The organism is Azospirillum sp. HJ39 (genome assembly GCF_041507355.1).
Lineage (GTDB): Bacteria > Pseudomonadota > Alphaproteobacteria > Azospirillales > Azospirillaceae > Azospirillum > Azospirillum thiophilum.
In genome coordinates this window covers 799,783-857,453 of sequence record NZ_CP167905.1, presented here as the reverse complement: position 1 = coordinate 857,453, position 57,671 = coordinate 799,783, and the positions used below count along the sequence as shown (strand labels likewise).

The window sequence follows — 57,671 nt, the reverse complement described above, 5'->3', positions numbered from 1 at the left end:
GCCGTGGAAAGCATCATCGGTGCCAGTGGCATCGACGTCGTGACTCTCGGGTCGGCCGGCAACACCTTGCTGGCGGACGCCATCGAAACGCTTATCGGTGGTTCGGGCACCGACATCGTGATGCTCGGCACCGCCGGCATGACGATGACTGCGCAGGGCTTGGAAACGCTGACCGGTGGGACCGGCACGGACGTCGTGACGCTGGGCACCGCCGGGAACACCCTGCTGGCGGACGCCATCGAAACGCTTATCGGTGGTTCGGGCACCGACATCGTGATGCTCGGCACCGCCGGCATGACGATGACTGCGCAGGGCTTGGAAACTCTGACCGGCGGTGTCGGCACGGACGTCGTGACGCTGGGCACCGCCGGGAACACCCTGCTGGCGGACGCCATCGAAACGCTTATCGGTGGCTCGGGCACCGACATCGTGATGCTTGGCACCGCCGGCATGACGATGACAGCGCAGGGCTTGGAAACTCTGACCGGCGGTGTTGGCACGGACGTCGTGACGCTGGGCACCGCCGGGAACACCCTGCTGACGGCCGGTATCGAAACGCTTATCGGTGGTGCCGGCACGGATGTGGTGACGCTGGGCACCGCCGGGAACACCCTGCTGACGACCGGCGTCGAAACGCTCATCGGCGGCTCCGGCACCGATATCGTCGTGATCGGCAGCAGCGGGGCGACCATTCATGTCGTCAATATCGAAACCGTCATCGGGCCGGGGCAGACCCTTTATCTCAACGGGCTGGATACCCTGGTCGGTATTTTCGGCGGCGACATTCTCTTCCTGGACGCCGGTGGCAGCACCTTGTCCGCCTCCAGCCAGTACAGAACCATCATCGGATCGTCGACATCCGATGTGATCACGCTTGCGACCGGCGGCAGTACGGTTCTCGTCGAACTCCTTGAGACACTGACCGGGTCGAACGGCAGCGATGCGGTGACCATCGGCACGAGCGGCACCACGCTGCTGGCCTCACTGTTCGAAACGATCGTCGGCGGGGCCGGCACCGACGTCATCACCCTTGGCGGCGCGGGCGGCACCCTGCTCGTCGGCCTGCTGGAGACTTTGACTGGCGGCAGCGGAACCGACATCGTCACCCTGGGGACCGCCGGAACGACCCTGCTGGTCAATGGCATCGAAACATTGGCTGGGGCGGCCGGCACCGATGTCATCACATTGGGGGCCGGCGGCAATACGATCCTGGCCGATCCGATCGAGACAATCTTCGGTGGCGCAGGGTCCGACCTGGTCGTCCTCGGCACGTCCGGGGCCACACTCTCCCTCTCGGGCATCGAAAGCCTGGCCGGCGGGTCGGGAACCGACATCATTACCCTGGGCTCGGCCGGAAACGCTTTGCGGCTGCTCGGTATCGAGACGTTGGCCGGCGGCAGCGGCACCGACATCGTCACGCTGGCCGATTCCGGCAACACAATGCTGGTGTCGGCTCTTGAAACGGTCGTCGGCGGCGCGTCGGTCGATGCGGTTTTGCTGGGTACGGCAGGCAGCACCCTGTTCGCAACCGCAATCGAGACCCTGAGCGGTGGCCTCGGCACCGACGTCGTGACTCTCGGGTCCGCCGGCAACACCCTGTCCGTTTCGGGCATCGATACGATCGGCGGCGGCCTCGGCACCGACATCGTCACGCTGGGCACCGCCGGCAACAGCCTGCAGATCTCCGGCCTGGAGACGATCACCGGCGGAGCGGGCACCGATGTCGTGACTCTCGGGTCCGCCGGCAGCACGCTGCTTGCCAATCTGCTGGAGACGATCACCGGTGGAACCGGCTCCGAATTGCTCTTCCTCGGTTCGAGCGGTTCGACCGTCGCTGTATCGGGCATCGAGATCCTGATCGGCGGCGTCGGCACCGACGTGGTCACCGTCGGTTCGGCCGGCAACACGGTGCTGCTGCGCGGCATCGAGACGCTGACGGGCAATAGCGGGATCGACGTGCTGACGCTGGGCGACACCGGCAACACGGCGACGGTGTCGTTGTTCGAGACGGTCGCCGGCGGCACGGGTGTCGACGCCATTCTGCTCGGCGACAGCGGCAACACGCTGTTGGCGTCGCTGCTGGAGACGCTGGTCGGCGGGACCGGGCTGGACGTTGTGACGCTGGGGTCCGGCGGCAACACGCTGGCGACGGTCGCGGTGGAGACGCTGATCGGCGGCAGCGGCCTGGACGTTGTGACGCTGGGCACCGCCGGCACGACGGTGCGGATCGTCGGCATCGAGTCCGTCACCGGCAACAGCGGGCGCGACGTGGTCCAGCTGTCGGAGAGCGGCGGCACCTTCGTGGCCAATCTGCTGGAGACGCTGATCGGCAGCTCCGGCAGCGACGTGGTGGTGGTCGGCGACCTGGGCGGCGGCTCGACCCTGCTGATTGCCGGGCTGGAGGTTCTGGTCGGCAGTTCCGGCTCCGACCTCGTCACGCTGAGCGACGGCGGCAACACCACGCTGCTGCGCATGCTGGAGACTCTGACCGGCGGAACGGGCGTGGATGCCATCACCATCGGCAACCGCGCCTCGACCATGACGGTTTCGAACCTGGAGACGCTGGTCGGCGGGACGGCGCTCGACATCGTGACGCTTGGCACCGGCGGCAACACGCTGCTGGTGTCGCAGCTGGAGACGCTGACCGGCGGTGCCGGGCTGGACATCGTGACGCTGGCGACCGCCCGCTTCGACACGGCAGCGGACATGAACCGGGTGGCGGGGACCATCGGCAACACGCTGCTGGTGTCCGGTCTGGAGACGCTGATCGGCTCCAGCGGCACCGACGTGGTCTATCTCGGCTCGGTCGGCAACACGCTGCTGGTGTCGGGGCTCGAGATCCTGGTCGGCGGGGCCGGCAACGACGCGGTGACGCTGGGCGGGGTCGGGGGCAACACGGTGCTGCTGCGCGGCATCGAGACGCTGACGGGCAATAGCGGGATCGACGTGCTGACGCTGGGCGACACCGGCAACACGGCGACGGTGTCGCTGTTCGAAACCATCGTCGGCGGCACGGGTGTCGACGTCATTCTGCTCGGCGACAGCGGCAACACGCTGTTGGCGTCGCTGCTGGAGACGCTGGTCGGCGGGACCGGGCTGGACGTGGTGACGCTGGGGTCCGGCGGCAACACGCTGGCGACGGTCGCGGTGGAGACGCTGATCGGCGGCAGCGGCCTGGACGTTGTGACGCTGGGCACCGCCGGCACGACGGTGCGGATCGTCGGCATCGAGTCCGTCACCGGCAACAGCGGGCGCGACGTGGTCCAGCTGTCGGAGAGCGGCGGCACCTTCGTGGCCAATCTGCTGGAGACGCTGATCGGCAGCTCCGGCAGCGACGTGGTGGTGGTCGGCGACCTGGGCGGCGGCTCGACCCTGCTGATCGCCGGGCTGGAGGTTCTGGTCGGCAGTTCCGGCTCCGACCTCGTCACGCTGAGCGACGGCGGCAACACCACGCTGCTGCGCATGCTGGAGACTCTGGCCGGCGGAACGGGCGTGGATGCCATCACCATCGGCAACCGCGCCTCGACCATGACGGTTTCGAACCTGGAGACGCTGGTCGGCGGGACGGCGCTCGACATCGTGACGCTTGGCACCGGCGGCAACACGCTGCTGGTGTCGCAGTTGGAGACGCTGACCGGCGGTGCCGGGCTGGACATCGTGACGCTGGCGACCGCCCGCTTCGACACGGCAGCGGACATGAACCGGGTGGCGGGGACCATCGGCAACACGCTGCTGGTGTCCGGTCTGGAGACGCTGATCGGCTCCAGCGGCACCGACGTGGTCTATCTCGGCTCGGTCGGCAACACGCTGCTGGTGTCGGGGCTCGAGATCCTGGTCGGCGGGGCCGGCACCGACGCGGTGACGCTGGGCGGGGTCGGGGGCAACACGGTGCTGCTGCGCGGCATCGAGACGCTGACGGGCAATAGCGGGATCGACGTGCTGACGCTGGGCGACACCGGCAACACGGCGACGGTGTCGTTGTTCGAAACCATCGTCGGCGGCACGGGTGTCGACGTCATTCTGCTCGGCGACAGCGGCAACACGCTGTTGGCGTCGCTGCTGGAGACGCTGGTCGGCGGGACCGGGCTGGACGTGGTGACGCTGGGGTCCGGCGGCAACACGCTGGCGACGGTCGCGGTGGAGACGCTGATCGGCGGCAGCGGCCTGGACGTTGTGACGCTGGGCACCGCCGGCACGACGGTGCGGATCGTCGGCATCGAGTCCGTCACCGGCAACAGCGGGCGCGACGTGGTCCAGCTGTCGGAGAGCGGCGGCACCTTCGTGGCCAATCTGCTGGAGACGCTGATCGGCAGCTCCGGCAGCGACGTGGTGGTGGTCGGCGACCTGGGCGGCGGCTCGACCCTGCTGATCGCCGGGCTGGAGGTTCTGGTCGGCAGTTCCGGCTCCGACCTCGTCACGCTGAGCGACGGCGGCAACACCACGCTGCTGCGCATGCTGGAGACTCTGGCCGGCGGAACGGGCGTGGATGCCATCACCATCGGCAACCGCGCCTCGACCATGACGGTTTCGAACCTGGAGACGCTGGTCGGCGGGACGGCGCTCGACATCGTGACGCTTGGCACCGGCGGCAACACGCTGCTGGTGTCGCAGTTGGAGACGCTGACCGGCGGTGCCGGGCTGGACATCGTGACGCTGGCGACCGCCCGCTTCGACACGGCAGCGGACATGAACCGGGTGGCGGGGACCATCGGCAACACGCTGCTGGTGTCCGGTCTGGAGACGCTGATCGGCTCCAGCGGCACCGACGTGGTCTATCTCGGCTCGGTCGGCAACACGCTGCTGGTGTCGGGGCTCGAGATCCTGGTCGGCGGGGCCGGCACCGACGCGGTGACGCTGGGCGGGGTCGGGGGCAACACGGTGCTGCTGCGCGGCATCGAGACGCTGACGGGCAATAGCGGGATCGACGTGCTGACGCTGGGCGACACCGGCAACACGGCGACGGTGTCGTTGTTCGAAACCATCGTCGGCGGCACGGGTGTCGACGTCATTCTGCTCGGCGACAGCGGCAACACGCTGCTGGCGTCGCTGCTGGAGACGCTGGTCGGCGGGACCGGGCTGGACGTTGTGACGCTGGGGTCCGGCGGCAACACGCTGGCGACGGTCGCGGTGGAGACGCTGATCGGCGGCAGCGGCCTGGACGTTGTGACGCTGGGCACCGCCGGCACGACGCTGACGGTGTCGGCCGTCGAAACCATCACCGGCGGTACGGCATCCGACGTCATCGCCGTGGGGTCGGGCGGTATCACGCTACAGGCGAATGCGCTCGAAACCATCGTCGGCAGTGAAGGCCTGGATCTTGTCTTCCTCGGTGGTGCCGGCAGCACGCTGCTGGCGTCGGCTCTCGATATTCTGGTCGGCGGCAACGGTCGGGATGTCGTCACGCTGGGTTCGGGCGGCAACACGCTGCTGCTACGCGCTATCGAAACGCTGACCGGCGGGGCCGGCAGCGATGCCGTCACCATCGGCGACACCGGTTCCACCATGCTGGTGAGCGCGGTCGAGACGCTGACCGGCGGCACCGGTCTGGACATCGTCGCATTGGGGTCCGGCGGCAACACACTGACGGTGTCGCTCCTCGAAACGCTGACCGGTGGGGCAGGCAGCGACGTGGTCGCCGTCGGCACCCTGGGGGTGACGCTGTTGGCGAACGCCCTTGAAACCCTGCTGGGCGGCACAGCATCCGAACTCATATTCCTCGGTTCGGGCGGATCGACGATTCTGGCGTCGGGCATCGATATCCTGATCGGCGGCACCGGCACGGATGTCGTGACGTTGGGTTCTTCGGGCAACACCATCCTGCTGCGCGGCATCGAGACCCTGGTCGGCAATGGCGGTGTCGACGTGCTGACGCTCGGCGATACCGGCAACACGGCAACCGTTTCGCTGTTCGAGACGATCATCGGCGGCTTCGGCAATGACCTCATCGTCCTCGGCACGGACGGCAACACGCTGCTGGTGACGGGGGTCGAGACCCTGGTCGGCGGCACGGGCACCGACGTCGTCACTCTCGGCACGTCGGGCGGCACGCTGCTGGTCCTCGGCATCGAGACGCTGATCGGCGGCACGGGGCTGGAGGTCATCTTCACCGGTTCGGCGGGTGCGTCCCTGACCGTCTCGGGTGCGGACTTCGTTATCGGCAACTCCGGCACCGACGTCCTGACCCTGGGTTCGGCCGGCAACACCACCACCATCCGCGGTATCGAGACGCTGATCGGCGGTGCGGGCACCGACATCGTGTTCCTGGGGGACACCGGCAACAGGATGACGCTCGGCACCGGCATCGAGATCCTGGTCGGCGGCACCGCTACCGACGTGGTGAGCATCGGCGCGTCGGGCGCCACCCTGCTGACCCGTGCGATCGAGACGCTGGCCGGTGGCACCGGCACCGACGTGATCACGCTCGGCGACACGCCGAACACGATCACCGTGACCGGCATCGACACCCTGACCGGCGGTGCCGGGACCGACATCGTCTTCACCGGTTCCACCGGCGTGACGATGACCGTTTCTGGCGTCGAGTTCCTGATCGGCGGTGCCGGTTCGGACGTCGTGACCCTGGGGGCGGGCGGGTCCACCGCCACCGTCCGCGGCATCGAGACCCTGTCGGGCGGGGCGGGCAACGATCTGGTGATCCTGGGCGACACCGGTGTCACCATGCGGGCGGAAAGCGGGATCGAGATCATCGTCGGCGGTGCGGCCACGGATATGGTCAGCTTCGGCGACGGCGGCTCGACGGTGCTGCTGCGCGGCATCGAGACGCTGACCGGTGGCACCGGCACCGACGTGATCACGCTCGGCGACACGCCGAACACGATCATGGCGTCGGGCATCGACACCCTGACCGGCGGTGCCGGCACCGACATCGTCTTCACCGGCCCTGCCGGCGCGACGATGACCGTTTCTGGCGTCGAGTTCCTTGTCGGCGGTGCCGGTTCGGACGTCGTGACCCTGGGGGCGTCGGGCAACACCGTCATCACCCGCGGCATCGACACCATGATCGGCGGTGCGGGCAGCGATTTGGCGATCCTTGGCGACACCGGCGTCACCATGCGGGCCGAGAGCCGCATTGAAATCATCGTCGGCGGCGCGGCCACGGATGTGGTCAGCCTCGGCGACGGCGGTTCGACGGTCCTGCTGCGCGGCATCGAGACGCTGACCGGCGGCACGGGCAACGACGTGATCACCACCGGCGACACCGGCGTGACCATGTCTGTCTCGGGCATCGAGACGCTGATCGGCGGCCTGGGCACCGATGCGATCTCGGTGACCGGCGGGTCGATCCGCTTCCAGGGCGGTGCCGGCGACAGCATCAGCCTGGCGTCGGGCAATGCGGGATCCGGTGGCGGCACCGATACGGTGGTATACTCGTCCTTCGGCGACATCGCCGCGATGGGCGCGAACACCGGCTTCATCTCGGTGTCGAACTTCCAGTCGGGCACCGACAAGGTGCAGCTGACCGGTACGGCCCGCACCACTGCGGACAAGAACGGCGACGCGGCCCTGGCCACGGCGACCGCGGCGACCAACGGGGTGAGCATGACCAGCGAACTGGTCAGCCTGTCCTCGGTGGTTAGCGGCAGCCTGACGGATACGAACCTCGCCAACTTCCGGACGGCGATCGGAACGCTGACGAACTCGTCGGCCGGCGCGGGCACGCTGGTTCTGGCCAACAACGGCGCCAGCTCCGCCCTGTATCAGGTGGTCGACACCAACGGCGACGGCCAGGTGGCTGCCACCGAGGTTCGTCTGCTCGGCGTCTACAATGGCACGGTGCTCTCGCTCTCCGACATCAACCTGGGGTGATGTCGGGGGCGGGACTGGCATTCCAGCTGCGCTTGGGGAAGGCGGGTGTTCCTCCTTCCCCCGCCGGCAGTTTATCTGCTACGGCCGCGGGACCGGGCGGGGCTGGAGTGCGATCGGTTCGGACGGAAACGTCTGAAGCGTGATCGCACGAAAAATCAAAAGCCTAGAGTCTGTCGGGTGGAAAGGGGTGGGCGCCATGGGGCCCCTCGACTGGAGCCGCCGTTCCGTCCCAAGCACCCTGCGCGGCAAGCGTGCATCGGAGGGGCTGGGGGTGGCGTGGCCCGTCTTGGCCAACCTCTACAAGCTGCCGGTCTATGCCGAGGGCGACTTCTTCGCCGGTCACCGCGACACCGAGAAGATGGCGGGCATGTTCGCCACTCTGGTGATCGCGATGCCCTCCCTGTCGTCCGGGGGCGAACTGGCGGTCACGCACAAGGGCCGCCCGGTTCGGCTCGACCTGTGCCCCGGCGACCCGGCGGAGGTGGCCTTCGCCGCCTTCTACGCCGACTGCCTGCACGAGGTGCGGCCGGTGACCGCCGGCCATCGTCTGGTCCTGATCTACAATCTCGTCCGCTCCGGATCGGGCTGTCCACCGCGGCCGCCCGACTATGCGCCGGAGACGGGTCGTGTCGCCAGCTTGTTCGAAGGCTGGGCAACCGGCGAAGGTACGCCCCGCAAGCTGGTCTACCCGTTGGAGCATGCCTACACCCAGGCCGAACTGGGCTTTGCGGCGCTGAAGGGGGCTGACGCCGCCGTGGCCGGCTGCGACCTGCATCTGGCGCTGCAGTCCATCGACGAGCATGGAGCCGCCGAATACGCCGGCACTTACCGGGGGCGTTGGGACGAGCCGGATGAAGACGCCTTCGAGGCCGGCGAGGTCTTCGAACGGGTCGCCAGCCTGTCGGACTGGCGGCGTCCGGATGGCACGCCATTGCCGTTGGAAGCCATCCCGGTTGAGGGGGATGATGAACTGTCGCCGCCCGGCGTGCTGGAGGATGCGGCCCCTGACGAGGAGTCGTTCCAGGAGGTTCGTAAAGACGGACCAACCGGCGGCATCGTGGAGAGCCATCGGAGCGTTCGCTCGACTACCATCGCTTAGGGAGCAGGACAAAGCCTCTGGCCCGATCGAAGTGCCCGGCAATCTCCAATCGCCACGTCCCCGTCTCTGCCACATGGGCCGCCGCTGCTCCCCTTTCCGCCGCGCGAACATTCTGGCTGTCGATCACGGCGGCGGCCGGGTTGGCGAAACCCGCATCAAACCAAAGCCGCCCTCGCACACCGAAAGTGTCTCAATAATAAACAACTTCGGTATTGGCTCCCCATGCCGTTCATCACAAGCTCATTGCGGCACTGGTTACGGAGCAGGCCTGCGCATCCTGCAGAAGTTTTTTGACTTGATCTTCAGTCTGGTTGAATTCGCTTTCAAGGATGCTCTCGATATCCTCGACCCCAGTGATCAGGTCGGACTTGACGTCGTCAACCCAGGCCTGGACGTCATTATTATAAAAATCGATCAGGCCGTTGGCGACGGCTCCGGCAATAGTCTCCGCCATGTTCTCCATGGCGGTGGCGCTGATCGTGACGCTGGTGCTGGGGACCGAGAAGCTGTGCCCGAAAAGGGTCAGGGATCCGCTCACTTCGACCGATGCCGAGCCCGAACCGGCGGATACCGTGAGAGTCACCGAAATCGAGGTGTCGATCGGAATCGACCCCAGGGTTCTAAGGTCGATCGACTTGATCCCAACCTCGAGCGAGCCTGTGATCGATAGGCCGCTGCTGCTGTTGTAGCTGCCAGAGAGCGAAGCGGTGACGATGTCGAGGAGGTCGGTGTCGATCGAAAAACTGAAGCCGTTTTCGGTCACATCGATCAGAATAGACGCGGTCGCGCCCAAGAGGCTGACCGAGCCGCTGAGGTTGAACTGCGGTTGCATCTGCGCCTTGGTCACCGGATTGCTGCCGGTGAAGGTGCAGACGGTCAACTGCGGTCCGGCGGTCATGTCGGCGTTGCCGATGGAGAAAAGCCCGGCCGGGCCGATGACGAGCGGATCGTTGATCGATGCATCGATGTAGAAACCGACGTCGGGATAGAAGGCAGCGATCACCTGGAAGACGAAATCCTCGACCTGTAGTCCCCCCGCCAGGAACATTCCCTTCTGATAGCTGTTTCCGGCAATGGTCGTCGTCGCCAGGGCCAGAGTGAACTGCGGGTCGAGGGTCGCTGTCACATTGCCCGATGCATCGGCCGACAAGGTGTAGTGCAGGCCGGACGAGATGTCCGTCAGCCCCCACTGGTTGACAGAACTGATCGGTTCGGTCGGGTCCGTCTTGTCGAGAACGAGCAGCAGATTGCTGCTGGTCGTGCTGACGCTGAAGCCCGCCGCGTTCATGGCGGCGACCACCGGTGTCAGGTTGTAGCCGTTGAGGTCGGCGGCCAAGCTGGAGCCCGACAATGGCTGGGCCGCAGCCCCGACGAGGGAAACGGCGGCCAGAACCTGTCCGATCGGCGACGCCCCGACGCCAGGAAGCAGCGCCGAGAAGATCTTGTCGAGGGTGATGGGGCTGATCGAGCCGGCAATGACGCTCTGGGTGGGATCGGCCGAATTCAGGATGACGGTCAGCGAGGCCTGGACCCCGTCATCCTCATCCTCGATCGTAGCCGCGAAGCCCAAACTGGGCACGCCCTCCCAGTCGATGCCGACCATCAGCATCACGTCGGCAAGCTGAAGGCTGCCGAAGCTGATGGTCTGCGGCAGATTCTTCGCATTCCCGGTCTCGGACGAGGTCATCGAACCGAAGATGAACGCACCATTCTCGGCCCATTCCAACTCCACGTCGATGAGCTGGGTTGTGCCCTGGATGGTGCAGGTCATCTCGCCGCTGAAGTCCAGCGAGGCCACGTCATTCACGATTTGGACAGCAAGCGTGCAGATCAGGGGCTGGCCGCCGATGGACAGCGAGTCGCCCTGGCTGTTCTCGCTCAGGGTTACGGCGAAGCGGGTGTCGTTCTCCGGCGGATCGGATACCTGCAGGATGATGTCCAGTGCAGCGTCGATGCCGAGGAGGCTGGAGAGCAGCCCCTGTTGCTGGTCTTGCGAATCGAGTTGCCACTGCCCGTAGAAATTCAGGCCATCTACAAGGCCGGAAACCTGGGACGGCAGGTTGACGCCGGTCGGAGGCACCGGCAGCCCGGCGTTCGAAAAGACGGACAGGCCGGGGAACGAGAAGCCAGGCACATTCCCGGAACTGACCACCAGGATCAGGTCGGTCAGGGTGAAGCCAGCGAAAGAGCTGAGCAGGTCGAGGCCGGGGATCGACGCGATGGCCCCGCCGTCGACATTCATGCCGACGACGATTCCCCATTGCTGGGAGGCATCCTGGTTTACCAGGACGATGCCCGTGCCGAAGCCCTGGACCGTCGCGGCAAGCATGAATTCGAGCGCACTGCCGTTGTCCTGGATCAGGATCGACACGTCCTGGAAGGTCAGGTCGAAACTGGAGGGAAGGAAGGGCGCGACACTGGTCAACGCCGACATCAGGTCCGTGAGGCCGATGTTTTCCAGGTTGGCGGTGAGCTGGAAACTGCCGGGCAGAACCGCTGTCGCGTTCAGCGTCAGGCTGTCGCCAAAGGCAAAGGTGCCGCTGAAGCCGCCGCTCCATGTCTGATTCTGGTGAACGATGGCAGCATAGATATCCGATGCGGTCACGCTGGTGGGACCAAGCTCCAGAACCCAGGGCGGCGAGTCGGCGATTGCCGCCTCGACGCTGAAATCGCCGCTGAAATCGAGGGTCACATCCAGCGAATTGATCGTCAGGTCGGGGATGCCGGATGGCAGCGACAAGTCGGATGCGATGGTGGAGAAATCGATGGAAACCCCATCGGGCAGGCTGGCCGTCACCATGTCCTGCGGCAGCATGAGGGTCACCGCGGTCTTCTGGCCCCAGATCGTGAACTGTCCGGTCAGGTTGACGCCGATGTCGGTCGCGACGAAAGGCGGGACCAGGCCGAAATCCGCGACGAGGCTGTCAATCGAATAGCCGGTGACGGCACCGGTCGAGGCACCGGCCAGCTGCACGCTGATGCCGATTGCCTGCAGCGCGAAGGACTCGCTTAGCTGCAGCGAAATGCTCTGCAGCGAAATGCCCTGCAGGCTGGAAACCACATCCGATGGCAACGCACCGGCGATGTCGCCGCTGCACACGAGATCCGCGAGATCGGCCAGGGCCGACAGGGTGAATCCGGTAAAATAGCCCGATATGTTGACCGCCGTGTTGCCGACCGGGTCGGCGACGACGATCTTGGCGTGCTGTCCCGTGCTGGGGATCGACAGATGAGCCGTTACCGCCAAGTCGGGAAAGTAGCCGGGGTTGGCTTGCATCCAACTGCCGCTGTCCGGCGTGTAGAGCTGGATGGCTCCCTTGGAAAGGGACAGTTTGGTGTCGGGGATGTCAAAGCTCAGGTCCAGGTCGCAGCTCAGATAGAGTCCGGGCGGGCGTGGCGACATGGTCCAGGGATAATCCCCCGGTGTCCACGGAACTGGCATGGGTTGCGCCGTCGGCGCCGGCAGGACGATGGGGCCGGCCAGCGTGACGGAGGATGTGCCGGTGACCCAGGACGAAACAACCCCGAGGAAGGGTGAGATTTCCGCCTCTCCGGCAAAGGCCAGGCCGGCAGGAACACTGACGCCCGTCGCCGGATCGGTGGCACCATCTGCCGACAGAAGAAAGCTGGCGACTGAGAAGGACAGGCTGCCGACGGCGTTGCCCGTTTCGCTTGACGTCAGGGAACTGAGGAAGGGGGGAAGGTTCGGGAAGCTGGTGGCGAAGCTCCAGCCACTCGCCGCGGCCGCACCCCCGGCAACCTGGATGGCGACCTGTCCGCCTGTGACTGCGCCGGATGTCGGATCGGTTTCAATGGTGGCGGTCACGGCGGCCCCTGATTGTCCCAGGAAGCTCGCCGTTCCCGTTACCGACACGCTGCTGGAGGTCGCGGTCCGCGTGGCGTTGGCGACGTTCAGGCCGGTCCCGCCGGTGGCCAGAGACAGCGCCGTCTGGAACGGCTCCGGCAGCAGGGACGCCCCGATGGAAACGCTGTCGCCGACGACAGGCAGCACGGAATCGTTGGGCAGGCTGGTCATGGCGACTTCCCTTACGGCGTAGCGTATTGCAGGATTACGGCGGCGTGGTCGGACAGACCCAGCGTAACGTTCCGTGTTGTCGGGCAGATCAACGGTTCGGGGACCAGAAGTTGGTCGTCGACCAACCAGTAATCGTATGCGTGCGCGTTGGTGGTGGGAATGTAGTGACCGTTGTCGATCGGCGAATAGGCCTCCAGATTGACGGCGCCGTTGCGGTTCCGGGGATTGCAGTTGAAGTCACCGCCGAAGACGATGACCGCGTCATCCTGGCCGAAGGCCTGCCGGGCGTCCGCGGCGATCTGAGGCAGCGCCTGCATCAGCAGGGCGGGATAGTTGACCGCATAGACGTTGTGGGAAAACCCGAAGATGTAGGCTTTGCCGCCGATGGTCCCGGATACCAGCCCGAGACCGCGATGGTCCATGTTCAGATTCTGCGCCTGCGGCATGCCGACGTTCCCGGTGGTCTGGGTGTAGGCAAACACCTGCCAAGCCGTGCCGACGCGCAGCACCTGACCGCACCCGGTGACGGTGATGCTCGCGGGGTCGTAGGCTATGCCGACATATTCCGGCCAGTTCGACAGAGCTGTCTGGCCGATGGCGATCGCCAGCACGTTGTTGGCGTACCCGCCGCTCATGACGCGGCCGGCGATCTGGGACAGGCCGTTCTGCGAATACGGTCCTCCCGACTGCACTTCCGTGAAGCCGACCATCATCGGCCTCGGCCTGCCGGCATTGTCCAGGATTTGCCGGATCAGGTTGAAGGCGTTCATATAGACGGCCGCCCTATCCATTGAATATGGATAGAAGCACCGCATGTTCTGCTGCATAACCGAAAGCGCGGTCATCCAATCCCCCAGTTCGCTCGACGTGTCGTGAAGATCGCAGTGCTCAAGCCTGCCTACAGCGTCAATGTCCCGCCGACCTTCAGCATCTGGCCGAACATCTCCACGGTGACGACGTTGACCGTGATGGTGACCGGCACGCCGTTGATCGATTGGGTGGTCTGGGGAATGGTCACGACGGCGTATGGGTTGTTCGCGACCAGAAGCTGGTCCGCCAGGGGCTGCAGCAGGTTTACGATCACCGACGCAAGCGGCCAGGCGATGCCGGACAGGATGATGGAGCTGATGTCGCCCGTCGGCGTCAGGCCTATGGACACCGGCGGCGGCGGGGAGACGGTCGCGAGGACATTGCTTCCAGAGGCCGAGATCTGGATCGACAGCGGGACCGGCGACGGGCTGATGGATGCATCGTAGCCGATCGAGGCGCTGAGAAAGAGCGCGGTCGCCTGGGCCGATGCGCTGGCGGAAAGCTGGACCAGGGCCGTGGCCCGGGTCAGATCCGCCGGGTCGAGTTGGACCGTCACCGCCCCCAGCGACAGGCTGGCATTGTAGCTGGCGTTGGCAAGGGTGAATCCTTCGCTGCCGCCCACGCTCTTGGTGGTGTTCGCGATCTGCTGCACGCCGGCGTTCACGAAGGCCTGCGCGGCAGCGGCGGATGCCAGCAGGAAAACCGGGTCCGGCGGCAGGGTATCCAGGCTGGGCGTGGCCGGTACGGTGGCGCCCAGATTCATCGCCACCAGCAGAAGCCCGTTGCCGACGGCCAGCGCCGGGGCCGACAAGGCGACGCCGAGGGGCGACAATTGCGGGATGGCGTATCCGCCCAGAAGGCCATGGACGATCTGCAGGACGGTCGGGATGACGAGATAGCGGTAGATCGTCTGCTGGTTCTCGCTCAATCCGTTCAGATCCACGACCGCACCGACCGGAGCGATCGACACGTTCGAGCCGGACAGGGTGGCCTGAACCAAGCCGGTCGGTGCGATGGTGGCCGATTGCGGCGGCGAGCCGTTCACCTGGATGGTCAACGTCAACGCGGGCAACGACACCGTAAAGGCGTTCGGCACAGGCGTGGGGGGCGCACCGGTCACGCCGATCGCCTGCTGCCACAGCGGGCCGGGATCCGCCAAGGTGACGGTCGGCGTCTGCGTCACCGTCCAATCGAGGATAACGTCGTCACCGATCCCGGCGATCGACTGGGTCGTGCTTCCCGAGAACAGGCTGCCCTGCAGCTGGGGCATTCCATAGAGCGTGGAAATCCATTGATCCAGCGCGGCGCTGCCGACACCCAGGAAGAGGTCTGCGTTCGAAGTCATGGAAGGTCTTCCAGAGAATGGCGTGGAGGATCAGGAGTTGAGCTGCTGCGCGATCAGACTTTGCAGGCTGCTGCTGATGGACGTGCCGATCGCCGGGAGATCGGACGAGATCGTCGACTGGAGCTGCGACAGCAGGTCGCCGATCACCGTGTCGGTGTTCAGCGCGGAATCGATCAGGCTGTCCATGCCGCTGTCGTCGGTGAGATCGACCGAGAAGCTGACATAGCTGGTCGCATCCTGGCTTGTGGGCAGAGCGAGGGTCAGGGCGGATATGTCGACCTGGAGGTCGCTGTAATCCGTCCCGGAAAAGGTGAAGACCAGGGTGGCCAGCGCCTGCTGCACCGTCACCGTGATGTTGCCGGTGACCGGATTGGGGGACTGGCCGGGCGTAAAGGCGAAAGAGCCCCCGATGGTGATCGGCGGCGACGGAACCGTCAGCGTCTCGGTCTGGCCGCCGACCATTCCGGTCACGGTCGGTCCCGGATCGAGGATGCCGAAGCTGACCGTCGCGGTGATCGTGTTGCCGTTCAGAGACATCGCGCCCGGCTGGATCGTCGCGTTCGATGTGCCGCTGATGGTGACCGACGTCAGCGATATGTCGTTGATCGGCACTTGTCCGACCGTCTGGGATGGCAGGGAAATCGACTGGATGGTGTAAGGCTCCAGCACCGGGCTGCTGAAGAACAGGATGTCCTTCGGGAGGTAATAGGCCTCGCCCTCGGTCACCAGCGCGGTGTGGAGCCGCTCCAGGAGATAGCCGTCGGCCGGATTGGTGTCGGACGACAAGGGATCGGAGACGAGCCCGGTTTGAGGCACTTCGCCAACGATTTTGTCGAGCGCGCCGTTGACGAGTCCTTCCACCTGCGACTGGAAGGAGTTGAGATTGGATTGAAGCCAGTCGTTGATGCAGTCCACGATGGATTGCATGGTGGCGGCATTCTGCAGGGCTTCGTCCGCGAGATCGGTCCATGCCTGCTGAAGGATCTGCGCGGCCGAACTGTCAGGATTCAGCGATTCCACCGTGAGGCTGCCGGTCGACGCAAAGACGAGGCCGGTGATCGTCGCGTCCAGTTGCGATCCATCGCTCGCCGGCGCGAGGGTGACGGTGACGGTCAGGCTGGATGTCGGCAGTTGCACCGTGATGCTGCCGTTCATGTCGACGGTATCGGACAGAAAGCCGTCGCAGGACGGCTGCGTCTGGTCGCCGTCGCCCTTCCCGCCCTTCTTGGCGGCGGCCGTGCACACGCTCTGCTGGACGAGGAAATTGCTGGTCAGCGTGATGGGGTTCGTGGGCGTGGACGGCCCAGTTATGAGCTGCGACAGGCCGAAGGTCACGGTGTAACCGGTCGACGTCGGCGTGATGGTCGGCGGCGAATCGACGGACAGGTACTGGAGGTTGTCGATCACGGCCTGGCTCAGCGACACCTGCGGACAGTCGCTCGACCCCTGGCCTGACGGGCCGGTTCCCTGTCCGGTGCCGTTGCAGGCGCAGGGCGAGCCGGCCGTGCAGGGCGTGGGGATGCCATAATGGTCCATGGCCCAGGGTTGCTTGGCCGAAACCACCTGATACCAGGATCCGGCGATCGCCGTCGCCGCGGACAATCCCGACTGTCCGGTGATGGTGCCGAGCGGCAGGGTCGCAACGGACAGCGGGAACAGGGGAGAGCCGTCATTCTCGATTCCTCCCAGCACCGTTGGCAGATAATACTGCTGGTTGTCGGGGTCGTTCAGCAGGCTGACGAGAGAATTGAAGATAAAGGACGCGAGATTGCCGCTCATGCTCCGCTCCTGAGTGGAGTTGCCCTTTCCGATACCAGCCCGCCGGCTTTCTAATATCCGCGGTCCACGACGTGGTGGGTCAGCCGTTGCAGCGCCCGCTGGTATCGATTGTCGGGGAATGGTTGCAAATAGCTCAGTGCCTCCAATGCTTTGGCCCGCGCGTCCGCATAGGCCCGCTGGATGGCGTTGCTGGATTTCACCGCCTCGATCGCTTCAGCCAGCTCGGCCGGATCGCAGGCGCCTCCCCGCATGAACCGGGTGACCGCATGGTTCGGCCCCAGTTCCTCCATCGCGTAGATCAGGGGCAGCGAAACCCGCCGGCTGGTCAGGTCCATACCGACCGGCTTTCCGCTCTGCCGTTCGTCCTGAAGGAAGTCGAAGACATCGTCCATGATCTGGAAGGCATCGCCCAGCCGCCGTCCGAAGGTGCCGATCCGGCGGCAGTCCGACCGCCTGCCGCCGGCCAGCGACAGCCCGGCTTCGCAGGCAAGCCCGAACAGAACCGACGTCTTGCGTTCGATGGTGGCGAGATAGCGGCTGCGGAGGACCGAGAAATCCCATCGCGGGTCGGTCTGCAACTCGTCCAGCTCGCCGCAGCAGATGCGGAAGGCCGTGTCGAGGACGAGGCGCACCAGTTCCATGTCGTCCGGCACGGTTATCGTGTCGATGAAGCCGCGCAGGGCCTGGACGAACTGCATGTCGCCGATGATGATCGCGGTCTCCGCCCCACGGGCCGCATTGACCGATGGCATGCCACGCCGGACCATCGACCTGTCGATGACGTCGTCGTGGATCAGGGTCGCGACATGCAGCATTTCAAGTGACGCGGCTCCCTTCACCACCCTGGGGGATGGCGGCGCGTCCGCCCCGGCGAGCATCCGCGCGCTCAGGACCATCAGCATCGGCCGCAATTTCTTTCCGCGCCGGTAGATGCCGATTTCGGCGTCGGTCAGATAGCGCGCCTGCGGAATCATCGCCGCTTCCAGCTCCCGGTGGACAGCGGCCATGTCATCGGCAAGGAGACCGTCGTAGATTTCGGAAATGGGATCGGATCCGCCTTTGCGGGAGTCGATGGCGAGCTTGAGCGGCATGGGCGTGTTCGATCCTTCCGGCGCGCGGCCGGCGGTTGGCGGAACCCCGGGTTCGGCGGTGGGGAACGGCGGCCGGCCCGGTTCGACACCGGGCCGGCCGCCGCGCGGTCAGGCGTTCACGATGATGTCGGACAGGATCGCAGCCGTCCGCGGCAGCACATGGGCGCGTACGCCTTGTTCGATCCAGCCCTCCAGGGCGCTGTGGAGGAACTGAAGGCTCCCCAGCCTTTCGCGCGCGCGCTCCCCGGCCTCGCCGATCCAGCTTTCGTCATCGATGTCGAGCGCGAAAGCGGGAAGCGTGACCTGGGCCTCAACGATCCTGACCCGCCCACGTTCGCGCCGCCAGGTCAGCGAAAACGCGATCCCGTCCAGTTCGGCACGGCAACCGCTTTCGAACAGCGGCCGTCCGACGATGGCGGCGTTCTCCGCGAGATCCTTGCGGACGGCGGCGGCCACGCTCTGGATACGGGCCCGCGTCGCCTCGTCCAGTTCAAAGCCGCTGACATCGCTTGTGAAGCTGCCGCCGCCGGACTGGGGGTCGATGTTGTAGGCCTTCTTCACGTCCTCGAACAAAATCGTCGGCAGGGTGGGATTCGGCGCCTTGGCGACTGTATTGTGAATCTCCACCGACGTCATTGGAACCGTCGTCGACTGCGCGTTGCCGGTGACCTGCGTGACCATCGTCGAGAAACCTGCCGTCGCCGTGGAGGCGTTCGCGTATTTCTGGTACTCGGGCGTGCCCTCGTCATAGGCCGTCGCCATCACCGCCAGGGCGGTCGCGACCGTCGCCTGCTGCGAGAAGGAGTTGTAGTTGTAGTTCAGATTGTTCGAATAGGTCTTTGCATTGATGGTGCTGCGCTGCTGCAGAGCGGCGGAGGTATCGCGCGACATCTCCTTGGTCACGCCGCCATTCTGCCACTGCGATACGAAGCCGGGCGATTGCGAGAACAGGTCGTTGAAGGCTTCGTTATGCTCGTAATAGGTCGCCAGAAGAGTCGAGCCGTTCGTGGACTTCGCGAGTTCGGTGCGTTGCTCGCGCGCCTGGTTCAGCCATTGTTCCTTTTCCGGGTCCGCGGCGGCTGAGGCGTCGCCGCCCGCAGCTTGCGGCATGTCGGACAGATCGAGCAGGCTGCCGGCGAAATCGACTGGAATGACCGGATCCGGCTTCGCGTCGATCGCGCAGCGCCCCTCGACCACGATGCGGCCTAGCCCGAAGCTGAGCCTGCCGGTCTGCGCATCCTGGCGGACCAGGGACACCGTTTCCGGTTTCAGCGCCTCCATGCCCTGGGCGGTCAGGTCGAAGATGCGGAAGCCGATCGCTCCGGTCTCGTAACCGGCCACTTCGGGCATCGGAACCGTGCGCGCCAGGGGATAGGCGGGGCTGCCGGCCAGCAAAAGTACCCGCCCGCCTGCCGGCTCATCCGTGGCAATGGCGCCCGTCGCCCCCGATTTGGACCAAGCCGCCGCAAAGATATTGGAAAGATCACTCATTGCACGCGTCCTCAAGCTTGATGGCAGCCGTCATGCCGCCCCGGTTGTCCGAAGCGGCCGTGTCGCAGGTTGCACCGGAGCGGTTCATGAACTGGCTGCCGGCGGGTTGGCGAGAGTGATGCCGCCAGCTAAGGTCACGTAGCCGTTCGCATAGCTCACGGAGAGGTCCGACGCGGAAACCTGGATGGAGGTGGAGCTTCGGGTGAGTGCGCTGAGGTCGGCCGTCGTCGACAGGCTGACGATGCTGATCGGCTTGTTTTCGAACGTGAAGATGAGTTCGTAGACGTCTTCGAGGGCGTTGACGATGAGTTCGGCCAGCGGCCAGGCGATTGCCGAAAGCACCCATTGCATGTAGGGTCCCGACGGCGTCAGCGCGACCAGAAAGAATGGCGGATCGAGATCGGTGACCTGGAGATCGGATCCGCTGGCGGTCAGGGTCCCAGAAATCTCCACTGGATTTGAGGATTTGAAAGCCGCGGTATAGTTCACGATGCTCATGCTTCATCCTCCGCAGATTTACTTGGGATCAGAGGGAAGTGGCGGCGGAAGACGCCGAGCAGATTCCGTCAAGGAAGGTGGCGCTGACCGAGATCGACAGCGTGCTCGACAGATTGAAATCGAGCGGGTTGCTTCCCAGCGTGATCGACGATTTGGAAGCATCGAGGGTACCGGTATATTCGGCCGTGAAGCCGCTGCCGCTGACCGGGTGGGAGCCGTCGACCTGCGACTTGGCGGCGGATTGCGCCGCCGCATTCATCGCCGCCGTGCTGAGCTGTACGAAAAGATTGTCCGACGGCAGGCTGCTCGCGTCCGGGATGTCGGGTATCGGCTGGCCCTGAATTGCCGCCACCATCAGAAGCTGGGATGAACTGACGGTGAAGTTGGCCGGCCCGAGTTCGATCCCGATGGCACTGCCCAGTTGCGCCGTCGGAAGCGTGATGACCTGCATATAGTTTTTAGCGGAACCCATGATCGTGGGCAGGAGCAGATAAGTGATCAGAGCGTCGGACGCGCCGGTCCCCGTCAGTTCCAGCCCATAGGGTGTCAGCGTCAGGACCCCGTCGGCAACCGACCAGGTCCAGATCAGCGTCGGGTTCACGGTGGGCGTGCCGGACGACCCGCCGTACGTGTAATTCAAGGTCAGCGACGGCAGCGTCAACGTTCCCGCATTCGGCACCACCGCCGGGGGCCCGCCGCTGCTATCGATCGCATTGCTCCACTGCGAACTGGTCGGTTGGGTGAGAGATATCTGGGGCGCTTGATTTACCGTCCACTCGACTGTCGCCTGCTGGCCCTCGATGGGCACGCTATTGGTATTCGAAAACAGGCTCGAAAGGCTCGAAAGGCCGAAAGCTTGATTCAATACCGAGTTCAGCGTGTCCTGATTGAGGCCGATTGCGACATCATACGGATTCATGACAATCATCCCTTTCCGGCAATGCTTAAAAAACACGCGGCGGCATGGTTTGCCTTGCAAAGGCACGCATTGGTAAAATTATATCTCATTAGCACTCTTATGAAGCACAAAAGTGTGACGAAATGTTACCAAAGAAGAGTGCTTTTTTATCGCCTGCGTCGTATTGCGTGAATTCGCGGATCACCGCCGGGCGGATTGCCGAATGGCTGGCGGTCGCGTCCAGATGGTTTCTGCCCACACCGAACCACGCCCGTCCTCCCGGCGTGGAAATTCGCAGAACCGATAAAGGCAGGGGCCGGTCAGCGGATCGTCGATCATCAACTCTCCGGTCTGCGGGTCGCACCCGCTGACCAGCACATAATGCCCCGCACCGCTGGCCCGGGCGATCCGGATCCCGACCGGCCGACCGGCTCCGATCTCCGCGGCAAGGCGGGCGATTGTCGGGCGCCCTGGACTCCAATGGCTGAAGCAGTCGACCATGGCCAGGACGTTTCCGAGAAGTTCCTCCCGGTCATCGCCGGTGCCGCCTTGGCCCATCGTTGCGGCGATCTCTTCCTGTGTCCAGCGGCGTTCGTGGCCGTACCAGCTCGCGACCGCGGCGGCGATCGCCGCCCAACACCAGTTGCTCCGTCGCTGGCGTTCGACTTGAAGCGGCAACAGGCACAGGCCGCCTCCCGCCATCGCAAGAGGATCCCAGCTCGTCCCCTGAGCTTTGGCAGGTTCGATGATCAGGCGCATGGGGCGATGTCCCTTCTATCCGAAGATAATCCGATCGAACGCCTTTGTCAGGCGACACGGAAATTGGTCCTTCCGCGTTACCGGCGCAGCGCGAATGTCCGCACGAGGGGGGCTGCGGCGGTCGGTGACGTACGGATGTCTCCCGGAAATAGCCAGGGCGGGGCACGCCCCCATATGCCTGCGAACGTCGATGTACCGTTGGACAAAAGCCATGGCCGCACACGGCCCAGGTCGGACGGCTTGCACAAAGATGTGGCGTAACGGCGTCGCGGGCGCCAAAAAGCGGGCGTCGTTCCCATGGCGAAGGTGTCCCGCTTGCCGAAATTAATCATGCAGTCAATTTCTTGGCTTGGTATGGCCTGACCATTTCCCCGGCAAGGGCGCCTTTCCACACAGATTCGGACAGAACCTATATGGCAGATTTCTTCCCGCGTTGGCCGCTTGCGACCGGGCCCGTCGTCCAGCCGGACGAGCGCCTTCCCTGGGGCTCGACGTTGACGCTCGGCATCCAGCATCTCGTCGCCATGTCCGGCTCGACCATCCTCGGGCCGTTGCTGATGGGGTTTGATCCAAACCTCGCCGTGCTGTTTTCCGGCATCGGCACGCTGCTGTTCCTCGTGCTCACCGCCGGGCGCGTACCGAGCTATCTCGGCTCCTCCTTCTCGTTCATCGCCGTTGTGATCGCGGTGACGGGGTACAGCGGCCAGGGTCCCAACCCGAACATCGGGCCGGCGCTCGGCGGCATCATCGCGGCCGGCGTGCTCTATGTCCTCATCGGCCTGCTGGTGAGCTACACCAGCACCGGCTGGATCGAGCGCCTGATGCCCCCGGCGGTGACCGGCGCGGTGGGGGCGGCGATCGGCCTCAACCTGTCCCCGGTTGCCGTCAAGGGCATCGAGGGAACGGGCCCGCACATCCTCGTCGCCCTGTTCACCCTGGTCGCCACCGCCCTCATCGCGGTCTATGCCCCGCTCGCCATCCGGCGGCTCTCCATCCTCGCCGGCATCGCCGCGGGCTATGTCTTCTATCTCGTGCTGGCCAACGGGTTCGGCATGCTGCCGCCGGTCAGCTTCGCGGAACTGGCCGCTGCCCCATGGTTCGGCATGCCGGAATTCCGCACGCCCAGCTTCGATGCCGGCGCCATGGCCCTCGTCGCCCCGATCGCCTTCATCCTGGTCGCCGAGAATCTCGGCCACATCAAGGCCATCGGCGCCATGACCGGGCGCAACCTCGACCGCTACATCGGCCGCGGTTTCATCGGCGACGGCATCGCCACCATCGTCTCGGGCAGCGGCGGCGGCACCGGTGTCACGACCTATGTCGAGAACATGGGCGTGATGGCGGTCACCCGGGTCTTCTCCACCCTGATCTTCGTCGTCGCCGCGGTCGCCGCGATCTTCCTGGGATTCTCGCCGAAGTTCGGCGCCCTGCTGCGGACCATTCCGGCGCCGGTGCTGGGCGGGCTGGCGACCGTCGTCTTCGGCCTGATCGCCGCGGCGATGGTGCGCCTGTGGGTCGACAACCGCGTAGACTTCTCCGATCCGCGCAACCTCATCACCGTCGGCGTGACGCTGGTTCTCGGCGCCGGCAACTTCACCGTCTCCGCCGGAGGCTTCTCCATCGGCGGCATTGGCACCGCGACCGTCGCGGCGCTCGGCCTTTACCAACTGCTCGGGATCGGGCGTTCGCGCGAGGCTTCCCGCCCCGACCCCCAGCCGGCCCCCACGACACTCCACTGACGTCGAAACATCCGGCGGTCGGCATCTCCTCCGGCGGATCGGCAAAGCAAGGCCGCACGGGAGAGGACCGGATCCGCGCAACTGCGGACGTCCGGCCACCCCGTGCAGGGAGGAGTCCGATCCGACCCGGCCCTTTCACGCCGCCCACAGCCAGCTTGCGGACTACCTCATCCGGCTCGGGGTGTGGGCGATGCGGCTTTACCATGTCCGCAAGGGGGAACGGGAGCGGCGGGCGGCCGCCTGCGCCGCCGACCCGCGCGTGCTTCTCGCCCGGCCGGGCGAACGGATCGTCCTGATGCCGCAAGTGCCGGCGTTCGGCGCCGACTGGCGTGGCCGCGGCCGATGCCGCCCATCCCGATGTCGTTCCGGTCAAGGCTCCGTCATTCGGATGCCGTTGCCGCGATGGCCCGCGTGACGACTGCCAGGGCCAGTTCCAGGTCGGAGCGGGCAATGGTCAGGGGCGGGGACAGAGTCAGCACCGTCCCTTGGGATATCTTCAGGCTGACGCCGCCGGCGAGCGCGGCGTAGAAGGCCGCCTCCGCCCGATCCGCGCCGCTGCGGCCGTCATGATCGCCAAGCTCCACCCCGATCAACAGCCCGGTCCCCCGGATTCCGGCGATGCCGGGGAGCACGGAGGTCAGCTCGCGCAGGCGATCCATGGCGAGGGTACCGAGATCCGCGGCGCGCTCCACCAGCCCTTCGTCCCGGATGATGTCCAGGGTGGCCAGGCCTGCGCGGGCGAGCAGAGGGTTCTTCTCGTGGGTGTAATGGCCGAGCGCACGGTCGGCGGCCACGTCCAGCCCGGCGCGGGCGATCACCGCGGCCAGCGGCAGCATGGCGCCGCCCAGCGCCTTTCCCAGCACCAGGATGTCCGGCCGCGCGCCGAACGGCCCGTGGCTGAACAGGCTGCCGGTCTTGCCCAGGCCGGTCGGGATTTCATCGAAGATCAGCAGGGCGCCGGTTGCATCGCAGGCCCTCCGCACCTCCGCCCAGAAGCCCGGCGGCGGCACGTAGGGCACGGCGCGCACCGGCTCCGCCACCACGGCGGCGACATCCCCCTCCTTCTCCAGCACATAGCGCAGCATCCGCGCGCAGGTCATCCGGCAGCTGTCCAGGTCCGGACCGCCGCCGGGCGCCGGATCGAAGCCGTAGGGACAGCGGGCGCAGGCGAAGGGCGCCACATGTTCGGTCCCCGGCAGCAGCGGCCCGATCCCGTGGGAGCGGAACAGCGCCTCGCCACCGACCCCGGACGCACCGAAACCGGCGCCATGGAAGGCGTCCCAGAAGGAGACGGTCTTGAACCGGCCGGTGGCGACACGGGCCAGCTTGAGCGCGATCTCGATCCCCTCCGACCCGCCGGGCGCGAACAGCACGCGGCTGCCGGGGCCGGTCGGGGCCAGTGCCGCCAGCCGTTCCGCCAACTCCGCCGCCGGCTCGCAGGCGAAGCGGCGCGGGGCGAAGGTCAGATCGTCCATCTGCGCCTTCAGCGCCGCCACCAGCCGGGGATGGGCATAACCGATGTGATGGACGCTGTTGCCGTGGAAATCCATGAAGCGGCGGCCGTCCATGTCCTCGATCCAGATGCCCTCCGCCTTGCGGATCGCCGACAGGCAGGGGGTGGACAGGGACTGTCTCAGGAAGGCGGCGGCATCGCGCTCCACCGTCGCGCGGGACCGGGGGCCGAGCGTGTCGGCCATCCAGTGCGCGCGTCGCGGCCCGAGGTTGATGTCGCCTTCGGAACGGTCGGCCTGCATCGGGGCATCCTTCTGTCAGCCGGCGGTCTTGCCGGAGCGTGCGGCGGCGCAGGCATCGCGCAGCGCCGGGGAAAAGGGATCGACGGCGCCAAGCCGGCCGGGTGCGAAATGGGAAAGCTCCACCGGTTCGGGCCGGCCCAGGACGGAGGCCGCCACGGACCGGCCGATGCCGCCCGATGCGGCGATGCCCGCACCGCAGCAGCCCGTCGCCATGAACAGCCCCTCCACATCCGGGACCGGTCCCAGGGCGAACCGGCCGTCGGCGGTGTAGGTGGAGAGGCCGGAGACGTAATGGGCGATGCCGGCCTGGAGCAGCGGCGGACAGAGCCGCGCCAGCGCATGCCAGCCCTCCTCCAGCGTCTCCCACCCGCCATCGGAGTCGGCAAGCTCCAGTCCGGCGGTGTCGGCGGGAAGCCGGGCCGGGTCGAAGGCCATCGACCGGCGTCCGCGCAGCCCGAACAGCAGCGCGCCCAGTTCGGGGCGGGCATAGGCGCCGGCATCGGGCATGACCAGGACGGGCAGATCCCGGGGGAACAGGTCGGGCCGCGGCCCGGTGATCCAATATTGGCTGCGCACCGGGGCCTGCGGCAGGCCGACCCCGGCGGACCACGCCAGTCCGGCCGCCCAGGCGCCCGCTGCATTCACCACCACCGGAGCGGCAATGAAGCCGTGGTCGGTGTCGATGCCCGCCACATGGCCGCGCGCCACCCGGATCGCCCGCACCGACAGGCCATTCCTGATCCGGACGCCGGAGCGGCGGGCGGAACGGCGGTAGGCATCGGCCAGCCGGACCGGATCGATGAAGCCGTCCAGCGGCATGAAGGCGGCGCGTTGGATGGCCTCCGCCGACAGGCAGGGGGCGAGGCGGGCGGCTCCGTCGCCGTCCAGCCATTCGACAGGATCAGCGACAGGATCGGCGCCCGGATCGGCGTTGCCGGCGACCAGGGCACGCAGGGCATCGACACGCGCGGCGCTGGCGGCGACATGCAGGGTGCCGACCCGCCGCAGGCCGAGATCCTCCGCCAACTCGTCTTCCAATGCCGCGATCGCGGCGTAGGTGTCGCGCACCAGCGCCGCCGTCGCCGCATCGCCGCGGGCGCGGGTCAGAAGGGCGGCTGCCCGGGCCGTCGCCTGGGTGGCCGGCGGATGGCGGTCGACCACCAGAACCGACCGGCCGCCGTCACGTCCCAGCGCCTGCCCCAGGGCCCAGGCGACCGCCAGCCCCAGGATGCCGGCGCCGACCACCACGATGTCGGCGCTTTCGATGTTGGCGGGAGTGGCGGCAGGGGGTGCGGTCAAGGCTTCTCGCCGCGGGCCAGCCGGGCCTCGATGGCATCGAGCAGCGGCATCGCCTCGGCCAGCGACCGGACCACGTAATGGGCGCCGGCCCGCGCCAGCCGGTCGGAGGCCGCGGCATGCAGCGCGTCGCGCCGTCCAGGTGCCAGCGCCTGCCAGTCGGCCAGCGGCAGGCCGACCTCGTTGCCGGTGTCGGCCACCGCGATGGTCCACATTCCGGCGTTCAACCCCTCCTCGACATCGACCACGGTGTCGCCGATCTTGACGCAGGCCTCCACCGGCGAAACCGACAGTTCGACGACGCAGCGCAGCGCCATCGCCGGTCCGGGACGCCCGGCCGGCGTCTCCCCGGCGCAGACGGTGATGTCGGGCTGGTAGCCCTGTGCCGCCGCCACGCGCTGCACCACATCCATCACCGGGCGGGGATAGCCGGTGGTCGAGCCGATCTTCAGCCCGCGCGCCCGCATGGCGGCGACCGTCTCCGCCGCGCCGGGGATCAGGTTGGAATGCCGCTCCACCACCTCCACCTGCAGGGGCAGGAAGGTGTCGTAGAGGCGGTCGACATCGGCGTCGGCCGGGGCGGCGCCATGGACCTCGGTCCAGGCATCGGTCACCGGGGCCATGCGGGTGATCGCCTGGATATGGTGCCATTTGGCCATGCCCATCGGGGCGCGGGCCTGCTCCAGCGTGATCGAGACGCCGGAGCGTCGGAAGGCTTCCATGAAGGCGCCGGCCGGGGCGAGGCAGCCATGGTCGACCGTGGTCCCGGCCCAGTCGAGGATGACGGCCTGGAGCGGGCCGGTGTAGCGGCGCGAATAGACGAAGTTCATGGGGGTGGGGCTCATCGGATCTGGCTTTCGAGCGAAAGGAATGGTCAGGGAGCGCCGGAAGCGACGCCCATCTCGGCCAGCGTGGCGCGGATGGCGGCGATGGCGGCGGTCATCTCCGTCGCCCCCAGCCGGCCGATGCATCCGATGCGGAAACTGTCGGCCACCGTCAGCTTGCCGGGATAGATCACGAAGCCGCGCTCGCGCAGCCGGTCGTAGAAGCCGGCGAAGACGAAGGCCGGATCGGCCGGCATGCGGAAGGTGACGATGATCGGGGCCTGCAGGCTGTCGGGCAGCAGCGTCTCGAAGCCCAGCGCCCGCATGCCGTCGATCAGGATGGCGGCGTTGCCGCGGTAGCGCGCGCCGCGCCCCGCGACCCCGCCTTCCGCCTCATGCTCGTCCAGCGCCTGGGCGAAGGCGGCGACCACATGGGTGGGCGGGGTGAAGCGCCACTGCGCGTTCGCCTCGAACCCGCGCCACTGGTCGTGCAGGTCGAGCGACAGGGAATGGGCGTTGCCCTTCGTCGCCTCCAGCGCATCGCGGCGGGCGATGACGAAGCCCATGCCCGGCACGCCCTCCAGGCATTTGTTGGAGGATGCGGCGACCGCCACCGCTCCAAGCGCCGCCATGTCCAGCGGCAGCGCGCCAAAGGCGCTCATGGCGTCGACCAGCAGGGCGCGGCCGCGTGACCGGGTGACCTCGGCGACCGCCTCGATCGGGTTGAGGATGCCGGAGGTGGTTTCGCACTGGACGACGGCGACATGGGTGATCGCCGGGTCGGAATCCAGCGCCTCGGCCAGTGCCGCGGGCGATACCGGCTGATCCTCCGCCGTCTCCAGCGCCGTGACCGCCCGCCCGGCGACCTCGGCGATGCGGACCATGCGGGTGCCGTAGGCGCCGTTGACCAGCACCAGCAGCCGGCTGGCACGCGGCACCAGCGTGCCGATCATCGCCTCGACCGCGAAGGTGCCGGAGCCCTGGACCGGCACCGCGACATGGCTGTCGGCGCCGCCGCCGGCCAGACGCACCAGTCGGTCGCGGATGGCGGCGTTCAGCGCGATGAAGCGGCCATCGCGCGAACCCCAGTCGCGCAGCATCGCCTGCTTGACGGTGGCGGAGGTGGTCAGCGGACCCGGAGTTAGCAGATAGGGCACGGAATCGGGCATGGGGGATCTCACGGTCGGAATGGCCTCATGACGCCGCTTCGCCTATCATAAATCCAATCCATTCGGCCTATGGGTCCATAGATGAAATCAATGAACTTCGCCCAGCTTCGCGCCTTCCACGCGGTGGCGACGGAGGGGGGCTTCACCAAGGCGGCGCGCCTGCTGAACGTGACGCAGCCGACCTGCTCGCAGGAGGTGAAGGCGCTGGAGGAAACCTATGGCGTCACCCTGTTCGACCGCTCCAACCGCCAGGTGGCGCTGACCGAGATCGGCACAGCCCTGTTCGCCGTCACCCGCCGCCTGCTCGCGGCGGAACAGGAGGCGATGGAACTGCTGGCCGGGGTGCGGCACCTGGACGGCGGCACGCTGGCGGTGGGGGCCGACGGGCCGTTCCATGCGGTGCCGCTGATCGCCTGCTTCACCCGTGCCCATCCGGGGCCGACGGTGACGCTGGCGGTCGGCAACTCGCGCGCCATGCTGGAAGGGCTGATGGAAACGCGCATCGACGTGGCGGTGCTGGCCGACGTGCCCGGGGATTCGCGGCTCTATGTGCTGCCGCTGCGGCGCGATCCGGTGCGGGCGCTGGTGCCGAAGGCGCATCCGCTAGCGCGGCGGCGGGCGGTGTCGCTGGCCGATCTGGCGACGGAGCGGCTGGTGCTGCGCGAACCGGGATCGATGACCCGCCGGCTGGTCGAGCGTGCGTTGGCCGAGGCGGAGGTCACGCCCGCCTCGGTCATCGAGATTCAAAGCCGCGAGGCGGTGGTGGAGGCGGTGGTGGCCGGGCTGGGCATCGGCTTCACCTCGGCTGCCGAATTCACCGGCGACGGGCGGCTGGTCCTGCTGCCGATATCCGGGACCGGGATCGAGATGGATGAGTATGTGGTCTGCCTGCGCGAACGCCGCCGGCTGGCGGTGGTGCGCGCCTTCCTGGATCTGGCGCGGGAGGTGGCGGCGGAGGCAGCCTTTCCGGCCTCAGCGCCGCCGCCACGCCTGGGTCCGCGCCTGCAGCGCCCGTGACAGCAGGGCATGCAGTGCCCGCACCGCGGCGGAGGTGAGGACGATCACCATCGCCATGGCGGCGGCCCCCGCCACCTCGCCGGCATCGTCCATGTTCAGCACGGCGACCGAGGCCGGCTTGGTTTCGGGGGAGTAGAGGAAAACCACCGCCGACACCGTGGTCATGGCATTCACGAAGAAATAGATGGCGATGTCGAGGATGGCCGGCAGGCACAAGGGCACCGTCACCCGCAGGAAGGTCGACCAGACCGGCACCTTCAGGCTGGCCGACACCGCCTCGAACTCGGCATCCAGTTGCTTCAGGGCGGTGACGGCGGTCAGGTGACTGACGGTGTAGAAATGCGCCACCGTCGCCAGGACCAGAATCGCCATGCCGTGATAGAGCCAGCCCAGCGGGTTCCATGGTGCGTTGAAGAAGAAGATGTAGGCAAGGCCGAGAACCATCCCCGGCACCGCAAGCGGCAGGATCGCCATCAGCCGCACCATCCCCTTCATCGCCGCGCGGCCCGGCGCCCGCTCCACCAGCCAGGCGCCGGTGAAGACGATGGCGGTGCCGGCCAGCGCGGTCCAGAAGGCCAGGGAAAGGCTGTTGGCGTAGCTGCCCCATCCCGCCGCGTCGAACTGCGCGAAATCGTAATTCGCCAGCGTCGGCGTCAGGTCGTAGGGCCAGAAGGTGACGATGGAGGCGAAGCCGGCCACGCCCAGCAGCCCCAGCAGCAGGCCGCCGACCAGCGCGCAGAACAGGAAGGCCAGCCGGTCGCCGACCGGGTTCAGGCGTGGCTGGAACGGCACCGAGCGGGCGGACAGCAGCGCCATCTGCCGGCGCTGGCCGAGCCAGTCGGCGACGAAGGCCAGGACCGCCGGCAGCAGCAGGACGATGCCGACCACCGCGCCCATGCCGAAATTCTGCAGGCCCACCACCTGCTTGTAGACATCGGTCGCCAGCATGTTGGTGGAGCCGCCGATCACCTTGGGCACGCCGAAATCGGTGATCACCAGCGTGAACACCACGAAGATGGCGGAGATCAGGCCATAGCGCGCGCCGGGCAGGGTGATGGTGACGAAGCGTTTCCAGGCTCCGGCGCCCAGCGCCTCCGCCGCCTCGTACAGACGGGCGTCGGAGGTCGACAGCGCCACGGTCAGGATCATCACCGCATGGGGGAAGGCATAGAAGACCTCGCCCATCACGATGCCGATGGGGCCGTAGATGCTCTCGCCCATCAGCAGGCCGCGCAGGATGCCCTTGTTGCCGAACAGATAGACCAGCGCGATGGCCGGCAGCAGCGACGGTGCCAGCAGGGGGATCTGCGCCAGAAGCCGGAGCAGCCCCTTTCCCGCCATATGGGTGCGGGTCAGGCAGAAGGCGAAGAGGAAGGCCAGCGTCACCGTGATGGCCGTGGCCAGCAGCGACAGCGCCAGGCTGTTGACCACCGACCGGGTCAGCGCCGGCGCCTCCAGGAAGGCGGCGAAATTGGCAAGCCCGACGAAGGCGCCGTCGCGGTCATAGACGCTGCGCAGGAACAGCGCGCACAGCGGCAGCAGGACGAACAACGCCAGGAACAGCGCGATCCCGCCCATCCCCAACCCGAACAGCCAGCGCTCGCCCCGCTCCACCGGCCGGCCGGTCTGCCGGATGGCGAAGAGGGAGGATTTCAGCGCATCCGTCTTCGTCGCGCTCATCGCGCCGCCTCGAACACGCGCAGCCGCTCGCGCGGCAGGGTGACCGCCAGCCGGCGGCCGGGGTCCAGCGACAGGTCGCGCACCAGATTGGCCGACAGGTCCGCGGTGACGCGGGCATCGCCCAGCCCGTCGGCGGCCAGCCGGGCACGGTGGAAGGGGCCGAGGAATTCCAGGCTCTCGATCACTGCCTCCAGCGTGTTGGCGCCACCGGCGGCGCGCACCTGTACGTCTTCCGGCCGCAGGCAGACGGTGACGGCGGCTCCGGGCGCCGCAGAGGCCAGATGGTCGCCGTCGCACTCGAAGCCATGGTCGCCGAGCCGCACCAGGCCCGGCGCCTCCAGCACGCCCGGCAGGAAATTCATCGCCCCGACGAAGTCGGCGACGAAGGAGCTGACCGGGCGGTGGTAGATCTCGCCGGGCGTGCCGACCTGTTCGATAACGCCGTTGTTCATCACGACGATGCGGTCGGCCATGGTCAGCGCCTCCTCCTGGTCGTGCGTGACCATGATGGTGGTGACGCCCAGCCGGCAGTGCAGGTCGCGGATCTGGCGGCGCAGATGCAGCCGTACCCGCGCGTCCAGCGCCGACAGCGGCTCATCCAGCAGCAACAGGCCGGGGGAGGGCGCCAGCGCGCGGGCCAGCGCAACGCGCTGTTGCTGGCCGCCGGAAAGCTGCGTCGGATATTTGGCGCCGGCCTCGGGCAGGCCGACCAGCGACAGCAGTTCCTCCACCCGCGCCCGCTCGGCGGCACGGCCCAGCTTCAGGCCGTAGGCGACATTCCTGTGAACGGTCAGGTTGGGGAACAGGGCGTAGGATTGGAAGACGATGCCGTAATCGCGCGCCGACGGCGGCAGCCGCGACACGTCGCGCCCATCCAGCGACACCCGCCCGCCGCTTTGCGGGTCCAGCCCGGCGATGACGCGCAGAAGCGTCGTCTTGCCGCAGCCCGACGGGCCCAGGAAGCAGACGAACTCCCCGCGCCGGATGTCGAGCGACACGCCCTTCAGCGCGGCGAAGCTTCCGAAAGTCTTGACGATGCTGTCGAGGTGGAGATAGGGCGCGTCGGTCATCGGCAAGTGTTCCCGGCGGAAAACGGCAATGGCGGGCGGGTGCGCGAGGCACCCGCCCGACGGCTCGGTTCGGCTCTTCCCGATATCAGCTCTTCGGCTCGGACTTGGCGCCGTAGCGCTTCTCCCAATCCGCCAGGATGCGGTCGCGGTTGGCGGCGGCCCAGGCGAAGTCGTTGGTCTTGTTCATCGCCGCTTCCGCGTTCTTCGGATAGTTCGGCGTCTCCTTGGTCACGCCGGGGTGCGCGGTGACCTGATAGAAGTTCACATACTGCTCGTTCGCCTTGCGGCTGGCCGCCCAGTCGGCCAGGGCCTTCGCCGCCTCGACATGGCGGGTGCCCTTGACGATGGCCGTCGCCTCCATTTCCCAGCCGACCCCGTCGGAGGCCAGGATCACGTCGATCGGCGCACCCTTGGTCTTCTGCTGGGCGCCGGTGTATTCGATGGAGATGCCGATGGGATATTCGCCGGCCGCCGCCATCTTGCAGGGCTTGGATCCCGAATGGGTGTAGAGCGCGATATTGTCGTTCAGGCGGTCCATGTAGGCCCAGCCCTTGTCGCCGCCCATCGTCTGCAGCCAGCCCGACACCGCGAGGAAGCCGGTGCCCGAGGATGCCGGGTTCGGCATGACGATCTGGCCCTTGTATTCCGGTTTCAGCAGGTCGGCCCAGGAGGTCGGCTTCGGCAGCTTCTTCTTCTCGGCCTCCACCGTGTTGAAGCAGATGGCCGCCATCCAGGCATCCATGCCGACCCAGGCCGGCGGGGTCTTGGCGTCGCGGAAGCCCGGCTTGAGCGCTTCGGCGCCCTTGGGCTGGTAGGGCATCAGCATGCCCTGGGCGTCGAGGATCATCAGGCTGGAGGCGGCGAGGCCCCACACCATGTCGGCCTTCGGGTTGTCCTTCTCGGCCAGCAGCTTGGCGGTGACGACACCCGTGGAATCGCGCACCCATTCGATCTCGATGCCGGGATTGTCGGCCTCGAACGCCTTCTTGTAGGGGGCGAGCTGTTCGTTCTCCAGCGCGGTATAGACGGTCAGGCGTGTGGCGGCCCCGGCCGCGGAGGCGGACGTGACGGCGGCGAGCAGGGCCAGCGCGCAGGTGCCAAGCAGAATGGTGCGGCGGATCATCGTGAAGCTCCCGTGGTCCAAAGGGCGAGGTGAAAGAGCGTCCTGGAACGGCGCATCCGGTGCGCGGAACAGTCGGTCGCCGCCGCACCGGAACTGGAAGCCTCTCTACGCCCAAGTGCCTGTTCACTCCCGTTAAGCTTTGGTGACTCCAGGGCGGCTCATGCGCGCATCCGCCGTGGTTGCACGCCGGACCAGGCCGGGTCCGTCGGGGAGGGGGTCGATCAAGGGGCACAGGTGAACGCCCCGACGCCGCCGGCAGGTTCGGTAAGGGCCCGGACTTATGTGGCACCCGCCACCGGCGACCTGGTGCGCCGCGGACTGGACGCCCCGGCGCCCTGCCAGTGGCCGCGAAAGCCGACCGCCGGGCCGGTCTTCGTCACCGGCCCAGCCACGATGCGGACCCGCTCACCGCTGCTGGCCCCCGGTGGTCCCCCCGGACGGCGGCGCCCCCGGGGATGGACGGCTGGGGCAGCCTGCCGCAAAGTCGGGCGGCGACTCAGCGCAGGTCAAGCTCGACCCACAGGCCCGGTTCGTGGCGTACGGATAGGACCGCCCCATCGGGCGTCCGGAAGGCGGGCTTGCCCGCCGCGTTGCCGAGCCAGGGGTCGTCGGCCCGGATCACCCGGCCGCCGCACCGGTCGTTCAGCGCTTGGAGAAGCGAGCCGAACGGCATCTGGCCCCATCCCACCTTCCTCGCATCCTCCTCGTTGGTCGGGATGAATGCGGTGAGATCCCTGCTTGTCATCAGCTCCAGCCCCTTTTCCTTCAGGGTGGCGTTGTGGCTGCCGTGATGTCCGACCTTGTAGTAGACGGTGCGCGCCAGCAGGTCCGGCCCGGTCACCGTCGCTGCGTCCACCGTCCAGCGCGTGTTCTGCCAGCTCAGCCAATTGCCGACCTGGGCGTCGGCGGCGAACAGGAGCACACGCCCACTGTCCTTGAACTCGAACGCGAGCACCAGGCTCGTGTTGTTCGTCCGGTTGTCGAGCTGCATGGCCAGATCGGCGCTGACGCCCAGCCAGTCCAGGTCGACCCTCCGCCACGACTGGTCGAAGGCCGCAGCCTTCGGCGTCCTGGGCTGCCGGGACAGCATCGCCGGCGCCGGATCCGTCATCGGCCCGAAATAGCGCGCGCGGGCGAACCCGGCGATCGATTCCGGGACATCGGGCGGGACCGCGGCGGCGGCCGAGGCGGCGATCCGTTCCAGTTCGGTGCCGACGTTCGGATCGAAGGGCGAGGCGATGTCCTCCCCGTCGGCAATCGGCGCGCCGCCGGCCGCGAAGGCGCCCGCCAGCGCGCTCGCGATCGGCCAGCCGGTGCTGGCCGCCGCATGGTACATCTCGCTCGACCGCGCGGCGATGCCGAGCAGCGCCGGGTCGCGGGGTGGGCCCAGGACGTAGATCCGCAGGTTTGGGACCTCCGGCAACTCGATGGGCGGGTCGGTCGGTTCGCAGTAGCGCACCCGGCCCTTGGCCAACGCCACGGCGGCGTCGCGCGTGGCGCGCACCCGGTCGCCCTTGGCGCCGAAGGTGAAGCCAAGCAGTGCGTCCAGGCCGGTGCGCAGCGCGCCCAGGGTCTCGCCCAGCCCCATGGCACGGTCGAGCCGCTGGCTGGTCAACTGCAGCGCCGCCAGCGCCTGTTCCTTGTAGCGGTCGAGGTCCCGCGCCTGCGGGTCGCGCCCGTCCTCCGTCCAGGCCAGCCACAGTTCGCCGAAGGTGAACTCGGCGAAGCGCTCCCGCGCCGAGAGGAATCCCGAGGTGTGGTCGGTGTGCTCGTGCGTCACCACCGCCACGTCGATGTGCTTGCCGGTGAGCGCGGCGATGTCCGCCACCGCTGCGTCGATCCGGGCGGCGCCGCCCTTGACCGAGCTGTGCACGCCGCAGTCGATCATCATCCAGAAAGTGCCGCCCCCCGTCTTCGGAAAGCCGAGAAGGTGGCAGTCGCCGATGCCCTGGCAATAGTGCCGGATGGTCACGCCGCCGGCCGGGGCCTGCCCGGTGCCCGTTCCGGTGTCCGCTGCGGCGTTGCCCTCGGCGCTGCGGCCGGAGGAGGTTCGGCGTGCCGACTTGGTCTTCCGTGATCCTGCCATTTCAAAAGGCTCCCGTGTCGGCGTGCAGCATGGCGAAGGGCTCGCCCGGCGCGTTCCCGAAATAGAGCGAGCGGAGCGGGGAAAGGATACCGCCGGACACCGTCTGCCGCTGGCGGTCCTGGCGGCTCCGGCTGTCGCTGTTCTTGACGATGCAGTAGCGCACCTCCCGGTGCCCCTCGCGCGGGTCGATGATCAGCGTGGCGCCGCCGCGGAACCAGAACCAGGCGCCGTCCGGCTTCGCAGGGTTCACCGGGAGCGCCTGGCGCTGCTGGATCGTGGCGATGACCTCCGTCCGGAACGAGCCGTCCGGCGCCACGCGCCGCGCCGGCCGGATGCTGAAGACCTCGAAGGTCGTGGCCCCGTCGGCGGACTTGCGGGGCTTCCCGTCGTCGCCGAAGCGCGGCACGTCCCGCTTCAGACCGAATGCCGCGCACAGCGCGGGGTCCTCGGCGAGGACCTTCTTCAGCCGCATCCACACCGCCCAGCGGTTGGATTCGATCGAGGCGTACAGGGTCGACCGGTCGTGGACGCGGTCCCAGCCCAGTTCGAGGCCGGTGAAGACGGCTTCGAGCCACGGCGGGCTCGGTTCCGTCATCGTGCTCCAGGCCAGGGTCTCCTCCGACACGGTGCGCACGTCGCGGGGCAGTATGTCGCTGGCGCGGAACGCCTCCAGGAACGCCACACGGTAATGGAAGCGGTCCTCCGGCACCAGATCGCGGTCGGCGGTGATCAGGGCGCGCAGGTACTCGCCAAAGGTGATGTCCACCGCGGGGCAGTAGTCCAGCGCGCGGATGCACATGCGCAGCACATGGCGGGCCGTCTTGCACGCCTCTTCGGTGAGGCGGCCGACGAGGTCGGGGTGCAGCGCGCCTTCGGGCAGCACGCCCGTGCCGCCGGTCGCAATGCGGATGAGGTCGGCGGTGCGGTGGTCGACGATCTTCAGGAACGCCTGGTACACGGCGTAGACGAGGATCGAGCCGCGGGCATGCACGTCGGTGGTCGAGGCGTAGGACAGCTTGGGCACCTCTCCCGCCAGATAGTCGCGCAGCGGACCGCCGCGCCGCGTGCCCTCGCCGAACTGCTTCGCCAGCCCGCCCAGCAGGCGCGCGGCGCTCAGCCGGCCGTGCGCCTGCGCCACCTGGAAGCGCACCAGCTCGGGAATGGCGAAATGCTGGAACAGCGCGACGATATCGGCGAAGGCCTCGTGGAACGCCGGCACGTCGGGGTTCGACGCCTCCTGCAGGCGCCCGTGCAGGCCATCGAGCAGGGCGTGCGACATCTCGTGCGCGACGATGTCGCTCGACAGGCAGGAGAACACCATCGAGCCGGGCGCCGTGACGTCACCGGGGCGCGACGCCGCCGGGAAATAGCCGAACAGCAGAGCCACCTTCTCCGGGCTGTAATACGCGTTGTCGGTGCGCAGCGCGTGCGGGTAGATGCGCAGGCGCGGCACCGCATAGGAGTCGCCGGGGCCGCCCTCGGGCGACCTGGTGCGGCGCGGCGCCCACAGTGCCTTGCGCCCCAGCGCCTCCTCGAAATGGCCGATGGTGTTCATCGCCACCGCGTAGACCATCTGTTGATGGAACTGCGGGTTGCCTTCCGACGGCGGCCATCCGTCCTGTGCCAGCAGCTTCGGCTCGTTGAGGTCGACCGGATCGTAGAACCGGTTCGACGCCGGGTCCACGTCCACCACCTCCAGATACTCGCCGACCGGGCCGGGATGCAGCGGCTCTTCCCAGGGGACGCTGAGTACGGCCTCGTTGACCGCGACGGAGGACAGCGATTTGGCGACGGAGGGGTCGAGCGCGTAGGTTCGCAGGCGGCGGCGGGGCGGCGGCGGTTCCTTGGGCTTGCGCTTGACCGCGGGCGCCGTGGCGAGCGGCGCCCGGACCGGCGTCGATTGCGCGCGCGCCAGCATCTGTTCGAGCTTCGCCTTCAGCGCCTGTGACGGGTTGCCTTCGTCGAGCGCCGCTTCGAGGTAGCGGCGGCAGGCCGCGGGCGAGATCCGGTTTCCCGGAAGGTCGCAATCGCCGATGGCCGCATCGACCGAAGCCACCCGTTGCGCCATCTGCGTCAGCTCCAGCGCGAACATCGCCTCGCGCCCGCCGGGCGCACCCGGCGCGATGCTGACGCCGCCGCCGAAGATCAGGTTGATCCAGCTCCAGCTCGCCTCCGCCGGGGGGAGCCGTGTCAGCTTGGCCGCCGCCCTGGCGAACGACACCGACAGCGCGGCGTCGGCCTTGAGCACGCCCTGGCCGATCTTCTCCAGGGTTTCGGCGGCGTCCATGGCCGCCGTCGACTTGGCCGCCGAGGCGAACAGCGCGTTGCGCACCGCCTCCACCCGCATCCAGGGCTCCTTGAGGGCCATGACCTCGTCGAAATTCTCGGCCAGCCAGAGCGCGGCGGCGGCAGCGATCTGCGGCGTCGCGGAGGAGGTGCCGGCACCGTCCATCGCGACCAGCTTGGAGCAGCCGATGACGGCCCAGGGCACGTTGGGCGTGAAGGCGCCGAGCGCCGTCGCCATCTTGCTTTCCGGGCCATAGTTGCCCTGCATGATCCCGTCATGCAGCCCGGCGTAGGCCCGCCCCTTGGCCATCACGCCGCAGGCGGCCAGCACCCGGCGGTAGCGCGCCGGGAACACGACCGACTTCGGCGTCGGCCGCCCGGCGAAATTGTTGCCGGCCGCGGCGACGAGCACCATTCCCTCGTCATAGGCGCGGTTGACCGCGTCGGTGAGCGCGGCCGAGCTGAGGCCTCCCATGCTCATGGAGAGCACATGGGCCCCGCTTTCGATGGCATGGTTGAAGCCCTGCACCATCGTGCCGGTGGTGAAGCGGACGACCCAATCGGCGATGCGGATCGGGATGACCCGGGCGAACGGCGCGCCGCCGATCGGCCGCGCGTACCCCTGCCAATCCGGCGCGGTGCGGTCAGGCGGGCCGCCGGCCAGCAGCGCCAGTGTCGCCGTCCCGTGGCCGCGGTTGCTCAGCGAGGCCCCATCCGGGATGGTGTCCACCGCGCTGCCGGGCGGGCCTCCCTCCACGAAGTTCCTCTGCAGGTCCGTATCGAGCCCGAGCGGCTTCGTGATGTGGCCGGGGTCGTAGCCGGTGTCGAGATGGGCGATCGTCACGCGGCCGAGCTTCGCCGCCAGCGTGTCACCGAACCGGTCCAGCGCCGCGTCGAACGCGGAATACGCGGCGGCGTGGTTCCAGCCCACTCCAGGGCCGGTCTCCTTGCCGCCGCGGTCGTCCTGGTTGGTGAAGGCGCAGGGGCTCGACGCTGCGAACCGTTGCATTCCGGAGGCCGGCTCGTCGGGCAGCCATTGCTGCTCGATGTCCGGCTCGACGAACTCGACGCCGGACGAGCCCGCAGCGAACCGTGTGCCGGGAGCGACCAGCGCATGGGCGGCGTCCCATGGCGTCGCCCGGGCGCCGACGTCGACACTCAGCCATGCTGCGCCGCTGTCGCCCGCCATCCCCATCGGACCGGCGCCTTGGCCCGGCGGCAGCCGGAGGATCACACGGGGAGCGTCGTCTTTCGCGCCGAAGCTCTTCTTGCCGCCGTTGGCGAATTGGGTGACGTCACCGCGGACCTTCACCAGCAATCGGGTGCTTGCCATGCGTTCCCCCGCCTCAACGATGAACGGAGAAAGGATGGCGCAGCTAACAATCGAGATTCAACAAGGAACCACAATTCAGGACGCCGATTGCCGGCTGCTTTTGCCGGTTCGCCTACAAGAGCGTTTCATGATCCCTGGCTGCCGCGTTCCGGAGGCGGAGCAGGCAGGCCCAGCCGGTCTTCATGTTGCCGTCCAGGCCAACCCCCTCGGGGCATCCCGTCGTCAACCGAGCCGGTCCATCCATAGCCGGTAGCATCGCCCTCCTTCCGATCTGCCAAGTTTGGGAAGCTCGGCGGCGTTCCGCGGCCGGCGGGAAACTGTCGATGACGGCCCGGTTGTCAGGACCGGGCATTCCCGCCCCCTATCGCGAGCCTCTCGCAGCCGGAGGACATCGCCAGCGCCTGCCTTTATCTGGCGTCGGACGACGCGAATTTCATAACCGGCGTCGTGCTGGAGGTGGATGGCGGGCGCACCATCCGACCGCCAGGGGGCCCGGCAATGGCAAAGGGTCGGGGCCCGCCTCAACGCAGCCGGGAAGGGTTGGGGGCTTGCCGGAAACCAGGATTTTCTTGCCTGATCTTCCGACCGATGTTGCGGTGCCGATCGGTGCGACCTAGGATCCTGTCATGACCGATAGCTTGCTCGACAACACCTTGCTCGACATGGTGCGCCGATATGTGCGGGCGCATGCAGACCGGAGCGGCATCGTCCGGACGCCGGTTCCGGGCCTGACGCTCATCCGCGAGACATCCGCGACGGCGTTGCACTATGCCATCAACAAGCCGCTGGTGGCGCTGGTGCTGCAGGGAACCAAGCGGGTGACGATGGGCAGCAGAACCTTCGAGTTCGGCGCCGGCGAGTCCCTGCTGATCACCGCGGATGTTCCGACCGTCAGCCAGATCACCCGAGCCACCGGCGGCTCCCCCTACTTCTCGCTCGTTTTCGACCTCGACCCGGCGGTGATCGAGAGTCTCGTCGTGGAGATCGGATCGGTGCCGTTTGCCGCCGGCGCGCCGATCCGGGTCGATCCGACGGACAGGGAAGTCGGTGATGCCGCCTTGCGGTTGCTGCGTCTTCTCGATCGTCCGGCGGCGGTGCCGATTCTGCAGCCTCAATTGATCCGTGAGATGCATTACTGGTTGTTGTGCGGCCGTCATGGCGGCGCCATTCGCAGCCTGGGCGTGGTCGACAGCCACGCGCGGCGCGTGGCGCGGGCGGTGGCGCTCATTCGGGCCGATTTCGCCAAGCCACTCAGGGTGGAACGGTTGGCGGCCGTGGCCGGCATGAGTCCATCCACGCTGCATGAGCATTTCAGGGCCCTCACCTCGCTGACGCCGCTCCAGTTTCAGAAGCAGCTCAGGCTGATCGAGGCACGCCGGATGATGCTGGCGGACGGGGAGACGATCAGCAACGCCGCCTATGCGGTGGGCTATGAGAGCGTCTCCCAGTTCACACGGGAGTATGGCCGCCTGTTCGGGCTGCCTCCGGCCCGCGACATGAAGGCGGCCAGGACGCGGATGCAGCCGGCTGCATGAAATTCGCGGCCTGGAAGCGCCTGTCCGCGATCAGATGTTCTGGCCGCCCGATATCTCGATCCGCTGCGCCGTGATCCAGCGGTTCTCGGGGCCGAGCAGGCTCGCGACCGCCGGACCGATATCGTCGGGCAGCCCGACGCGGCCGAGGGCTGTCATCGCAGCGAAGGCCTCGTTGTAGGCCGGGGTGTCCCGCACGGCCCCACCCAGGAAATCGGTTTCGATAGCGCCCGGTGCAACAACGTTCGCCGTGATGCCGCGGCTGCCGAGCTCCTTGGCCATGTAGCGCGTCAGAATCTCGACCGCACCCTTTGCCGCCGAATAGGCGGAGAAGCCAGGATAGGCGATCCGGGTCAGGCCCGAGGAGAAGTTCACGATCCGGCCGCCATCGGCCAGGAGCGGCAGAAGGGCCTGCGTCAGAAAGAACACGCCTTTGACATGCACGTTGAACAGGCTGTCGAACTGCGCCTCGGTCGTCTCGGCGATTCCGGCCATGTCGCCATGGCCGGCGTTGTTGACGAGATGATCGAAGCTGTCCCTTCCCCAACCCGTCTTCAGGCACGAACGGACGCTCTCGACGAAGGCCGGGAAGGAGGAAAGGGTGCCGACGTCCAGTTGCAAGGCGATAGCCCTGCGCCCGAGGCTCTCGATTTCTGCGACGACGGCCATCGCCCTGTCGGCGCCGTCGCGATAGGTGAGGATGACGTCACCGCCGTGACGCGCGATGCCGATGGCGGTATTGCGGCCAAGACCGCGGCTGCCGCCGGTGACGATCGAAATGCTGGTCATCGATATCCCCTGTCGAGGTGAGCGTTGCGATGACCGCAGCATCGTCGACCGGGCGCCCGCGAAGTTGCCGGATCGTCGGTGGTTCTTGCCTGTTCCTGCGGCAGGGAAGCGTCGCGGCCGAGCTGTCCACGGCGATCACAAGATCCAGGCGCAGGAGCGGCGCCGCCGTGCCCGCGAAATCGGCAACGGCTCCCATCGGGTCGTGACCGTCCATCCCTGCCGGCGGATCGGCAAGCTGCACTGCCGGCCCGCCCATCCGCGTGCCGATCGCCTCGGCCGGCGGGTACAGGTACGGGATGCCGCCGGGGACCTCCAGTTCGGTGCCGAGCAGAGGCGGATGGCTCGGCTGCCTGCAACCGTCACCCGGCTGTCGGCAGGGGCGGCTGCACATAATCGAGATCCAGGGTCAGGGTGCCGAGATGCACCAGTGGCATGGTCTGCCGGGTCAGATCCGACATGATCCTCAGGTCGAAAGCGAGACGGCCATCGGTGCCGGACGGCAGGTTGGTGGCGAACCACAGGGATATGGCTCCCGCCCAGGCCTCGATCATGGCGTCCAGCGTGCCCTCGCCGGTGCCGGAGATCGTGACCGACAGCGGTGCCTGCATGAACACCGGCAGTTCGACGGTGGCGAAGCTGGTCTTGGCATAGCTGTAGACGGTCCGGACCTGGATGGACAGGGTCGGCAGGGTGACGCCGGTCAGCAGGGCGGTGAACAGGTTGGCGAGCTGGCCGGTCAGCGTCCGGCTGACCGGGCCGGTGCTGCTGCCGATGGCCGCGATGTCGATCGCCTGGGCCCAGTCGACGCTCGGCAGCACCGGGTTGGCGAAGGTCACGTCCGGCGTGGTGTACACGAAGCTGGACGCCGATGGCCGCCCGGCCACCAACTCCTCGTTTCGGGTCAGATAGACGCTTGTCTGGGCGTCCTGGCGCTGGAGGATGTTCATGCCGGGCAGTTCGATCGTCCGGTCGGCGATGGATTGGCCGTCGCTGGCCGGCAGGTAGTCGTTGCCGGTGCCGAGCCGGCGGTAGACGTAGCTGTAGGTGTCCGCTGCCGTGCCGTCGACCCGGACCGCCTCATAGCTGTCCGGTGCGACCAGGATCGCCGGCACGCCGATGCCGTCCGGCGGCGCTCCGACGATGCTGACCAGCAGGGCATCCCGCGTCTGCCCGTAATCGACCGACGATTCCGCCACCGTGAAGGAATAGCTGAGGGACGGATCGCCGACACCGGACGAAGGCGCGGAACTTGCGACGCGGAACGAGCCGCCGCCTCCCGATGCCTCGACGATGCCGCCGACCATCTGCAACATGCTGTCGAGCGCCGTCGCGGCGTTGTCGATCTGCAGCTTGCCCTCAGCATCGGCGGCGTCGATCGACGCATCGATGCCCGCCAGCCAGGTGTCGAGGTCGGCCTGGACCGAGGGGAACACCGTCACGAACTGGGCCAGGGCGTTGAAGGCATCCAGGAACGAGGCGAAGGCCATCATCGGCGAGGCTATGTTGAACTCCACCGTTGCGTGGACGCGGTCCTGGGGATAGTGGTAGGGCAGCGAATAGGTCGCATCCAGCGTCCAGACCAGGATCTCCGAAAGCTCGTCGGCATCGGCCTGCGGGGTGCCCGTCGCCGTCTGTGCCGGCAGGTCGGGGGTGGTGGGGAAGCTGCGCAGGACCATCGGGACCGGGAACCGGCCGAGATCGACGGTCAGCGGGCCGGACGGCTGGGAGATCACGAAGCTCAGCCAGCTCGACGCCTCGTAATTCTCGATGCCCGACAGGCTGCCGATCTGGTGTTCGATGCTGCTGCCGTAATAGCGCAGGTTCAACTCGATCTCGGAGACGGCAGCCCCGCTGTCGTCGTGGAGGATGCCCGGTGCCGAAACCATGACGGTCAGCGGCTGGGCCGCCGCCGTTTCCAGCGACAGCTTCGGCGCAGACAGCGACAGGGTCGAGGCCAGCGGCGTCGAGGCGCCGGAGGTCACCGTCATCGTCAGCGGCGGCTGGATCGGCCAGCCCAGGGTGTCGGTCACCGCGCCGTCGACGGTGACGGTGGTCGTCCCCGCTTCGACATCGCCGTTCAGACTCAGTGTCACGCTCTGCCCATCGGAGGCGATGACCGCCCCGACGACCTCCAACCCGCCCGACAGCGTGTAGGAGCCGGGCGACCCGGCCTGGTCGGCGGCCATGGCGGTGCTGAACCAGACCGTGACCGAGCGGGCCGATTCCTCGGCGACGGTGGCGGCGGTCATCTGGGGATTGACCGCCGTCGCGCCGTAGAGGCGGGGCGGAACCTCGTCCCCGGTGACGGCGCCGGAGACAGCGGCGGTGAAGCCGAGCGCGGCCTTGACCGTATAGGCGTTGGAGAGCTGGGCGAGCAGTTCCTGATAGAAGGCCTCACGCGCGTCCGCGGGGTCGGCGCCGGCCTGATCGGCATAGACCGGCTCCATCAGCTCGCTGGTGATGGCGGCCAGATCGTCCTTGTAGTCCAGCAGCGTCTCCAGCCGGCCGCCGGGAGAGAGCTTGTCGAGGATCTGGATGGCGGGCAGGAATTTCGGGGTCAGCACCGCATCCACCGCCGCGAACAGCTGGCCGGTCCAGCTGTCCATGTCGACGTTGGTGAAGTCGGTGGGAACACCGGTCTGCGACAGGCCCTGGCCGGTGGAATAGCGGTAGATCGGGACGCCCGACCGGCTCTCCAGCCGGTTCGACACCGGCCTTGGGGCGAAGATCGCCGGATCGTCCGGCGGCGACGACAGGGCATAGGAGATCGCCTGTCCCGCCGACTCGCCCACACGCACCGCCCAGACGCTGTTGTCGGCGGTGCTCACCGACGCAGTCCGGTCGGCGCCGGTGGCCACGCGGATCAGGAAGCTGCCCGGCTGGGACAGCGCCTCTTCCATGGCGGCGGCGAAGGCCGACAGGGCGAGGCTGCTGCTGGTGTCGCCCTTGGTCAGGGGCGGGACGATGGTGGAGGCGCTGCGGATGCCCGCCACGCTCTGCAGGTCGCCCCAGACGCTGCCGCCGGTGCGGGTGACGGTGAAGGTCAGTTGCAGCTCGACGATCTGAGCCTGGGTGACACTGGACGCCGTGATCGGCAGGGCGATCTCCTGGGCGGGCGGCGGCGCCGCGACGCCGGTCCCGAAGGTGGCGCGGTCGGTGACGAAGGCCAGGATGCTGGTGGTGCCCCCGGTGCCCCCGGTGCCATCGAACAGCCAGGTCTTCAGCGCCGTCACCTCGTCCGCGGACAGCGGCGTGACCAGCGGACTGCCGTCCTCATCCACCAGCAGCGACATCGACACCCCGAGGCTGATGCCGTTGGGGTCGTTCAACTGGTTGCGCAGGCTGCTGTAGGTCCGCTGGGCCTGGGCGGCGCTGGACTGCACGCCCGATCCCCGCGCCTCCACCGCATCGGGATAGGAGAAGCCGGCCCAGCCGGACACCCCATCCCCGGTGGCGGTGGTCAGGCCGTTGACGGTCAGCATCGCGACGTCGCCATCGGCGAAGGCGGAGGCAAGGGTCAGCAGGACCGACAGGCCGCCGGGCTGAAGCACCGCGGACGTCAGATCCAGGCTGACCGAACCGTCATCGACCGTCAGGCTGTAGTTGGCGGCGCTGGCCGCGCCGGCGGGGTCCAGGGGCTGGGTGAAGGTGGCCAGCACCGTCGTCGCCGTCTGCGGCACCGCCATCAGCAGGCCGTCGTAGCTGGCCTGCGCGAAGGACAGGGTCAGGGTGATCCGGGCGCCGCCGCCCTCTGCGCTTTCCACCAGCCAGTTCGACGACAGGGTCGGCCATTGCCCGAGGCCGAGCAGGGCGTCGGTGTAGCCGACGATGACCGGCGGCTGGTTGTATGGTCCCGTGCTGCCGGCGGATGCCTCCGACAGGGTGGTGTCGATCTGGTTGCCGTAGAGATCCTGCCAGGAGAAGGTGACCTGGAGGATGCCGCCGACGCCGTCATAGGGGCTGTCGCCGCTGCCGGTGCGGGCGTAGGAGGAATAGGGGATGTTCTGCCGGAACTCCCAATCCGGCTCTCCGGCGGTCGCCACCTCCGGAGCCGCCACCTTGCCGAAGGCGGCGGTTGTCATGCTGCCGTACTCCTCTCCGCCGGTGTCGTCGTCCGGCGAGGTCGGGCCGAAGGGCAGGCTGACCGGGCTTTCCGTGAAATCGGCGTTGCCGTAGATCCGGCAGCCGAGAAGCGAGACGTCGTTCAGCAGATAGGCCGTCGCCCAGGCGGTGTCGGTCCCGCTGGCCGGGGTTGCCGCCTCTTCGGGCGGCACCTCGCGCAGGGCAAGCAGGGCGGCGGTGCCGACATCCACGGTGCCGGTCACCGTGACCGGACCTTCGGGCAGGACCACCGTCCGGCCGGTCCACAGGCCCGCCACCGATCGGTTGTGGCTGGCGAGTGCCACCACATCCATTCCGTACCATCCGGCGATGTCCTCCAGGCTGGCGCTGTGCGTCGAGGTTCCAGCCGTCAGCGACAGGGTCGGCAGCCGGATGGCCAGCGGGAAGGCGGCCGGATCGGGCAGGGTGCCGCCGTTGGCCGCCTGGAGGGCGGCGACGCTGGTGCCGAACCGCGTGGCGATGCTGGCCAGGGACTGTGGGGAGCCCGGCGGCGGCTGGTAGAGCCCCTCGCTCACCGTCAGCACCGTGCCCGCTGTCAGCGCCAGCCCGGCGTTGGCTTCCGCCAGATCGCCGAGATTGGCGAAATAGCCGTAGGCCAGATCCGCCAGCGTGTCGGCGGCGGTGGCGGTCACGGTGAGCGGAGGATCGGTCTGGGGATCGGCCTTGGCGTTGACCGAGGCGCTGCCGATGTCGAAGCCGCCGCCGGTCACCACGGCGTTCATGTAATCGGTCAGCCGGTTCTGCTGCGCCGCTTGCACCGGGGCAGCATAGAGCACCATCGCCGTCAGCGACGCCTCGCCCTTGTCGTTGAAGGCGTCGTCGGGCAGGCCGCGGGCGTCGGTCTGGTCGTAATAGTAGAGATAGAAGCCGCCCGACCGCGTGATGCTCGCCTCCCACAGCAGGCGCAGGAAGTCGAGCTTGGTGTTCAAGAGCCCGAGCCCGGTGGTGGCGGTCGCGGTCAGGGCGCGCGCCGTCATGCTTGCCGGCGGGTTGGTCTGGGTCGACAGGTTGGCCTGGGAAATCCCCATGGTCACCGCCGCCTCCGCATCGCTCTGCAGCCCGCCGCCCATGACGAACGCCACCCGCAGGCTGGCGATGGCGCCATTGTCGCTCTGCAACTGGTCGAGCAGGCGTTCCAGGATGACGATGCCCTCGTCGTCGGCGCCGATGACCTCGTAGGTGGTGGCGGAGGCGGGGCTGCCCTCGATGGCCGGCACCTTGCGCACCGTGAAGGCGATGGCCGAGGCCCAGCCATAGGCGCCAACCGGCCCGTCCACCGTCGATCCCGACGCCTCGTCGTAGCGGCTGAGGATGATCGCGAAGCGGGGGTCGATCCGCCGGGTCGCCGGGTCGGGCAGGGCGGTCAGGCTGTCGGGCAGCGTCCACAGCCGCAGCGTCTGATTGCCGTCGCCGGGGATGCCGTTCGGCAGGTCGACCAGATCGGCGCTGAGCCACGCCGTCATGCTGGACAGCGGATAGGTGGCGGCGGTGCTCTGCGCCACCGCTCCGGTGCCCAGCGCCAGCAGCGGGATGTCGAGCGGGGCGGTGAGGCAGGCTGCGATGCTGGTGATCCGGTCGGCATCCGCGGAACCGGCGGCCACCGTGATCGACAGGGTATCGACCGTGGCGCCGGCGGCATCGGCGAAATGCAGCCAGGCCGGCCCGGCGGCGCGGGTCAGCTCGACCGTGAAGGGCGTCGCGGTGATCGCCGCCGGCAGCGGGATCTGCTGGCCGGTCAGGGCGAACAGGCCGGCGAAGGGCGGCAGGGTGAGGGTGCCGCCGATGTCGCGCACCCACATGCCGGCGGTGTTCGGCGTGATGCCGTCGGTCGGCAGGCGCAGCCCCTGCAGGTAGTAGCGCGAGGCCATGCCGGACAGATTGGCGATTGCCTGCGACCGCTGCGCCTCGTCGATCAGGGCGGCGACCTGATATCGGGGCAGGTGCGGCAGGTCGAGCGTCCCGATGTCGGTGCCCGAGGCGTCGGTGAGCGCGAACAGGCCGGCAATGGTCCGGTTGGCGGGCAGGGTGCCCAGCGCCGCCGCCGTCGTGCCGTAGCGCGCGGCGATGTCGGTCAGCGTGTCGCCGTCGGCGGTGACGATGGCCAGGACCGGCAGTGCCAGCACCGCCACGGTCGCCAGCAGGTCCGTTTGGGTCAGCACTCCGCTTTTCGCCAGCAGGTCGTCCAGGCTGACGCCCAGGCTGTGGGCGACGTCGCCCAGCCCCTGGCGCGGCTCGACCGTGACCGGCGCCTTGTCGGGGTAGGCGACCTTGGCGCCTGTCCGCAGGATCTGGCTGCCCGCATTGGCCAGCGCGAGGGCGGCCGGGGTCAAGCCGCCGGCAGCGAACGGCTCGCGCTGCGCGATGGTGGTGAAGCTGTCCCCCGACAGGGCCGAGGCGGTGATCAGCGGCACCAGCAGCGCCGCGCCGGAGGCCGGCAGCCCCGGCTGGTCCAGCACATCCGCCTCGCTCAACAGATCGGCGAGCAGCGCATCGAAGGCGTCGGCGATGTCGTAGAGCGTGTCGCCGGCGGTGACGGTGCAGGTGGCCGGCTCGTGACCGGGCCAGGAGACGACGGCCCCGGCGGTGAGGATGCCGGCCGCCGCCGCGTTGGCGGTGGCGAGGCTGCTGCCGGTCACGCCGTCGGCGGCATAGTCCAGGGCCAGATCGTTGAAGCTGGGCGACGGGACGGGGGCCGTCAGGATGGTGCCGATGCCGAGCGTCTTTCCGGCGGCCAGCGCGTGGGTGGGATTGGCCGTGAACAGGTCGGCGACGCTGACCGCAGCATCCCCGAACAGCTGGCCGGTGCTATTCACGGACTCGACCAGCGCCTGGGGCGTGGTGGCGGCGTCGATGGGGTGGGTGAAGTCGCGCAGACCGTCGCGCATCGCCTGGATCATCTGGCGGGCGATCAGCAGCATGTAGTCGCTGCGGATCCACTCGGCCATGGAGGTGCTGTCGTCGGTGCCGCTGTTGCGGGCCGCCATCGCGGCCGTGTCACCGCTTTCCTCGCTCTGGACGGCCAGCGCGTTGAAATAGGCGCGCAGCTCCGCCAGCCCCGCCGAGGAGATCGCGTTGTAGTCGCCGAAGGCGTAGGAGACGCCGTCATAGTCGGCGCCATAGGCGGGCACCGTCATCGTCACCGCGCCCGGCATCGGGAAATAGGTCGCGGTGGCGGATCCGTCCTCGTCCGGCGGCAGCGCCACCGTCATGACGAACTGGCCGTCGAAGAACGGGTCGATGGCGTCGATGGGAATAGGGGTCGGGTTGTCGTCGGTGCTGACCAGGGTGGTGTCGAGCAGCGCGTCGAGGTCGGCCTCGGCGATCACCAGGGCATCGACCTGATCGCTGGTCAGCGGCGCCGGCTGGATCGCGGCGATCACCCAGCGCGCCACCGCCTTGGCCAGCGCCTCGAACGAGGTGTCGCCCGTATCCGTGCTGGTGGTGGTGCCGTCGGATGGGGCGACGCTGTCGATGAACAGCATGGCGACCCAGCAGGGCGTCTGCGTGGAATCGTCCGGCCATTCGTTCCTGGCCCCGGTCAGCCCCATGGCGGTGTAGCCGGACAGCGGGGCCTTGCGGTCGGCCGGCTGCAGGTTGGTCCAGGTCGGGCCGCTTTCCGCGGTCGCCAGCAGCGTCCTTTCCGCCGATTGGGCCGCCGGCCGGGCCGCCTTTCGCAGCGCAGAGGTGCGCAACGCCGCCGGGCGGCTCAGCAGCGACGCCGTCTGGGTCGTGGTCGTGGCGGCCACCTGCCAGGGCGGCGTGCCGGTGTTGGCGACGGTGAAGGATTCCTTCACCCTCATCGAGAAGCTGAAATGCAGGGTGATCTTGAACAGGCCGAGGTTGATGCGCACGCTGGCCTTGACCTTGACCGAGGCCAGGACGGTGAAGGTCATCGACACGAAGCTCTCGTAGGCGAGCTGGACCATCACCGCGATCTCGACCGAGACCGAGGCCTTGATGATGCCGAAATCGACGCTGCCGTCCAGCTTGCCGAGGATGCCAAGCGTGCCGGACAGCTTGAAGTAATAGGCCCCCTGCAACTGCCCGGCGGGAAGCGTCGAGCCGGCGCCGTCATAGGGGTTCCAGGTCGCCAGCACGCCTTCGAGGATGCCGAACACCGTCAGGCTGAAGGAGGCGCTGAGGATGCCGTACTCCACCGACTTGCCGAGGCCGAGCTGGAGGCCGAAGCCGAAGACCAGGACCGGATTGAAGGTGCCGTTGGTCGCCACGGGTACCAGCGAGGTGGTGGCGCTGGACAGCTTGCCGAAATAGAAGCCGCCGGACCCCAGCATCGGGATGCCCGGCGGGATGATGGCCTCGACGGTGAAGGAGCGGCTGAAGTCGTTGTTCCAGGGGAACCCGACATCGATCTGGAAATCGCCGTTGGTGTAGACCGAGATGGCGAATTCCGGCAGCGTGATGGTGTAGGCGCCGACATCGATGCGGCGCATGATCGTCGGCAGGGCGATCTGGGCGGAATAGACCCCGACCGTATCGCTGATCTGGCGGTAGATGATCTGGAAATCCAGCCCCTTGAACACCTTGGCCATCGAGCCGTCGAGCGCCAGCCGCAGGGCGTAGAAGTTGGGATCGTTGAAGACGGTCTGGAGCGTCAGGAAATAGCCGGTGCCGGTGTCTCCGGCCCCCTCCTCCTCGCTCAGCTTCAGCACGCCGAAATCGAGCCCGACCATCCAGTCGGACGCGGCGTCGAACACCAGGGGCGGCAGGGTGCCGGGGCTGGGGTCCGGCAGGGTCGTCATCAGCGCGATGGCGTCCTGCACCGTGGTGGCGTCGGTCAGCCCCTTGACCGTCACCCGCTGTCCCAGCGCCATCATGCGCAGGTCGAGATATTTGTTGCCCTGGCCCGGCGGGGCCGGCGCCGCCCCCGGCTCGCTGGCGTCCCAGGGGCCGAGCGTGCCGGTGTCCCCCTGCGCCCCGTCACCGATGTTCCAGGTGAACAGCCCCTTGAGCGAGACATTGACGCCGCGGTCCTCGCCCTTCGACAGGTAGGAGGCGGAGATGCTGTCGATGCGGGCGAAGCCGAGGTCGAGCGGCCCGATGGACAGGTCGAAACTGACGCGGTTGCGGCTGCTGTCCTTGGGGTTGAAGACATAGACCAGCGACACGCCGCTCAGGCTGATCTGGTTCACCACGTCCCATGGCGCTTCCAGGGTGAAGGACGAGCCGGTCAGCCATTCGATCATGGTCGCGATCAGCGACCCGACGGTCACAGTGTCGGTGAAGCCCAGTTTCGACGTGTATTCCCCGGTCTTGGCATCGTAGGAGACCGTCCCCGACAGCATGCCCCAGGTGATGCCGAACGAGGTGGCGCCGGGCTGGTAATCGTACCAGACGGTCAGCGCGATGCCGTTCCACAGCCAGTCCAGATCGATGCGGCCATAGGATTCCAGTTTCCCGTCGGTTTCCTCCGATGCGCGGCTTCCGCAGTTGAACCGCCCGGCGACCTTGATGTCGGGGATGAAGGGCACGCTCCACGGTCCGTCGGTGCCGCCCTCGAACGACCACGCCCCGGTGCCGGTGTCGAAGGACAGCGCCAGCCCGGCGATGCCGTAGGGGTCGGTGCTGCCGGTATCCCAGCCCAGGTAATAGTCGAGCAGGGCGGTCAGCGACACCGAGGTGCCGTCGGTCTGCTGGCCCGCGAAGGTCCAGGCGCCGGGAAGCTCGAAGGTGGCGCTGAGACTCAGCGAGAATTCCGCGGCCGTCTCCGGCAGGATGACTGTGGTGCCGCGCAGCGTCACCACATAGCGCCCGTCGCCGCCGCTGGTGTCGACCCCCAGCGTCTCCAGCTCGAACAGGGTGACGTCGCCGATCGTCACCGGCGCCTGGAGCAGGGCGTCTGCGGTCACGCCGAAGAAGCCGGTGGTTGGGTAGACGTAGAAATTGAACCCGGTGACGGCGGCATCCACGTCCAGCACGGCGCCGAGCAGCTTGACCAGATCGGCGATCATGATCTGGCCGTCGGTTAGCGCGCCGGATACCTGGAACTCCGGATATTGGGTGCTGATGGTCACCGTGCCGGCACCGATGGTGAATTCGCCGGTCGCATTGATCTTCCAGCTCCGGTTCGCCAGATCGCCGGGCGCGGTGATGGTGTAGACGACGGTGGGGGTGAGCGCGATGGCCGGATCCTTCAACAGAATCCACGGCGAGTCCGTCGAGAAGGTGAATGTCAAATAATCGATGGCGACATCGGTCTGGTTGTAGACGAACTGGGCTTCCCGCAGACCGAAACCGGACAGGGCGTTGAGCGGCGACGGCAGGCTCTGCACGAGGTTGAGGCCGCCGGCCATCTGGAAGAAGCTGCCGATCGAGGGGTAGGGCGCCTCGAACACGCCGGTGACGACCCAGCGGTTCTCCTCGACCGGATAGCGGATCTCCATGGCGAGCGTGGCGCCGCCGACCACCGTGCCGACCAGGCCGCCCTGCACCGGCGTCAGCGCCTCCGTCACCGTCAGGTCGAAGCCGGGATCGGCGAACTGGATCCACGGAGCGCCGTCGATCGACCAGACCTGTGTGGCCCGGCAACTCAGCCTGGACAGGATCGGTCCCTTGTTGGGAGCGGTGAACACAAGACCCAGCGAGAAGGGGGTGCCGAAAGCCAGGGTGGAGGCGTCGGCGACGGACACCTCCGTCACCTCGCCGTCATCGTCCTTGGTCTCGGTGATGTCCTCCAGCGCAACCGTCACCAGGAAGGTCGATCCCACGACGGGCCGCCAGAAATCGGCGAATTCCGAGCCTGCCATCGCCGCCAGCAGGTCCAGCGTCCCATCGGACCATGCGGCGGTCAGGCTGTCGTAGATGCCGGCCAGCGTCGTCGTCGAATCCTCTTCGACGGACAGGCGGGTCCGGGACGGCGCCGACAAGGCGACGATATTCGGTTCCTGCTGAACCGCGGTCTGGGATTGGTAGGCGATCAGTCCCAGCGTCAGTTTGTCGTGAATATCCTGTGAATAATATGCAAGAAGGCCCTGAAAATATGCACTGAGATCGCTGTGGGCGTTGTTGAGGTCATTCATAAAAGAAACAATGGAATCAACGTTGCTCTCTAAATCGGCCGCCGGGCTGAACATCAGGTAATTATTGTAGGAAAGGCGAATTTTCTCCGCGGTTTGATTGCATCTCGTTGGGAGTCCTGCCGGAAGATCAACCGGGGGAGCGCTCGGGTAATTGTTGCCGTTCTTTCCCTGCTTCGGCATCTGGAAATAGGGGGTGCCGAGCGAAATGACCAGGCTCGATGTGCCCTGTCCTTCAAAGAGCGGTGGCAAGGGCGATGTGAACAGGCAATTATAGACGTCCTGTGGCACGCTGCCGATGGCGACCATCAGAATTTCGCCGTTATTGAGGCTGTTTATTTCCTGTGAAACGGTCTCGGCAGTGAACCCGTCTTTGAGCAGTTTCACGTTCGCGCTTGCATGATTATCTTCTTTGTATTTGTCCAGTTGGGTTAGGAATTTATTGAAGTTTATCTTCTGGTTCTTGGTGGTCAGGTCATATCCATAATCTTCTTTTATTCTATTGTTCAGGGTATCCGTTGACCCGTCGGCGCCCGATATGTATGGATCGAGGTAACGGAAGTTGTTGGCATCGAATTTGTTCAGCAGGGGGATAACGATCGGCGGCCCCTGAAATCCCAAGCTTTTCTGATAACTGCCGCCGATGACGGCGATGTTCAGCAACATCTCCGACACATCGAACTGGTGCAGCCCATAGGCTGGCCAGATCGGGGCGCCACGATCCGTGCTGGCGGTCAGCAGGCTCCGGGCATAGCCGGTGCTGGTGGCCAGGGTGGGATTCCAGTCCTGCCCGCAATACCAGTCCCAGACCGCCGGGGAGACGGTGGTGACCGCAGCCGCGTCGAACTTGTAGGGCAGGAGGTTGATGGTGTTCGACAGATCGCCGATCCGGACCGTGGCACGTCCATCGTCGGGATGGAATTCGATCTGGCTGGGAACGAAGCTCCCGTTTTCCAGCCTCCAGGCGAAGGGCTGCAGGCGCAGGAACGCCGTGACATTGGTGGTTTGGGCGTAATTCGCCGTCAGGTCGTCAGCCCCTCCGGTCACTCCGAATGCGACACGCGCGTTCAGCTTGTCGCCCGGCGCGCTCGCTTTGATGAACTGGATGTCCTGGCAGCTTCCATAGGCGATCGTGGCATCATCGATGACGCGCGGATCGAGGCCGGTCAGCAGCAGCCCGAGCTTGCGGGCGGTGTCGTTGATCCCGCCTTGCTCATTGGCCGTCGGCGCCCAGACGATCCGCACCTGGCCGGTGTAATGGTACAGGTCGATCAGGCGCTTCAGCAGATGGATGGTCGTGGCCTGATGCCCCATGTTGGGGGTGTTGTCCACATAGACCCGGATCTGCTGCTGGGCGTTGAGGAAGGTGCCGAAGGCCGCGGCGCCCTCGGTGGCCTGCTGTTCGCTTTCGGGGGCGCCCAGCATCAGTTGGGCGAGAAGTTCGGTGAAGGACATGGCGTTTCTCCCCGGTCCGCGGCAGGTCAGGAATTGTCGGGCTCGTTGTTGTAGAGGGCGTACCAGCCCAGTCCCGACGGCTTGCCCCCGGATTCGGGGTTTCCGAACAGGTAGAAGAGGGTGGAGCCGCTCGGCGGGATCTTGAGCAACCCGAGAAAGCGCAGGGCGATGTCGGTCAGCATCAGCAGGAACGACGACTGGTCCGGGTCATAGGCCAGCCAGATCTGGTTGACCGACAGCTTCAGCACATTCTGCAGGCTGATCAGCTTGGCTCCGCCGCCGGTGCCCGGCAGCTGGATGCCGACCATGGCGTTGTAGGAGTCCGTCCCGCTGCCGTCGGTGGACCATACGGTCAGCAGTTGGGAGGTCAGCTTGGCCTTGCCGGCCAGCGCGCCCGGCGTTCCCATGTCCAGCCGGTAGCTCAGCCCGTACCATTCCGCGCCGCCGACACCCCTGAACACCGCATCGGGGATCACGGTCAGCCAGTTCGACGCTTCGGGCGCGGCGTCGGCGCTGCCGGAGGTCAGCCCGTTCAGGGTCAGGGCGAAGTTGGTGTAGAGGCATCCCGGCCGGGGCGTGCTGGTCACGATGTCGAAGGTGATCTGGTCGGTGACGAAGCGGAAATCGGTCATGGTCGGCGTCGCCGCCGGCGAGGTCAGCTGCAAGCCCAGATTCGCATAGTGCAGTCCCTGGCGCAGACTGTCCTGGCCGTCCGGGCTGCCGAAGGAGAACACGTCGAAGGGTATGCCTTCCGCCGTCCGCACCAGCTTGAAATCGAGATAGCCGCTGAAGCTGAACAGGCTTTCGAGGATGCCGGTCTGTGTTCCGTCATCGACCGTGCTCATCTGCGCGGAGTCGATTTCGACCTTGTTGAAGACGTTGTTGTCGAAATAATAGGTGGTGGTGTAGAGCGCCCCCATGCTGTAGATGGGCGTGCCGTTGTTGTTGACGTAGGTTCCCTTCAGGATGACGGCGTTGGCATCGTTGCCGCCATCCGCGCCCATCCGTTCGACCGGCATGCCGAACAGGGAATTGAGCGTCACCTGGGCATAGCTCTGGAACAGCTTGACCGCGGTGTTCTCGAACAGCACCCGCAGCGTCAGCACCCGGAAATCGTAATCCGCCCCCTCGGCGACCGGCACCGGGGTGACGGTCTGCCCTGCGGCGGGCGCGATATAGTCCGGATCCTCGTAATAGATCAGCCCGAACATCGAACTGGACGACGACAGGGCGATGCTGGTGGCCGCGGGGTCGTTCGCGACCGGGCTGACCTCGATGCCCAGATGGTGCGCCATGAACGCGCCGGGATCGGTGATTCCCGCCGCCAGACCGGCAAGGTCGGACGGCAGGCCGCAATCCATCGCCAGGATCAGGATGCCGGTCCAGTCGGGATTGCGCGCGATCGCATTGAAGGTGCCGAAATACTCGGTATCGGCCTGTTCGCTGGCGGCCTGGAAATAGGAGCGCAGCCAGGTCGACAGCACCGGCAGTTCGGCCGGATCCGGCGGGCCGGGCGGCAGCGAGCCGTCGGCCGGGTCGAGATCGCTCGGTGCGGCGAAATCGGTGGCCATCGTCCATTTGTCCTGTGAGGACACCAGGCTCGCCGATTTGGTCGCGTCGGAGGAGGGATCGTAGAGCGCGCCCTTGCAGCCCTTGACGATGATCACGTTGCTGTAGTCGTTATAGGAATTGTAGCCGACATTGGCGGTCAGCAGCCAATCGCCGATGGTCATGCCGTTCAGGAACCGGGGGCCGGAGGCATCGGGATCCGTGCTGCCCAGCCGGGTGGCGTTGGCGATCACCAGGAACAGATCCCCGGTGGAGAAGGCCTGCTGCAGGTCTGAGCCGGGTTGCAGGAAGGCCAGCGTGCCGTTGCTTGCCGCCGCCAGGTTGCTGCCGAGAAGGATTTCCTCCCAGCTGCCATCCGCCGCCAGCGTCACCAGCTGCCCGGACGGGGTGGTGACCACATCCTGCCCGGCCCCGGCCGCCAGTGCGGCTATCCTGCCGCCGCGGGACAGGGAAGCCGATTTGAAGAAGGACGGTTTGACGGCGGCAGCCTTCAGGGCGGTGCTGCCGCCGGTATCGCCGATCGCCGACCGCCGCGTCGCGGCCAGCACCTGGCTTTCGAAGCTGGCGATCTGGCTGGCGTCGAAGCTGACGACGCCGTCGCCGGCCCTGGCCAGGGTGTAGGGGGCGAGCGGAAACGGGCTGGTCGCGGCGGGAAGCGCCACAGCCGGATCCATGGCGCCGAACAGGCTGGGGTAGGAGGCGTAGATCACCGGGTCGCGGCCCAGCAGCGGCGATCCCTTGGGCTGGGCGACATAGGGCACCGGCCCGTCGCCCTGCGCCGCAACCACCGTCGCCCAGGAGGTGACGAAGCCGCTTTCCAGCAGCGGCGCCGATGGATCGGTCGGTGCCGACACCGGCGAGGCTGCCGGAAACGGGAAGCGGGGTGCCAGGGCCGCCTTTCCGGTCTCGAACCACAGCCGGTCGCCGGCCTGGCTGTCGCTGCGTATCTGGAAGTCGATGTATTCGGTTCCCAGCAGCCCGCCGATCATGCCCAGCGTCCGGCTGTCCGGCGGGGCGTCGGGAACCGCGAGTTCATAGGCGCCGGCCGGCGCCGCCTGGAAACTGGTGGGGCCGACGCGGTCGGGCTGGCATCCCGGATTGAAGACGAGATAGGCGGTGTCGGGATTTTCGTCGACCTGCCCCGGAACGGGATAGAGCCAGACCGGCAGGCCGGTGGTGGTGGCGAATCCCGATGCCAGGGCCACCGGGACCGAGGGTTGATTCAGGATCTCGCCTGAAAAGGCAACCGTGGTGCGCGCCGGAAGAAAGGCGTTCGTGGGATCGCTGGGATCGATGGCGATGTGGAAGCCGATCATGTCGCCCGAACTGGGCAGATTGCCGACGGCAAAAGGCAGCCACAGGGCTGTCACCGCCGAAACATCGGCGTCGCTGGAAGGAAAGGCGTATTGGAAGCCCCAGTTCCAGGCGTCGTACAGGGATTGGCGCTGGATGAAGCTGTCGAACCGCAAGGTGCCGCGCAGCGTTCCGTCGCAGGGCAACCGTGCGTTCGGACTCCGGGTGCTGTTCGGCTGGGCGGACCCTTGGAACGCGGCGTTGGCATTGGTCAGGGACAGCGTCGTCCCGTCCAGGCTCACCGTCATGCCGCCGGTCAGGGTCAGGGACAGCGACGGCACGATCCGGGCGGCAAGCGGTCCCCCCACATCCCCCGCCGGGCTGAGACTCATGATGGCGCAGGTCGATGGGCTGATGGCGGCCGGGTCGGTCAGCCAGACGAAGCCGCGGGAATCCTGGGACTGGGCGAGGGCGCCGGCGATCGCCGCCACGAAGCTCTCGGCGGTGGCGGCGGTGATGTTCGGATCGCCGGCGGAATAGACGAAGCTGCCCTGGAAGGCCGCGGATGACAGCGCGTCCTGCAGGCCGATGCCGTCGGGGAAGGTGGTGCAGCCGGCCGGCAGCACGTAATAGAAGAAACCGGCTCCCGGTTGGGCGGTGTAGAGCCGGTCGGTATAGAGCTTGGTGAAGAAATCCATGGGCGCTCTCCGGTCGTGGCGGGGTCGAGGAAACGCCCGGCAGGCCGCCTCCCGGGGAGGAGGAGGCCTGCCGGACCGATCCCGTGAACGGTAGAACCTGCGTCCGCCGGAGAACCGGACAGGATCAGATCTGGAAGGTCACGGTCGCCGCCATGCTGGTCAGCACGCTCGC

At 67.3% G+C, this 57,671-nt stretch carries 29 protein-coding genes (2 of these 29 only partly in view); 6 read left to right on the top strand and 23 right to left on the bottom strand.

The window, feature by feature from the left end:
* Positions 1–7,824, top strand: partial view of an FG-GAP-like repeat-containing protein gene (locus tag ABMY26_RS04340; protein ID WP_372394272.1) — the 3' portion only. The gene continues 3,657 nt to the left of window position 1, outside the view; 7,824 of the gene's 11,481 nt are visible here — the last part of the coding sequence; the start codon falls outside the window, past its left edge; its stop codon occupies positions 7,822–7,824.
* Positions 7,825–8,020: 196 nt separating this feature from the next.
* Positions 8,021–8,923, top strand: a complete 903-nt coding sequence (locus tag ABMY26_RS04335) for a 2OG-Fe(II) oxygenase (RefSeq protein ID WP_372394271.1) — start codon at positions 8,021–8,023, stop codon at positions 8,921–8,923.
* Positions 8,924–9,155: 232 nt separating this feature from the next.
* Here ABMY26_RS04335 and ABMY26_RS04330 read toward each other — a convergent pair whose 3' ends face one another.
* The 9 genes from ABMY26_RS04330 to ABMY26_RS04290 form a co-directional block, all read right to left on the bottom strand.
* Positions 9,156–12,959 carry a hypothetical protein gene (locus ABMY26_RS04330; RefSeq protein WP_372394270.1) on the bottom strand — a complete coding sequence of 1,268 codons (3,804 nt, stop codon included), beginning with the start codon at positions 12,957–12,959 and terminating at the stop codon, positions 9,156–9,158.
* Positions 12,960–12,970: 11 nt separating this feature from the next.
* Positions 12,971–13,729 carry a hypothetical protein gene (locus ABMY26_RS04325; RefSeq protein ID WP_372394269.1) on the bottom strand — a complete coding sequence of 253 codons (759 nt, stop codon included), beginning with the start codon at positions 13,727–13,729 and terminating at the stop codon, positions 12,971–12,973.
* A 128-nt stretch (positions 13,730–13,857) separates the two neighbouring features.
* Entirely contained in the window at positions 13,858–15,114 is a 1,257-nt protein-coding gene (locus ABMY26_RS04320) for a hypothetical protein (RefSeq protein WP_372394268.1), read from the bottom strand.
* A gap of 30 nt (positions 15,115–15,144) precedes the next feature.
* A complete protein-coding gene (locus ABMY26_RS04315; RefSeq protein ID WP_372394267.1) occupies positions 15,145–16,893 on the bottom strand; it encodes a hypothetical protein in 1,749 nt (582 codons plus the stop codon).
* A gap of 50 nt (positions 16,894–16,943) precedes the next feature.
* Complete coding sequence (locus tag ABMY26_RS04310) at positions 16,944–17,984, bottom strand: polyprenyl synthetase family protein (protein WP_372394266.1); 1,041 nt, start codon at positions 17,982–17,984, stop codon at positions 16,944–16,946.
* 108 nt (positions 17,985–18,092) lie between these two features.
* Positions 18,093–19,475, bottom strand: coding sequence for a hypothetical protein (locus ABMY26_RS04305; RefSeq protein WP_372394265.1), 1,383 nt, complete (start codon positions 19,473–19,475; stop codon positions 18,093–18,095).
* 84 nt (positions 19,476–19,559) lie between these two features.
* A complete protein-coding gene (locus ABMY26_RS04300; protein WP_372394264.1) occupies positions 19,560–19,973 on the bottom strand; it encodes a hypothetical protein in 414 nt (137 codons plus the stop codon).
* 28 nt (positions 19,974–20,001) lie between these two features.
* Positions 20,002–20,892, bottom strand: coding sequence for a hypothetical protein (locus tag ABMY26_RS04295; RefSeq protein ID WP_372394263.1), 891 nt, complete (start codon positions 20,890–20,892; stop codon positions 20,002–20,004).
* A gap of 180 nt (positions 20,893–21,072) precedes the next feature.
* On the bottom strand, positions 21,073–21,630 hold the full coding sequence (locus ABMY26_RS04290) for a papain-like cysteine protease family protein (RefSeq protein ID WP_372394262.1): 558 nt from the start codon (positions 21,628–21,630) through the stop codon (positions 21,073–21,075).
* Between the two features lie 413 nt (positions 21,631–22,043).
* On the opposite strand from ABMY26_RS04290, the gene ABMY26_RS04285 reads away from it, so the two are divergent.
* Positions 22,044–23,369: a solute carrier family 23 protein gene (locus ABMY26_RS04285; protein WP_372394261.1), complete on the top strand. Its 1,326-nt coding sequence runs from the start codon at positions 22,044–22,046 to the stop codon at positions 23,367–23,369.
* Positions 23,370–23,749: 380 nt separating this feature from the next.
* Here ABMY26_RS04285 and ABMY26_RS04280 read toward each other — a convergent pair whose 3' ends face one another.
* Genes ABMY26_RS04280 through ABMY26_RS04265 form a run of 4 tightly spaced genes read right to left on the bottom strand, consistent with a single transcriptional unit; the run spans position 23,750 to position 28,412 of the window.
* Entirely contained in the window at positions 23,750–25,123 is a 1,374-nt protein-coding gene (locus ABMY26_RS04280; protein ID WP_372394260.1) for an aspartate aminotransferase family protein, read from the bottom strand.
* A gap of 15 nt (positions 25,124–25,138) precedes the next feature.
* Positions 25,139–26,422 (bottom strand): NAD(P)/FAD-dependent oxidoreductase, encoded by a 1,284-nt coding sequence (locus ABMY26_RS04275; RefSeq protein ID WP_372394259.1) that lies wholly within the window; start codon positions 26,420–26,422, stop codon positions 25,139–25,141.
* Positions 26,419–27,264, bottom strand: coding sequence for a phosphonoacetaldehyde hydrolase (gene phnX, locus ABMY26_RS04270; RefSeq protein ID WP_372394258.1), 846 nt, complete (start codon positions 27,262–27,264; stop codon positions 26,419–26,421). The genes ABMY26_RS04275 and phnX overlap by 4 nt, the downstream gene beginning before the upstream one ends.
* 29 nt (positions 27,265–27,293) lie before the next feature.
* Positions 27,294–28,412, bottom strand: a complete 1,119-nt coding sequence (locus tag ABMY26_RS04265) for a 2-aminoethylphosphonate--pyruvate transaminase (RefSeq protein ID WP_372394257.1) — start codon at positions 28,410–28,412, stop codon at positions 27,294–27,296.
* Positions 28,413–28,493: 81 nt separating this feature from the next.
* Here ABMY26_RS04265 and ABMY26_RS04260 point away from each other — a divergent pair, with 81 nt between their 5' ends.
* A complete protein-coding gene (locus ABMY26_RS04260) occupies positions 28,494–29,429 on the top strand; it encodes a LysR substrate-binding domain-containing protein (RefSeq protein ID WP_372394256.1) in 936 nt (311 codons plus the stop codon).
* Here ABMY26_RS04260 and ABMY26_RS04255 read toward each other — a convergent pair.
* From ABMY26_RS04255 to ABMY26_RS04235, 5 genes are all read right to left on the bottom strand, one after another.
* Positions 29,385–31,109 carry a putative 2-aminoethylphosphonate ABC transporter permease subunit gene (locus ABMY26_RS04255; protein ID WP_372394255.1) on the bottom strand — a complete coding sequence of 575 codons (1,725 nt, stop codon included), beginning with the start codon at positions 31,107–31,109 and terminating at the stop codon, positions 29,385–29,387. The genes ABMY26_RS04260 and ABMY26_RS04255 overlap by 45 nt on opposite strands.
* Positions 31,106–32,179 (bottom strand): putative 2-aminoethylphosphonate ABC transporter ATP-binding protein, encoded by a 1,074-nt coding sequence (locus ABMY26_RS04250; protein ID WP_372394254.1) that lies wholly within the window; start codon positions 32,177–32,179, stop codon positions 31,106–31,108. Before ABMY26_RS04250 ends, ABMY26_RS04255 begins: the two co-directional genes overlap by 4 nt.
* Before the next feature lie 85 nt (positions 32,180–32,264).
* Positions 32,265–33,302 carry a putative 2-aminoethylphosphonate ABC transporter substrate-binding protein gene (locus ABMY26_RS04245; protein WP_372394253.1) on the bottom strand — a complete coding sequence of 346 codons (1,038 nt, stop codon included), beginning with the start codon at positions 33,300–33,302 and terminating at the stop codon, positions 32,265–32,267.
* 496 nt (positions 33,303–33,798) lie between these two features.
* Positions 33,799–35,388, bottom strand: coding sequence for an MBL fold metallo-hydrolase (locus tag ABMY26_RS04240; RefSeq protein WP_372394252.1), 1,590 nt, complete (start codon positions 35,386–35,388; stop codon positions 33,799–33,801).
* Between the two features lies 1 nt (position 35,389).
* Entirely contained in the window at positions 35,390–39,007 is a 3,618-nt protein-coding gene (locus ABMY26_RS04235; protein ID WP_372394251.1) for a S8 family serine peptidase, read from the bottom strand.
* Positions 39,008–39,370: 363 nt separating this feature from the next.
* Here ABMY26_RS04235 and ABMY26_RS04230 point away from each other — a divergent pair, with 363 nt between their 5' ends.
* Positions 39,371–39,637, top strand: a complete 267-nt coding sequence (locus ABMY26_RS04230) for an SDR family oxidoreductase (protein ID WP_372395101.1) — start codon at positions 39,371–39,373, stop codon at positions 39,635–39,637.
* Positions 39,638–39,645: 8 nt separating this feature from the next.
* The gene (locus ABMY26_RS04225; protein WP_372394250.1) at positions 39,646–40,542 is read left to right on the top strand and encodes an AraC family transcriptional regulator N-terminal domain-containing protein; all 897 of its coding nucleotides are present in this window, start codon (positions 39,646–39,648) and stop codon (positions 40,540–40,542) included.
* A gap of 30 nt (positions 40,543–40,572) precedes the next feature.
* Here the strand turns inward: ABMY26_RS04225 and ABMY26_RS04220 are convergent, their stop codons facing one another.
* From ABMY26_RS04220 to ABMY26_RS04200, 5 genes are all read right to left on the bottom strand, one after another.
* Positions 40,573–41,328: an SDR family NAD(P)-dependent oxidoreductase gene (locus tag ABMY26_RS04220; protein ID WP_372394249.1), complete on the bottom strand. Its 756-nt coding sequence runs from the start codon at positions 41,326–41,328 to the stop codon at positions 40,573–40,575.
* On the bottom strand, positions 41,246–41,719 hold the full coding sequence (locus ABMY26_RS04215; RefSeq protein ID WP_372394248.1) for a hypothetical protein: 474 nt from the start codon (positions 41,717–41,719) through the stop codon (positions 41,246–41,248). Before ABMY26_RS04215 ends, ABMY26_RS04220 begins: the two co-directional genes overlap by 83 nt.
* Complete coding sequence (locus ABMY26_RS04210) at positions 41,688–53,939, bottom strand: LysM peptidoglycan-binding domain-containing protein (RefSeq protein WP_372394246.1); 12,252 nt, start codon at positions 53,937–53,939, stop codon at positions 41,688–41,690. The genes ABMY26_RS04215 and ABMY26_RS04210 overlap by 32 nt, the downstream gene beginning before the upstream one ends.
* 26 nt (positions 53,940–53,965) lie before the next feature.
* Positions 53,966–57,499, bottom strand: coding sequence for a hypothetical protein (locus ABMY26_RS04205; RefSeq protein ID WP_372394244.1), 3,534 nt, complete (start codon positions 57,497–57,499; stop codon positions 53,966–53,968).
* A 124-nt stretch (positions 57,500–57,623) separates the two neighbouring features.
* On the bottom strand, positions 57,624–57,671 hold the 3' end of the coding sequence (locus tag ABMY26_RS04200) for a hypothetical protein (protein WP_372394241.1). Its footprint extends 633 nt past the window's final position; 48 of the gene's 681 nt are visible here — the last part of the coding sequence; its start codon lies beyond the right edge, outside the window; its stop codon occupies positions 57,624–57,626.

Bases quoted from the DNA above. Each gene is read 5' to 3' on its own strand.
- ABMY26_RS04335 (WP_372394271.1), top strand. From the start codon at position 8,021: ATGGGGCCCCTCGACTGGAGCCGCCGTTCCGTCCCAAGCACCCTGCGC.
- ABMY26_RS04330 (WP_372394270.1), bottom strand. From the start codon at position 12,959: ATGACCAGCCTGCCCAACGATTCCGTGCTGCCTGTCGTCGGCGACAGC.
- ABMY26_RS04325 (WP_372394269.1), bottom strand. From the start codon at position 13,729: ATGAACGCCTTCAACCTGATCCGGCAAATCCTGGACAATGCCGGCAGG.
- ABMY26_RS04320 (WP_372394268.1), bottom strand. From the start codon at position 15,114: ATGACTTCGAACGCAGACCTCTTCCTGGGTGTCGGCAGCGCCGCGCTG.
- ABMY26_RS04315 (WP_372394267.1), bottom strand. From the start codon at position 16,893: ATGAGCGGCAATCTCGCGTCCTTTATCTTCAATTCTCTCGTCAGCCTG.
- ABMY26_RS04310 (WP_372394266.1), bottom strand. From the start codon at position 17,984: ATGCCGCTCAAGCTCGCCATCGACTCCCGCAAAGGCGGATCCGATCCC.
- ABMY26_RS04305 (WP_372394265.1), bottom strand. From the start codon at position 19,475: ATGAGTGATCTTTCCAATATCTTTGCGGCGGCTTGGTCCAAATCGGGG.
- ABMY26_RS04300 (WP_372394264.1), bottom strand. From the start codon at position 19,973: ATGAGCATCGTGAACTATACCGCGGCTTTCAAATCCTCAAATCCAGTG.
- ABMY26_RS04295 (WP_372394263.1), bottom strand. From the start codon at position 20,892: ATGAATCCGTATGATGTCGCAATCGGCCTCAATCAGGACACGCTGAAC.
- ABMY26_RS04290 (WP_372394262.1), bottom strand. From the start codon at position 21,630: ATGCGCCTGATCATCGAACCTGCCAAAGCTCAGGGGACGAGCTGGGAT.
- ABMY26_RS04285 (WP_372394261.1), top strand. From the start codon at position 22,044: ATGGCAGATTTCTTCCCGCGTTGGCCGCTTGCGACCGGGCCCGTCGTC.
- ABMY26_RS04280 (WP_372394260.1), bottom strand. From the start codon at position 25,123: ATGCAGGCCGACCGTTCCGAAGGCGACATCAACCTCGGGCCGCGACGC.
- phnX (WP_372394258.1), bottom strand. From the start codon at position 27,264: ATGAGCCCCACCCCCATGAACTTCGTCTATTCGCGCCGCTACACCGGC.
- ABMY26_RS04265 (WP_372394257.1), bottom strand. From the start codon at position 28,412: ATGCCCGATTCCGTGCCCTATCTGCTAACTCCGGGTCCGCTGACCACC.
- ABMY26_RS04260 (WP_372394256.1), top strand. From the start codon at position 28,494: ATGAAATCAATGAACTTCGCCCAGCTTCGCGCCTTCCACGCGGTGGCG.
- ABMY26_RS04255 (WP_372394255.1), bottom strand. From the start codon at position 31,109: ATGAGCGCGACGAAGACGGATGCGCTGAAATCCTCCCTCTTCGCCATC.
- ABMY26_RS04250 (WP_372394254.1), bottom strand. From the start codon at position 32,179: ATGACCGACGCGCCCTATCTCCACCTCGACAGCATCGTCAAGACTTTC.
- ABMY26_RS04245 (WP_372394253.1), bottom strand. From the start codon at position 33,302: ATGATCCGCCGCACCATTCTGCTTGGCACCTGCGCGCTGGCCCTGCTC.
- ABMY26_RS04240 (WP_372394252.1), bottom strand. From the start codon at position 35,388: ATGGCAGGATCACGGAAGACCAAGTCGGCACGCCGAACCTCCTCCGGC.
- ABMY26_RS04235 (WP_372394251.1), bottom strand. From the start codon at position 39,007: ATGGCAAGCACCCGATTGCTGGTGAAGGTCCGCGGTGACGTCACCCAA.
- ABMY26_RS04220 (WP_372394249.1), bottom strand. From the start codon at position 41,328: ATGACCAGCATTTCGATCGTCACCGGCGGCAGCCGCGGTCTTGGCCGC.
- ABMY26_RS04215 (WP_372394248.1), bottom strand. From the start codon at position 41,719: ATGTGCAGCCGCCCCTGCCGACAGCCGGGTGACGGTTGCAGGCAGCCG.
- ABMY26_RS04210 (WP_372394246.1), bottom strand. From the start codon at position 53,939: ATGTCCTTCACCGAACTTCTCGCCCAACTGATGCTGGGCGCCCCCGAA.
- ABMY26_RS04205 (WP_372394244.1), bottom strand. From the start codon at position 57,499: ATGGATTTCTTCACCAAGCTCTATACCGACCGGCTCTACACCGCCCAA.